This is a genomic window from Aquabacterium sp. CECT 9606, from assembly GCF_918741295.1.
Taxonomy (GTDB): Bacteria; Pseudomonadota; Gammaproteobacteria; order Burkholderiales; family Burkholderiaceae_C; genus Aquabacterium.
The window spans coordinates 1-55,874 of the sequence record NZ_CAKKNB010000004.1 but is presented as its reverse complement, the minus strand read 5'-3'; the positions used below and the strand labels follow the sequence as shown (position 1 = coordinate 55,874).

The 55,874-nt window shown below is 59.3% G+C and carries 59 protein-coding genes and 1 other RNA gene (1 of these 60 running past the window's edge); 43 read left to right on the top strand and 17 right to left on the bottom strand.

Annotated features, from left to right (window positions below):
• From waaC to LQ232_RS17480, 9 genes are all read left to right on the top strand, one after another.
• Positions 1 to 57, top strand: partial view of a lipopolysaccharide heptosyltransferase I gene (gene waaC / locus LQ232_RS17520; RefSeq protein WP_230181686.1) — the final stretch only. The gene continues 891 nt to the left of window position 1, outside the view; the window shows 57 of its 948 coding nt (coding positions 892-948); its start codon lies beyond the left edge, outside the window; its stop codon occupies positions 55 to 57.
• Positions 58 to 59: 2 nt separating this feature from the next.
• Positions 60 to 1,790, top strand: coding sequence for an ABC transporter ATP-binding protein (locus tag LQ232_RS17515; RefSeq protein ID WP_230181685.1), 1,731 nt, complete (start codon positions 60 to 62; stop codon positions 1,788 to 1,790).
• Positions 1,791 to 1,870: 80 nt separating this feature from the next.
• A complete protein-coding gene (pilB, locus tag LQ232_RS17510) occupies positions 1,871 to 3,604 on the top strand; it encodes a type IV-A pilus assembly ATPase PilB (RefSeq protein ID WP_230181684.1) in 1,734 nt (577 codons plus the stop codon).
• Positions 3,605 to 3,647: 43 nt separating this feature from the next.
• Complete coding sequence (locus LQ232_RS17505; RefSeq protein WP_230181683.1) at positions 3,648 to 4,868, top strand: type II secretion system F family protein; 1,221 nt, start codon at positions 3,648 to 3,650, stop codon at positions 4,866 to 4,868.
• A gap of 6 nt (positions 4,869 to 4,874) precedes the next feature.
• Positions 4,875 to 5,738: an A24 family peptidase gene (locus LQ232_RS17500; RefSeq protein ID WP_230181682.1), complete on the top strand. Its 864-nt coding sequence runs from the start codon at positions 4,875 to 4,877 to the stop codon at positions 5,736 to 5,738.
• On the top strand, positions 5,720 to 6,337 hold the full coding sequence (gene coaE / locus LQ232_RS17495; protein WP_230181681.1) for a dephospho-CoA kinase: 618 nt from the start codon (positions 5,720 to 5,722) through the stop codon (positions 6,335 to 6,337). Before LQ232_RS17500 ends, coaE begins: the two co-directional genes overlap by 19 nt.
• A 33-nt stretch (positions 6,338 to 6,370) precedes the next feature.
• A complete protein-coding gene (zapD, locus tag LQ232_RS17490; protein ID WP_230181680.1) occupies positions 6,371 to 7,129 on the top strand; it encodes a cell division protein ZapD in 759 nt (252 codons plus the stop codon).
• 10 nt (positions 7,130 to 7,139) lie between these two features.
• Positions 7,140 to 7,352 carry a DNA gyrase inhibitor YacG gene (locus LQ232_RS17485; RefSeq protein ID WP_230181679.1) on the top strand — a complete coding sequence of 71 codons (213 nt, stop codon included), beginning with the start codon at positions 7,140 to 7,142 and terminating at the stop codon, positions 7,350 to 7,352.
• A 92-nt stretch (positions 7,353 to 7,444) separates the two neighbouring features.
• Complete coding sequence (locus tag LQ232_RS17480) at positions 7,445 to 8,560, top strand: glycosyltransferase (protein WP_230181678.1); 1,116 nt, start codon at positions 7,445 to 7,447, stop codon at positions 8,558 to 8,560.
• A 9-nt stretch (positions 8,561 to 8,569) separates the two neighbouring features.
• Here the strand turns inward: LQ232_RS17480 and LQ232_RS17475 are convergent, their stop codons facing one another.
• The 13 genes from LQ232_RS17475 to LQ232_RS17415 are packed head-to-tail and all read right to left on the bottom strand — an operon-like array spanning position 8,570 to position 23,675.
• Positions 8,570 to 9,694, bottom strand: a complete 1,125-nt coding sequence (locus tag LQ232_RS17475; protein WP_230181677.1) for a glycosyltransferase family 4 protein — start codon at positions 9,692 to 9,694, stop codon at positions 8,570 to 8,572.
• Entirely contained in the window at positions 9,691 to 11,661 is a 1,971-nt protein-coding gene (gene asnB, locus LQ232_RS17470; protein WP_230181676.1) for an asparagine synthase (glutamine-hydrolyzing), read from the bottom strand. The genes LQ232_RS17475 and asnB overlap by 4 nt, the downstream gene beginning before the upstream one ends.
• Entirely contained in the window at positions 11,661 to 12,806 is a 1,146-nt protein-coding gene (locus LQ232_RS17465) for a glycosyltransferase (protein WP_230181675.1), read from the bottom strand. The genes asnB and LQ232_RS17465 overlap by 1 nt, the downstream gene beginning before the upstream one ends.
• Complete coding sequence (locus tag LQ232_RS17460) at positions 12,803 to 13,999, bottom strand: hypothetical protein (protein ID WP_230181674.1); 1,197 nt, start codon at positions 13,997 to 13,999, stop codon at positions 12,803 to 12,805. The genes LQ232_RS17465 and LQ232_RS17460 overlap by 4 nt, the downstream gene beginning before the upstream one ends.
• Entirely contained in the window at positions 13,996 to 14,817 is an 822-nt protein-coding gene (locus LQ232_RS17455; RefSeq protein WP_230181673.1) for a glycosyltransferase family 2 protein, read from the bottom strand. The genes LQ232_RS17460 and LQ232_RS17455 overlap by 4 nt, the downstream gene beginning before the upstream one ends.
• The gene (locus LQ232_RS17450; protein WP_230181672.1) at positions 14,817 to 15,809 is read right to left on the bottom strand and encodes a glycosyltransferase family 4 protein; all 993 of its coding nucleotides are present in this window, start codon (positions 15,807 to 15,809) and stop codon (positions 14,817 to 14,819) included. Before LQ232_RS17450 ends, LQ232_RS17455 begins: the two co-directional genes overlap by 1 nt.
• A gap of 1 nt (position 15,810) precedes the next feature.
• Entirely contained in the window at positions 15,811 to 16,611 is an 801-nt protein-coding gene (locus LQ232_RS17445) for a class I SAM-dependent methyltransferase (RefSeq protein ID WP_230181671.1), read from the bottom strand.
• Positions 16,612 to 16,649: 38 nt separating this feature from the next.
• The gene (locus LQ232_RS17440) at positions 16,650 to 17,522 is read right to left on the bottom strand and encodes a glycosyltransferase (protein ID WP_256450084.1); all 873 of its coding nucleotides are present in this window, start codon (positions 17,520 to 17,522) and stop codon (positions 16,650 to 16,652) included.
• Positions 17,523 to 17,525: 3 nt separating this feature from the next.
• The gene (locus LQ232_RS17435; protein ID WP_230181669.1) at positions 17,526 to 18,143 is read right to left on the bottom strand and encodes a hypothetical protein; all 618 of its coding nucleotides are present in this window, start codon (positions 18,141 to 18,143) and stop codon (positions 17,526 to 17,528) included.
• Between the two features lie 36 nt (positions 18,144 to 18,179).
• Positions 18,180 to 18,521 carry a hypothetical protein gene (locus LQ232_RS17430; protein WP_230181668.1) on the bottom strand — a complete coding sequence of 114 codons (342 nt, stop codon included), beginning with the start codon at positions 18,519 to 18,521 and terminating at the stop codon, positions 18,180 to 18,182.
• A gap of 5 nt (positions 18,522 to 18,526) precedes the next feature.
• Positions 18,527 to 19,930 (bottom strand): oligosaccharide flippase family protein, encoded by a 1,404-nt coding sequence (locus LQ232_RS17425; protein WP_230181667.1) that lies wholly within the window; start codon positions 19,928 to 19,930, stop codon positions 18,527 to 18,529.
• 19 nt (positions 19,931 to 19,949) lie between these two features.
• Positions 19,950 to 21,101 carry a GNVR domain-containing protein gene (locus tag LQ232_RS17420; RefSeq protein WP_230181666.1) on the bottom strand — a complete coding sequence of 384 codons (1,152 nt, stop codon included), beginning with the start codon at positions 21,099 to 21,101 and terminating at the stop codon, positions 19,950 to 19,952.
• A gap of 18 nt (positions 21,102 to 21,119) precedes the next feature.
• Positions 21,120 to 23,675 (bottom strand): SLBB domain-containing protein, encoded by a 2,556-nt coding sequence (locus tag LQ232_RS17415; protein ID WP_230181665.1) that lies wholly within the window; start codon positions 23,673 to 23,675, stop codon positions 21,120 to 21,122.
• A gap of 213 nt (positions 23,676 to 23,888) precedes the next feature.
• Between LQ232_RS17415 and LQ232_RS17410 the strand changes: the two genes are divergently transcribed.
• From LQ232_RS17410 to LQ232_RS17400, 3 genes are all read left to right on the top strand, one after another.
• Complete coding sequence (locus LQ232_RS17410; protein ID WP_230181664.1) at positions 23,889 to 24,374, top strand: rubrerythrin family protein; 486 nt, start codon at positions 23,889 to 23,891, stop codon at positions 24,372 to 24,374.
• A 105-nt stretch (positions 24,375 to 24,479) separates the two neighbouring features.
• The gene (locus LQ232_RS17405) at positions 24,480 to 24,644 is read left to right on the top strand and encodes a rubredoxin (protein ID WP_230181663.1); all 165 of its coding nucleotides are present in this window, start codon (positions 24,480 to 24,482) and stop codon (positions 24,642 to 24,644) included.
• A 15-nt stretch (positions 24,645 to 24,659) separates the two neighbouring features.
• A complete protein-coding gene (locus tag LQ232_RS17400) occupies positions 24,660 to 25,835 on the top strand; it encodes an NAD(P)/FAD-dependent oxidoreductase (RefSeq protein WP_230181662.1) in 1,176 nt (391 codons plus the stop codon).
• 3 nt (positions 25,836 to 25,838) lie between these two features.
• Here LQ232_RS17400 and LQ232_RS17395 read toward each other — a convergent pair whose 3' ends face one another.
• A complete protein-coding gene (locus LQ232_RS17395; protein ID WP_230181661.1) occupies positions 25,839 to 26,168 on the bottom strand; it encodes a DciA family protein in 330 nt (109 codons plus the stop codon).
• Between the two features lie 41 nt (positions 26,169 to 26,209).
• On the opposite strand from LQ232_RS17395, the gene LQ232_RS17390 reads away from it, so the two are divergent.
• Positions 26,210 to 27,181, top strand: coding sequence for a M23 family metallopeptidase (locus tag LQ232_RS17390; protein ID WP_230181660.1), 972 nt, complete (start codon positions 26,210 to 26,212; stop codon positions 27,179 to 27,181).
• On the opposite strand, the gene LQ232_RS17385 is transcribed toward LQ232_RS17390, so the two are convergent.
• The gene (locus tag LQ232_RS17385) at positions 27,153 to 29,117 is read right to left on the bottom strand and encodes a TonB-dependent receptor (protein ID WP_230181659.1); all 1,965 of its coding nucleotides are present in this window, start codon (positions 29,115 to 29,117) and stop codon (positions 27,153 to 27,155) included. The two genes, LQ232_RS17390 and LQ232_RS17385, sit on opposite strands and share 29 nt — an antisense overlap.
• A gap of 69 nt (positions 29,118 to 29,186) precedes the next feature.
• Positions 29,187 to 29,549 (bottom strand): hypothetical protein, encoded by a 363-nt coding sequence (locus LQ232_RS17380; protein WP_230181658.1) that lies wholly within the window; start codon positions 29,547 to 29,549, stop codon positions 29,187 to 29,189.
• Between the two features lie 93 nt (positions 29,550 to 29,642).
• Here LQ232_RS17380 and secA point away from each other — a divergent pair, with 93 nt between their 5' ends.
• The 23 genes from secA (at position 29,643) to LQ232_RS17265 (ending at position 50,968) form a co-directional block, all read left to right on the top strand.
• A complete protein-coding gene (gene secA, locus LQ232_RS17375; RefSeq protein ID WP_305878720.1) occupies positions 29,643 to 32,390 on the top strand; it encodes a preprotein translocase subunit SecA in 2,748 nt (915 codons plus the stop codon).
• 215 nt (positions 32,391 to 32,605) lie between these two features.
• Positions 32,606 to 34,768 carry a TRAP transporter large permease subunit gene (locus LQ232_RS17365; RefSeq protein WP_230181657.1) on the top strand — a complete coding sequence of 721 codons (2,163 nt, stop codon included), beginning with the start codon at positions 32,606 to 32,608 and terminating at the stop codon, positions 34,766 to 34,768.
• 10 nt (positions 34,769 to 34,778) lie between these two features.
• Positions 34,779 to 35,957, top strand: coding sequence for a sensor histidine kinase (locus LQ232_RS17360; protein WP_230181656.1), 1,179 nt, complete (start codon positions 34,779 to 34,781; stop codon positions 35,955 to 35,957).
• Entirely contained in the window at positions 35,954 to 36,769 is an 816-nt protein-coding gene (locus LQ232_RS17355) for a LytTR family DNA-binding domain-containing protein (protein ID WP_230181655.1), read from the top strand. The genes LQ232_RS17360 and LQ232_RS17355 overlap by 4 nt, the downstream gene beginning before the upstream one ends.
• 30 nt (positions 36,770 to 36,799) lie before the next feature.
• Positions 36,800 to 38,029, top strand: a complete 1,230-nt coding sequence (argJ, locus tag LQ232_RS17350; protein WP_230181654.1) for a bifunctional glutamate N-acetyltransferase/amino-acid acetyltransferase ArgJ — start codon at positions 36,800 to 36,802, stop codon at positions 38,027 to 38,029.
• 61 nt (positions 38,030 to 38,090) lie between these two features.
• Positions 38,091 to 38,462: a transfer-messenger RNA gene (gene ssrA, locus LQ232_RS17345) on the top strand.
• Between the two features lie 176 nt (positions 38,463 to 38,638).
• Positions 38,639 to 39,907, top strand: a complete 1,269-nt coding sequence (locus tag LQ232_RS17340) for an integrase arm-type DNA-binding domain-containing protein (protein WP_230181653.1) — start codon at positions 38,639 to 38,641, stop codon at positions 39,905 to 39,907.
• A gap of 55 nt (positions 39,908 to 39,962) precedes the next feature.
• On the top strand, positions 39,963 to 40,160 hold the full coding sequence (locus LQ232_RS17335) for a hypothetical protein (RefSeq protein WP_230181652.1): 198 nt from the start codon (positions 39,963 to 39,965) through the stop codon (positions 40,158 to 40,160).
• Positions 40,161 to 40,254: 94 nt separating this feature from the next.
• A complete protein-coding gene (locus LQ232_RS17330; protein WP_230181651.1) occupies positions 40,255 to 40,620 on the top strand; it encodes a hypothetical protein in 366 nt (121 codons plus the stop codon).
• A gap of 104 nt (positions 40,621 to 40,724) precedes the next feature.
• The gene (locus LQ232_RS17325; RefSeq protein WP_230181650.1) at positions 40,725 to 41,033 is read left to right on the top strand and encodes a hypothetical protein; all 309 of its coding nucleotides are present in this window, start codon (positions 40,725 to 40,727) and stop codon (positions 41,031 to 41,033) included.
• The gene (locus LQ232_RS17320; RefSeq protein ID WP_230181649.1) at positions 41,030 to 41,416 is read left to right on the top strand and encodes a hypothetical protein; all 387 of its coding nucleotides are present in this window, start codon (positions 41,030 to 41,032) and stop codon (positions 41,414 to 41,416) included. Before LQ232_RS17325 ends, LQ232_RS17320 begins: the two co-directional genes overlap by 4 nt.
• Positions 41,413 to 41,970: an HNH endonuclease gene (locus LQ232_RS17315; RefSeq protein WP_230181648.1), complete on the top strand. Its 558-nt coding sequence runs from the start codon at positions 41,413 to 41,415 to the stop codon at positions 41,968 to 41,970. Before LQ232_RS17320 ends, LQ232_RS17315 begins: the two co-directional genes overlap by 4 nt.
• Positions 41,967 to 42,275, top strand: a complete 309-nt coding sequence (locus tag LQ232_RS17310) for a hypothetical protein (RefSeq protein WP_230181647.1) — start codon at positions 41,967 to 41,969, stop codon at positions 42,273 to 42,275. The genes LQ232_RS17315 and LQ232_RS17310 overlap by 4 nt, the downstream gene beginning before the upstream one ends.
• 126 nt (positions 42,276 to 42,401) lie before the next feature.
• Positions 42,402 to 43,262: a hypothetical protein gene (locus LQ232_RS17305; RefSeq protein ID WP_230181646.1), complete on the top strand. Its 861-nt coding sequence runs from the start codon at positions 42,402 to 42,404 to the stop codon at positions 43,260 to 43,262.
• A 174-nt stretch (positions 43,263 to 43,436) separates the two neighbouring features.
• Positions 43,437 to 43,655, top strand: a complete 219-nt coding sequence (locus LQ232_RS17300; RefSeq protein ID WP_230181645.1) for an AlpA family transcriptional regulator — start codon at positions 43,437 to 43,439, stop codon at positions 43,653 to 43,655.
• A 12-nt stretch (positions 43,656 to 43,667) separates the two neighbouring features.
• A complete protein-coding gene (locus tag LQ232_RS17295; RefSeq protein WP_230181644.1) occupies positions 43,668 to 44,177 on the top strand; it encodes a helix-turn-helix domain-containing protein in 510 nt (169 codons plus the stop codon).
• Between the two features lie 137 nt (positions 44,178 to 44,314).
• Positions 44,315 to 44,440: a hypothetical protein gene (locus LQ232_RS23545; RefSeq protein ID WP_256450079.1), complete on the top strand. Its 126-nt coding sequence runs from the start codon at positions 44,315 to 44,317 to the stop codon at positions 44,438 to 44,440.
• Entirely contained in the window at positions 44,440 to 45,075 is a 636-nt protein-coding gene (locus LQ232_RS17290) for a hypothetical protein (protein WP_230181643.1), read from the top strand. Before LQ232_RS23545 ends, LQ232_RS17290 begins: the two co-directional genes overlap by 1 nt.
• Positions 45,076 to 45,099: 24 nt before the next feature.
• Entirely contained in the window at positions 45,100 to 45,513 is a 414-nt protein-coding gene (locus LQ232_RS17285) for a hypothetical protein (RefSeq protein ID WP_230181642.1), read from the top strand.
• 9 nt (positions 45,514 to 45,522) lie between these two features.
• Positions 45,523 to 46,254, top strand: a complete 732-nt coding sequence (locus tag LQ232_RS17280; RefSeq protein WP_230181641.1) for a hypothetical protein — start codon at positions 45,523 to 45,525, stop codon at positions 46,252 to 46,254.
• Between the two features lie 92 nt (positions 46,255 to 46,346).
• Entirely contained in the window at positions 46,347 to 47,069 is a 723-nt protein-coding gene (locus LQ232_RS17275) for a hypothetical protein (protein ID WP_230181640.1), read from the top strand.
• A 12-nt stretch (positions 47,070 to 47,081) separates the two neighbouring features.
• A complete protein-coding gene (locus LQ232_RS17270) occupies positions 47,082 to 48,983 on the top strand; it encodes a hypothetical protein (protein WP_230181639.1) in 1,902 nt (633 codons plus the stop codon).
• Between the two features lie 2 nt (positions 48,984 to 48,985).
• Positions 48,986 to 50,968: a hypothetical protein gene (locus LQ232_RS17265; RefSeq protein WP_230181638.1), complete on the top strand. Its 1,983-nt coding sequence runs from the start codon at positions 48,986 to 48,988 to the stop codon at positions 50,966 to 50,968.
• 16 nt (positions 50,969 to 50,984) lie between these two features.
• Here the strand turns inward: LQ232_RS17265 and LQ232_RS17260 are convergent, their stop codons facing one another.
• Positions 50,985 to 51,191 carry a hypothetical protein gene (locus LQ232_RS17260; RefSeq protein ID WP_230181637.1) on the bottom strand — a complete coding sequence of 69 codons (207 nt, stop codon included), beginning with the start codon at positions 51,189 to 51,191 and terminating at the stop codon, positions 50,985 to 50,987.
• A 256-nt stretch (positions 51,192 to 51,447) separates the two neighbouring features.
• Here LQ232_RS17260 and LQ232_RS17255 point away from each other — a divergent pair, with 256 nt between their 5' ends.
• The 7 genes from LQ232_RS17255 (at position 51,448) to LQ232_RS17225 (ending at position 55,750) form a co-directional block, all read left to right on the top strand.
• Positions 51,448 to 52,527 (top strand): hypothetical protein, encoded by a 1,080-nt coding sequence (locus LQ232_RS17255; protein ID WP_230181636.1) that lies wholly within the window; start codon positions 51,448 to 51,450, stop codon positions 52,525 to 52,527.
• A 371-nt stretch (positions 52,528 to 52,898) separates the two neighbouring features.
• Entirely contained in the window at positions 52,899 to 53,027 is a 129-nt protein-coding gene (locus LQ232_RS17250; protein ID WP_230181635.1) for a YHYH domain-containing protein, read from the top strand.
• 30 nt (positions 53,028 to 53,057) lie between these two features.
• Complete coding sequence (locus LQ232_RS17245; protein ID WP_230181634.1) at positions 53,058 to 53,456, top strand: hypothetical protein; 399 nt, start codon at positions 53,058 to 53,060, stop codon at positions 53,454 to 53,456.
• Positions 53,457 to 53,511: 55 nt separating this feature from the next.
• Positions 53,512 to 53,958 (top strand): hypothetical protein, encoded by a 447-nt coding sequence (locus LQ232_RS17240; RefSeq protein WP_230181633.1) that lies wholly within the window; start codon positions 53,512 to 53,514, stop codon positions 53,956 to 53,958.
• Between the two features lie 33 nt (positions 53,959 to 53,991).
• Entirely contained in the window at positions 53,992 to 54,627 is a 636-nt protein-coding gene (locus LQ232_RS17235) for a hypothetical protein (protein WP_230181632.1), read from the top strand.
• Positions 54,628 to 54,632: 5 nt separating this feature from the next.
• A complete protein-coding gene (locus LQ232_RS17230; protein ID WP_230181631.1) occupies positions 54,633 to 55,031 on the top strand; it encodes a hypothetical protein in 399 nt (132 codons plus the stop codon).
• A gap of 5 nt (positions 55,032 to 55,036) precedes the next feature.
• Positions 55,037 to 55,750: a hypothetical protein gene (locus LQ232_RS17225; protein WP_230181630.1), complete on the top strand. Its 714-nt coding sequence runs from the start codon at positions 55,037 to 55,039 to the stop codon at positions 55,748 to 55,750.
• The last annotated feature ends 124 nt before the right edge of the window (positions 55,751 to 55,874 follow it).

The window sequence follows — 55,874 nt, the reverse complement described above, 5'->3', positions numbered from 1 at the left end:
AAAGGCCAGGTACCGTCCATCCAAGCCGTGCTCAACGCAATGGCTGTCGCCCCCTGATCATGGATTACAAAGACGCCTCCCAAAGACTGCTCAGTTACGCACGCCCCCAGTGGCGCATGCTGTCCACCGCCCTGCTGTTTTTCATCCTGGGCTCAGCGGTCGAACCCATCCTGCCCGCGATGTTCAAGAAGCTCATCGACTCAGGCTTCAAGGAAGGCATGGACTACCCGCTTTGGGCCGTGCCCGTCGTGGTGATTGGCCTGTTCATCATCCGCGGCGTCTTCAATTTCGGCGGGGCCTACGTGATGAACTCCGCCACGTCGACCATGGTGCTGAACCTGCGGCGCGACTTGATGCGCGCCCTGCTCAAGGCCGATGCGCACCTGTTCACCACGATCAGCCCAGGCCTGGCGGTCAGCAAGATCATCAACGATCCGCAGCATGCGTCCACCGCCATGGGGGGCGCCATCGTGTCCATCGTCCGGGATGCCTCGACGCTGCTCTTCCTGGTCGCCTACCTGATCTACCTCAATCCCGAACTAACGCTGATCTCATTCATCTCCATGCCCTTGCTGGGCATCAGCGTCAAGCTGGTGCGCAAGCGCCTGGCCAAGGTGGGCGAAGCCGCTTACCTGGCGCAGCAAAGCCTGGTGGGCACGGTGGACGACAACGCCCGAGCCTGGCGCGTAGTGCGCACCTTCGACGCCACCGAGTTCGAGTTGCGCCGCTTCGAGCAGCAAGCCATCCACCACCGCCGCATGACCATGAAGCAGGTGGCGGCCAGTTCAATGGTCACGCCGATCACGCAGATCGTCGCGGCCATCGGTGTGTCCATCATCCTGACACTGGCGCTGTACCAAGCCCAGAACGGTGCCTCCACCGTCGGCGAGTTCGTTTCCTTCATCACCGCGCTGTTGATGACCATGTCCCCCATGCGTCACCTGACCGATGTGTTCCAGCCCATCACGGGTGCCTTGATCACAGCCCGTGGCGCGTTCGAGCTGATCAATGCGCCACCAGAGCCTGACCTGGGGACCGCCGAGATGCCGGTCTGCCACGGCAAGATCGATTTCAACAACGTTTACCTTCACTATGAAGGCGCTTCCAACCCCGCCCTGGCCGGGCTGAACTTGAGCATGAAAGCCGGGCAAACCATTGCCCTGGTCGGCTCATCGGGCGCCGGCAAATCCACGGTCGTCAACACCTTGCTGCGTTTTGCCTACCCGACCAGCGGCCAGATCCTGCTGGACGACACGCCCATCGACACCCTCAAGCTGGCCAGCCTGCGACGCCATTTCGCCGTGGTCTCGCAAGACATCGTCCTCTTCGAAGGCTCCATCGCCCAGAACGTGGCGTACGCCAGCCCCCATGGCCTGGACCGCGCCAAAGTCGAAAACTGCCTGAAAGCCGCCAACCTCTGGAACCACGTCCTGACCTTGCCAGAAGGCATGGACGCCGCCGTCGGCACCAATGGCAGCCGCCTCTCCGGTGGCCAGCGCCAGCGCCTGGCCATCGCCCGGGCCCTGTACCGCGACGCCGCCGTCTGGATTTTCGACGAAGCCACGTCTGCCCTGGATTCCGAATCCGAGGCCGTCGTCCAGCGTTCCATCGAAGACTTGCGCGGTAGCAAAACGCTGATCCTGATCGCCCACCGCCTCAGCACCATCCGCAACGCCGACTGCATCTATGTCATGTCCGAAGGCAAAGTGGTCGAGCAAGGCACCCACACCGAACTCATCGCCCGGCAAGGTCTTTACGCCGGCATGGTGAAAATCCAGACAGCCGATTGAACCTGGAACCGCGATAATCCAAGGGGATTAGCGGTCTTTTGTGGTTTACAGACGGTATTGAATCGGGGATGATTTATTAAATGGTCGATAACACCCTGGTAGAAGCTCCCGGATCCGGATCGTTGACTGGCGTGGCCCGTGTATTGGTCAACGCCGGCAAACTCGACGTCAAATCCGCCGGCGACCTCACCCGCTCGGCCAAAGACCAGAAGCGCAGTTTCATCAGTGCGCTGATGTCCAGCGGCGCCATCTCGGCCAGCGATCTGGCCCAAACCTTGTCCACCTCCCTGGCCGTGCCCGTGCTCGATTTGGCCGCGGTGGATTTGCAGCGCCTGCCCAAAGGCGTGATCGACAACAAGCTGTCGACCCAGTACCAGGTGGTCGTGCTGTCCAAGCGCGGCAACCGCCTGTTCGTGGCCGGCGCTGACCCGACTGACCAAGAGGCGATCGAACGCATCAAGTTCGCCACCCAGCTGACGCCAGAATGGGTCATCGTCGAGCACGACAAGCTGTCGCGCCTGCTGGAAGGCCAAACCGCCTCGGCCGAAGAGCAGCTCAACGCCCTGACCTCCGGTGATTTCGAATTCGACATCACCGATGACCTGAACAACCCGGCCCAGCCTGAAGCCGCGGACTTGTCCACCGAAGTCGAAGACGCCCCGGTCGTCAAGTTTCTGCAGAAAATGCTGGTCGACGCGATCAACGCCCGCGCCTCCGACTTGCACTTCGAGCCCTACGAGTTCAACTACCGCGTGCGTTTTCGGGTGGATGGCGAGTTGCGCGAAGTCACCCAGCCACCGATCGCCATCAAGGACAAGCTGGCCTCGCGCATCAAGGTCATCTCGCGGCTGGACATCGCTGAAAAACGCGTGCCGCAAGACGGCCGCATGAAGCTCAAGTTCGGCAACAAGTCGATCGACTTCCGGGTCAGCAGCCTGCCCACCCTGTTTGGCGAAAAGATCGTGATCCGGATCCTGGATTCGTCGTCCGCCAAGATGGGCATCGAGGCCCTGGGCTACGAGCCCATTGAAAAAGAGCGCCTGATGAACGCCATCAGCCGCCCATATGGCATGGTGCTGGTCACGGGGCCCACCGGCTCGGGCAAAACCGTGTCGCTGTACTCCTGCCTGAACATCCTGAACCAGCCGGGCGTCAACATCTGCACGGTCGAAGACCCTGCCGAAATCAATTTGCCGGGCATCAACCAGGTCAACGTGAACGACCGGGCGGGCCTGACCTTCTCTGCCTCGCTCAAGGCCTTCCTGCGGCAGGATCCCGACGTCATCATGGTGGGCGAAATCCGTGACCAGGAAACAGGCGACATCGCCATCAAAGCGGCCCAGACGGGCCACATGGTGATGTCCACCCTGCACACCAACGACGCCCCCACCACCCTGACGCGGCTGTTGAACATGGGCATCCCGCCGTTCAACATCGCCTCGGCCGTGATCTTAATCACGGCGCAACGCTTGGCGCGCAAACTTTGCGAGGTGTGCAAAGCACCAGCGGAGTATCCTAAAGAAGCACTGCTGCGGGCCGGCTTCAAAGAGGCCGATTTGGATGGCTCATGGCGCCCCTACAAAGCCGTGGGCTGCTCGAGTTGCAACAACGGTTACAAAGGACGGGTTGGCCTTTACCAAGTCATGCCCATCAGTGAAGAAATACAACGCATCATCCTCCGGCTGGGCACAGCCATGGATATTGCGGAGCAAGCCAAGCGCGAAGGCGTGCGAGACTTGCGCGAAGCCGGCTTGGTCAAGGTCAAAGCCGGCATGACTTCTTTGGAAGAGGTGATCTCGGTCACCAACGAATAGTCAACTAAATCAGATCTGCGCGACGCGCCTCGGAGTTCCCCACATGGCCACGGCAACCGCCTCTACTAAAGCACAAGAATTTGTCTTCGAATGGGAAGGCAAAGACCGCAACGGCAAGGTGGTGCGCGGCGAGATGCGTTCGGCCGGTGAGGCCGTGGTCAGCGCCACCTTGCGCCGCCAAGGCATCCTGGTGCAGAAGGTCAAGAAGCGCCGCACCAAGGGTGGTGGCTCGGTCAAGCCCAAGGACATCGCGATTTTCACGCGCCAGCTGGCCACCATGATGCGCGCGGGCGTGCCACTGCTGCAATCGTTCGACATCGTGGGCCGCGGCAGCACCAACCCCCGCGTCACCAAGTTGCTCAACGACATCCGCACCGATGTGGAAACCGGCACCAGCTTGTCCGCCTCGTTCCGCAAGCATCCTTTGTACTTTGATGCTTTGTACTGCAACCTGGTGGAAGCTGGCGAAGCCGCCGGTATCCTGGAAACGCTGCTGGAGCGCCTGGCCACCTACCAGGAAAAAACCATCGCGATCAAGCAAAAGATCAAATCAGCGCTGACCTACCCCATCGCTGTGCTGGTGGTGGCGTTCGTGGTGGTGGCCGTGATCATGATTTTCGTGATCCCGGCCTTCAAGGAAGTGTTCACCTCCTTCGGGGCCGAACTGCCCGCGCCCACCTTGTTCGTGATGGCCATGTCGGAGATCTTCGTCAAGTACTGGTGGGCCATTTTTGGCGCCATTGGTGGCAGCGTTTACTTCTTCCTGCAAACGTGGCGCCGCTCTGAAAAGATGCAGAAAACCATGGACCGCCTGCTGCTCAAGATGCCGGTGTTTGGCGACCTGATGTTCAAGTCTGCCGTGGCCCGCTGGACGCGCACCCTGTCCACCATGTTCGCGGCCGGTGTGCCGCTGGTTGAGGCGCTGGACTCCGTGGGCGGTGCCGCCGGCAATGCCGTGTTTGCCGAGGCCACCGAGCAAATCCAGCGCGATGTCTCCACGGGCACCAGCTTGACCACATCCATGCAGACGGCCAACCTGTTCCCAGTCATGGTGCTGCAAATGGCCTCGATCGGTGAAGAATCCGGCTCGCTGGACCACATGCTGGGCAAAGCCGCCGACTTCTACGAAGAAGAGGTTGACGAAGCCGTCAAAGCCCTGTCCAGCCTGATGGAGCCTTTCATCATCGTGATCCTGGGCGGCATCATTGGCGGCATCGTGGTCTCCATGTACCTGCCCATCTTCAAACTCGGCCAGGTGGTCTAAAGGCCCATGCAGTTTCATGAACTGTTGGCTATCTTCACCACGCCGTGGGGATTGGCCTTGCTGGGCCTGTGCGTTGGCAGCTTCCTGAACGTCGTCATCCACCGCATGCCACTGATGCTGGAGCGCCAGTGGCGCGCCGACAGCGCGGCCATGCTGGAATTGCCCGTCAAGGAAGATGACACCGCCAAACCGCTGACGCTGTCCAAGCCTGCATCGCGCTGCCCCTCTTGTGGCCACGCCATCCGCTGGTACGAGAACATCCCCTTGGTCAGTTGGCTGGTTTTGCGTGGCAAGTGCTCGGCCTGCAGCGCCCGCATCTCCGTGCGCTACCCCTTGATCGAACTGCTCACAGCCCTGCTGTTCGCGGCTTGCGGCTGGCGTTTTGGCGCCCAGCCCACCACCTTGCTGTGGTGCGGTTTTGTCGCGGTGCTGGTGGCCGCATCGGCCATTGACTGGGACACCACCTTGCTGCCCGACGACCTGACCCTGCCCTTGCTGTGGGCCGGCCTGATCGCTGCCGCCATGGGCTGGACCTTGCCGCTGACCGAAGCGGTGTGGGGCGCCGTGGCGGGTTACCTCTCGCTTTGGTCGGTGTACTGGCTGTTCAAACTCACCACCGGCAAAGAAGGCATGGGCTTTGGCGACTTCAAGCTGCTGGCGGCCCTGGGCGCCTGGCTGGGATGGCAAATGGTGCTGCCCGTGGTGCTGGCCTCATCGGTCATTGGCGCGATCGTGGGCATTGGCATGAAGCTGTCCAGCCGCTTGCGCGAAGGGCATTACGTGCCTTACGGCCCATTCCTGGGTGGGGCGGGCCTGGTGGTCATGCTGGCAGGGCCGCAACGGGTGCTGGGATGGCTGGGCTGGGCTTGAGAAAAATCGGGCTGACCGGCGGCATAGGCAGCGGCAAATCCACCGTCGCGCAAATGCTGGTGGACCTGGGCGCCCACCTGGTTGACCTGGACGCCATTTCACGCACACTCACCGCGCCAGGTGGCGCAGCCATCGCCCACATCCAGCAGCAATTTGGCGCAGACTTCATTGACGCCCACGGCGCCATGAACCGCGCGCGCATGCGTGAACTGGCGTTCACGGATCCCGGCGCCTTGATCCAGCTGGAAGGCATCCTGCACCCCTTGATTGGCCAACATGCCGACCAGCACGCCGACCAAGCCCAACCCGACCAGATCGTCGTCTACGACGTGCCTTTGCTGGCCGAATCGGGCACCCGCTGGAAACAAAAGGTCGACAGCGTGCTGGTGGTCGACTGCCCGGTCGAGACGCAAATTGCCCGGGTGATGGCCCGTTCGGGCTGGACGCGCGAGGCGGTTGAAAAAGTCATCGCCCAACAGGCCACGCGCGACCAACGCCTGGCCGTGGCCGATCAGGTGATCTTCAATGAAGGATTGAGCCTGGATGAATTAAGGCAAGAAGTCCAGAAGGTCTGGCGCCTGTGGAACAATCACGCTTGACTGCTGGTGTCCCAACTTAGCTTAGGTGGCGCGTTGATTCTGTACGAATATCCCTTCAACGAAAGCATCCGCACCATGTTGCGGCTTGAACATCTGTTCAACCGCCTGATTTTGCTGATGTGGCGCGAGCACCCGACCGACCACCACTACGCCCTGGCCACCATCTTCGAGATCATGGACGTGGCCTCGCGGGCCGACCTCAAGGCCGACCTGCTCAAGGAGCTGGACCGCTTCAAATCCCAGTTCATGGGCTGGCGCGGCAACCCCGCCATTCAGGAGGCCGTGTTGGATCAGGTGCTTGGGCGCATTGAGCAAACCCACCACACCTTGCAGCAAGTGCCTGGCAAAGCTGGCCAAACCCTGGCCAGCAACGATTGGTTGATGAGCATCCGCAGCCGCATCAGCATCCCGGGCGGCACTTGTGAATTTGACTTGCCGTCTTACTACGCTTGGCAACAAGAACCTGCCCAGCGTCGTCAAGCAGATTTGCACCAGTGGGCCGCCACGCTCACGCCACTGGCCGAGGCGCTCAAACTGATGCTCAGCCTGTTGCGCGACACCGGCCACCCGCACATGGTGGCCGCGCCCGCGGGCTCCTATCAGCAAAGCTTGAAAGAGAACAAGCCGTTTTTGCTGTTGCGCTTGCGCATTGACCCCAGCCTGGGTTTGGTGCCCGAGATCAGTGGCAACAGGCTCATGGTGGCCATTCGCTTGATGCGGCAGGACATCGAGGGTAAGCTGAAACTCGCCTCTGACATTGACGCGGCTTTTGAATTGACCCTTTGCGCTTGAGTTTTGAGACATGAGTGAAACCCAGCCCGGTGTGGCCAAGAAACAGGTGATGGTGCGATGCCCGTCGTGCGGTGAGACGGTGCCGTACCGGACCGACAATCCGTATCGGCCGTTTTGCAGCAAGGGGTGCAAGGCGATTGATCTGGGGGCTTGGGCGAGTGAGCAGTTTCGGGTTGAGGTGAAGCCCACCACGGAAGACCTGTTGGATAACGACGGCCTGTAAATTAAGTTGTTAAGTTGTAGGCCTGTCATTTACCCTTACTAGAATTCCCCTACTCTTGCAGTCCAGAGAGCGCTCAGAACAGGACATAAAAAATGTGGCATCCGGGGGTATTGGTACTGTTAGCGGTTTTTGCCACAGCCTTATTGGTGTGTTTGGGCCTAATTGCCACCCAGCGTTGGCACGGCAAGTTGACGCTCGACCATGACTTGGAAGGCATCCAGAAAATCCATCGTCGCCCGGTGCCTCGCATTGGTGGCGTGGCGCTGTTCATCGCGTTGCTACTCGGGGGGGGGGCCTGCTGGCTGACCGACAACCCAAGAACAAATCAGATTTTGACCGTGCTAGCATGCGGCATTCCGGCCTTCCTGGCCGGATTAATCGAAGACCTCACCAAGAAAGTCGGCGTGCGGACGCGGCTGTATGCGTCTTTTGCCTCGGCAGCATTGGCTATCTGGCTGCTGAACGCCAGCCTTACCCATCTGGACACGCCAGGCTTGAACAGCCTTGTCGCCCTGGCGCCTTTGTCCGTGCTGTTCACCTGCTTCGCCGTCGGCGGCCTGACCAATGCGATCAACATCATCGATGGCATCAATGGTCTGGCGGCGGGGAGCGTGGTGCTGATACTCGCCGGACTGGGTGCCATGGCCTGGATGCATCAGGACCTATTGGTCCTTGATTTGTGCCTGCTAGGCATGGCCGCGTTGTCGGGCTTCATGCTGCTCAACTTCCCATCGGGCAGGATTTTTCTGGGAGATGGCGGCGCCTACCTATCGGGATTCTGGCTTGCCGAATGCGCCGTATTGCTGTTGGCCAGGAATCCAGCGGTGTCAACTTGGGCCGTGCTGCTTGCATGCGTGTACCCTGTCTGGGAGACGGTATTCTCGATGTTTCGGCGTCAAGTGATCTCGCGCGCCAGCAGTGGCGAACCCGATCAGGTGCACCTGCACCATGTCCTGCTTACATGGCTGAGAACCCATCGGATACGTGGTGCAGACACGCGCCCCAGTTGGAAAAGCCATGGCTTGGTCAGCATGGCCATCTGGATCATGGTGGTGGCATGCCAAATCCCAGCTTTGGGTTTGGCCGACAACTCCGCCTTGCTGGCCTGTGGTGTCGCGGCTTTCGCGGGCATTTATTGTTGGATCTACCAATCTTTGAACTCAAACGCCGACCATGAGACTGAATCGATCAACATCGCCAAGATATGAGATGAGCGTTCAAACTTGCGATAACTCCCTGTAGACCGCGAATGTTTGAGTGAACACGATCTGTTCGTCAAACTTTTCAAGCACCTTCGCTCGACCGGCAACCCCCATGTTCAGGCGCTTGCCAGCATCTAGGAGTTCGGTCAGCGCCCGCACTAATGCGTTGACATCCTTGGGCGGCACCAGCAAGCCATTGACCCCATGTGCCACCACCTCAGTGCACCCAGGCGCATCCGTCGCGATGATGGGCACGCCACACGCTGCGGCCTCCAGCAGGATCCGAGGCACGCCCTCTCCATAGACTGTGGGCAAGACCACCACGTGCACCTGCTTAAGCAGCAACGCCATGTCGGCGACCTGACCCAGGACGCGCACTGCCCCTTCCCGACGCCATTGATCCAGTTGCGGCCGGGAGATCGACGCGGGGCTGCCTGCATCGACATCCCCCGCCAACAGAAATTCCAGCTCAGGCCAAGCGGACGCCATGCGGCGAGCCGCTTCGACGTATTCGCCAATCCCCTTGTCCCACAACAACCTTGAAGCAAGTAGTACCTTGATCCGAGAAAAATCGCGCCTGAGAGGTGGACGAAACCGCTCCGTATCCACCCCCGAGCCCACAATCAATCGGGTGCGATCCTTGTCCACCAGATGTCCTGAACACAGTAGATGGCGGTCGGCCTCATTCTGGAAAATGACACGGGTTTGTCGCCCACCCAATGCCTTTTTGATCGAAAAGGCCACCGAGGGTCGGATGATGCGAGCAAAAAGCGTATTGGAAGAAAACACATAGCCCAACCCCGCGATCGCGTTCACGACCGAATCAATCCCGGCCAACCTTGCCGCGATGGACCCATGAACGACTGATTTGATCGTGAAGTGATGCAGCAGATCGGGTTGCTCGCGCTTGTAGATCCGCGCCAAACGCAGGATCACTGCCACTTCTCGCAGAGGGTTCAGACTGCGCCTGTCCATGGTTAATGGAACATGCCTGAAACCCGCTGCAATGATTTTCTCCACATGGGGTCCTGGCGGAGAAACCATCACCACGTCGATGCCCTGCTCGCGCAGGTAAGAAGCTAATCCCAGCCTGAAATTGAAGAGATACCAATCCGTATTGGCGAAAAACAAAACCTTCATCGCCGGGTCCGCTCCAACCAAGCCTGGAACATTAAGACGTCCCATAGGTGCTCCGCCCAATTGCGCGCGCCGGAAAGATGCTGAGTCCATTTTTCCCGGATGGGTGCGGGATGGAAATACCCTTCATTTTTCAAGCGAACCGGGTCCAGCAAGGACTCAGCCCATTCCCGCAACGGCCCCCTCAACCATGAATCAATCGGAACGCTGAACCCCATCTTGGGACGCACGATCAAGTCCTTGGGTATGTATTGCTCAAGCAACTTACGCAGAATCAATTTGGTTTGGCCGTGTCCCAGCTTCATTTCCATCGGAAAACACCATGCAAACTCCAAGACACGGTGGTCCAGGAAAGGAATCCGGGTTTCCAGAGAAACGCTCATCGCGGCTCTGTCCACCTTGAATAGAACGTCGTCCGGCAAATAGGTCAACGCATCCAAGGCCATCATGCGGGAGACACCATTGACACCATGCAATGCCGCCAATCCATCGGTCAGCAGCGTGGCAGGTTCGCGACCGCCGATGACCACCGAAGCAGGGTCTTTCCAATGGGATACCAGGCCCCGATATAATTCGTCCACCGAAGAACTGCTCAGCACAGCAGCACCTTTGTGGAGCTTATCGCCCAAATTAGCCACGCCTGCCAACCCGCCCCGGGCAAGCCCGAGGTTTGAGAAAAAGCTGTTCCAGCCACCTGGCGAAATGGTGGTCAGGCATTTGGCAAGCACCTGCCTCAATGGTCGGGGAACACGCTCCAAATCACGCCATAACTGGGATGTGATCTGGTACCGGTTATAACCAGCAAACACTTCATCGCCACCGTCTCCCGACAAGGCCACCGTGACATGCTGGCGCGCCAGTCTTGACACAAGGAAGGTAGGAATCTGGGAGGCATCCGAAAACGGCTCATCGTAAATATCCGGCATCAGCGGAATGACGGACAATGCCTCTTTCGCGGAAATATAAAGCTCGGTGTGGTCCGTACCTAGATGATTGGCGACCTCCTTGGCCGCAATGGCTTCGTTGTAGGATTGCTCGTGAAAACCGATCGTAAATGTCTTGACCCGTGTGGCAGATTGCGCCTGCATGAGCGCTACGATGGAAGAAGAATCGACGCCCCCCGACAGGAATGCGCCCAAGGGCACATCGGCCACCATCTGCTGGGAGATCGCGTGTCTAAGCAAGACATCCAATTCATGCATGCCCTCATGTAAGCCGCCTTGAAAAGGGCGCTGTGCTGCTTTGAAGGCGGCGTGGGCGGCCGACCAGTAAGCCTCGATGCGCACCTGCCGGTCATTCAGCGATACCGTCAGTATGCTGCCGGGCTCCAGCTTGAACAGCCCTTCATAAATGGAATAAGGCGCCGGAATGCAACTGTGCCTCAATTGAAGGCAAAGAGCATTGCGATCGATGGTTCCCTGAAAATTAGGGTGCGCACGCAGGGCCTTGAGCTCTGAAGCGAATAAAAAGGACCGCTGGTCTCCCTGACCTTGCCAGCCATAGTACAAAGGCTTCTCACCGAGGCGGTCTCTGGCCAGCATTAACTGTTGATCAAGTTGATCCCACATGGCAATGGCAAACATGCCCACAGCACGCACCAAGGTATTCTTAAAACCCCAAGCCTCGAAACAAGCCAATAGGGTTTCCGTATCAGAATGTCCTTTGAAGGAGATGGTATTTCCAGTGGCGAGGAGTTCCTGTCGAAGCTCCAAATGGTTATAAATTTCACCATTGAACACCAGAACGAATCGCCCACTAGTGGATATCATGGGTTGATGCCCTTCTGGGGAACGATCCAGAATGGACAGCCGCCGGTGCGCCAAACCGATTTGGTGTTCGATGCGGTACCAATATCCCCCACTGTCGGGACCCCGATGGAAAAGCGTTGCACCCATTTTTTGAAGCACGGCTTCGGACGCGACCGAATCACCGGCTACCAACCCCCCCATGAAGCCGGAAAGCCCACACATTATCTTTTGCCCTTTATTGATACTTTGATTTTTGTATCACAGGCATCGCTGCCAACCCCAGTCATGGCATAAATTTTGAGCCAATGCTGCACGATAATGGAAAGGGAGAAATTTTCCCGGACCCGTTCTTTCGCGGATTCTCCCTGCCGAGCCAGACACTGGGCATCCGTGTTGGCTGCGTCCATCATCGCGTCACCCAATGCAGTCACGTTCCCTGGCTGGACCAACCAGCCTTCATTTCCCAGCACCTCCGTGACACCGTAGGCAGCCGTGGCAACCACGGGTCGCTTGCAAGCCATTGCTTCCGCAATCACCAGGCCGAACCCTTCCCAGCGAGATGACAACACGAAAACATCGGCGGCGCTAAGCAGTTGTGGAACGTCCGACCGTGTGCCTAAGAAAACGACTTTGTGCGACACGGCCAAGTCAAGCGCCATCCGCCTGAGCATCGCCTCCAACGGCCCACTGCCAACGATCCACAAAACCGCCTCGCGGGTAGCCTGCACCCGCGCAAAAGCACTCAGGAGCGTGGGATAGTCTTTCGCTTCAGTCAGGCGTCCGATCGCCAGAAATACAGTGGTCGAAGGCGCTTGCAACAGGTCGCTTCTGAGGGCCTCGCGCGCTTGAAGATTAAATTGAAAATGTTCGGTGTCGATCCCGTTGTAGACCACGGCCAGCTTGTCCGGGGGTGCCGCTCGACGGCTTCTAAAGGCCTCGGCAGCGGCTTCGCTCACATTGGTGGTCAAGTCTGAGAACCGATCGGTCCAGCGGTAGGCCCACATCCACAGCCGGCCACCATCGTTCGAAGTATGCGATGTCGAGATCAAACGTGACATCGGGGTGACCAACCGCAAAAGGCGTGCAAAGAGGTTCGCATGCCTCATGTGGCTGTGGACGACGTCTGGTTTGAACGCCTGCAACAAGGCCCGCGCTCTGGCGATGCTTTTCACTACATCGACGGGCGATTTCCGCATGCCCAAAAGGTGGAGGCCAACCTGCGGTCGGCTGGGCTGAATCACGGACTGCCCAGTCAGGACCAAGATGAGAACTTCATGACCCTCATCTACAAAACGATCCGCCAGATCAACCACCTGTCGCTCCGCCCCCCCCATGCCCAGTCCTGTGATCACGAGGAGGATCTTCATGACCCAAGCCCCCCCGCATCCAAGGATCTGGATCGGAATATAGCTGGGCCGGCCGACAAGATGCCAAACAAGAACCACAGCCAGGGATACCAATAGTTGGAGATGCCTCCATAGACCAAAATGGCAAAAAGAAGGGAGAAAATGAGAAAAGGTTTATGCTCATGATCAAAGACCGCTATCCGCCAGAAACCCGACAGACACATCACCGTATAACACAGCAATCCAAAAAGGCCATTTTGAAAAAGCGCCAGGGCTGCCAGTGAAATCACCGACGGCAATCCCCGATATGTGAAATACCCCGGTCCCAGGCCAAATACGATTTGAGGCAAATCGGATTGCTTGAAGTATGCAAGCGAAGCTTCGAACTGAGGCAATCTTCCATTGAAATCCTCGGTCTTGTTCGTCACCAGCGTCGTCAGATCTATGTCGAATACCAGTAGAAACAGCGCATACACCAGCACGCATAACATGACAATCCAAAAGAGCCTGACCAGTGCCTTGTCGAACTGCCCTTTCATGAAAAAAGAAGCTGTGAGCGCGGACACAATCGAAAATATGATGCCGCTGGTGCTGAAGGTGAACAACATAGCTAAGCAAGCCATCCCGACAAGAATCTTGGGATAAAGATTCGACCATTTTCCGTGCATGAATGCTAGCGCAAGGGGCGTCATGGTGCCAAGGTAAAGCGCGTAGTGCCCGGACTCTTCCGCCAGCGACCGAGCTCGCAACACTATACCGCCATAGGTGGCGTCGTAATCTGCCGTGGAAAATCTGGGGATAAAAGACAAGGGCTCGTACCCATAAACCATGCCTATTGAAAACTCGACATAGGTGAATAGCATGGAAAACACAAGGCCCGCCACCAAGCCCTTGAACACAGGCCGGGCATCATTAAGCAGCAACTCTTTGGGAATCAGATAAAAAACGAAGAAAACAAAGAAATAAGTGATCGAATGCGTGATGAACTTTTCTTCCAGCAGGAAATGAGCATTCACCACCGCGGACAACAGGGCTGGAACAACAAAAGTCAAAAATACGGTAAGGTCGAATATGCTGAACCGATGCATGCCCTTGAAAAGCAACACCAAAAAGACCAACATGCCGATCATGGAGGGCAGATTCAACCAACCGGACACCGCCAACACGCTGGTGAAAGGCAGGGCGAAACCATATGCATAGGCTAGCAGATTCACTCGCCCATTCCTTTTGGACCAGACGGCTCGTAACTGGAGCCCAACTTCGACCTGATGGCATCGGACACGCTCCGAGGAAGCAGGGACACCACCCCCATCTTGGTCAGCGATTCACAAAATCGAAGCCAAGAGGTGATCCGCCCCATGCCGTGCCTGCGAGCGATGCGGCGGGTTTCAAGGAAGGTTTTGACGCCGCCGCTGGCGCCGCCCAGCCTGAAATTTGAAAAGGGCTCAACCACTTTCACGCCTTTGAATCCACGTTCAACCACGCGGCAGATGTACTCCAGATCGGCCGACAGGCGGTAGGAGACGTCATACCCACCAATGACCTGAATGACTCGCCGCCTTGCATAAAAGGTTTGATGAGCAAATGGCATGCGGTAGGGAAGCGCCTTTTCCACAGACTCTTCGGCCCGTTTCTTTCCAATAACCGATCCAGAAGCGTCCGCGACGAAAGCGTCCGCATAGGAAAAATCACCGCCGTTTTGCAGGGACTGGACGACAGCCTCAATAGCATGGCTTTCAAGCCAATCGTCCGCATTTAAGATGCCGATGAATTCGCCCGTCGCCCGGTTCATGCCCTTGTTCATCGCCTCATAAATACCGCCGTCGTTTTCGCTCACCCAAAAAGCAATGCTGTCACTGAACTTCTTGATCAAGTCCACCGTGCCATCCAAGGAACCGCCATCAATGACGATGTGCTCGATATTTGCATAGGTCTGGGCGCGCACACTGCAAATGCATTGTTCTAAAGTGGCCACCCCGTTATGAACGACAGTGACGATACTGACTTTGGGCAGTTCTTGGGTATTCGCCATCACAAGCACATCGCATCTTGGTAGGTGTGTGCGTACGCCCGCCCCACCGCATCTTTCTGGCAAGAATTTACGACGTCATCCGGGGGCAAATACATGGAGGGTGTTTGTGTGACGGCATTCAAACCCTCGATGATGGCGGAAATGGACCGTTCGTTCACGAGTTTCGCGTTTTGGTAAAACTCCTGCCGTGCATATCGCTGATCGGCGATCAGCAAGCCTGATCTTGAAGCGGCTGCCTCCAGCAGGCTGATTGGCTGCGTTTCATGGTGACTTATCAAAGCAAAACAACGTGCATCGGCATATAGATCGGCCAACGCCTTCGAGGCCGCAGGCAAGCCTTTGATCCATCGTACATGGTGGGTGCGGTCGATCACCGTCTGGAGGTCTGCGGCATACGCTTCTTCTCCAGGCAGAACATTCCCCACAAGCACCAAATCCAGCCCTGCGCCCGCACAGGCCTTGGCCAGCATCAATTGATTTTTCCTTGCGCAAACATTTCCGACCGAAAGCACATACCCCATCCCTTTATGTTCCCCGCGCTTGTCGAGTCGAAAAAAAATCGGCGCGATGATGTTGGGTATCACTTTGACTCGTTCCAGGTCAAAACCATACAGCCAATGCGCAGATTGCCGCTGAGCGGCATTCACCACAACCAGTATGTCGATCTGGCTGAGCAACTCCCGCTGCATGAGGGCTCGGCCATTAAACAAGGCCTTGACCCTTCCCGCCAGAGCCCGTGGACCGACATAAGGCAGCAGTGCGGTCATAACGATTTTCTTGCCGGATTTTCTGGCCCAATGAACCGCGCTCAGGTGATCCGGCTCCATACCCCACACATGCAAGATGTCGAAATCTGAATCAAGGCTCCACGGATTTAGTTTTTCCGCACGCACCCCCACCGCCTGAACGGCATCCAAGGCATCCAGCATCTGGACTTCAAATCCACCAAATGCAAAACAATGGGGTTGCAGGGGCACAATTCTGACTCGCATGTCAGGTTTTCATGAAAACATTGTTGTGCCCCACTGCGCCAATGAATAGAAGCTCCTTCATTGCGAACTCCTGAACCACGCGGGAAGGTCCGGGGTGGCCCGCAAAGGAGAACATCGGCGCCTTATAGTCCGAGTAGAGGCTTGAATCATCCATGACCAGCAATCCTCCTTGAGCTAGCTGCTCTTTGCAAATCTGGTAATCGGCCAACGCCACCTCGTAATCATGGCTCCCATCAATGTAGATTAAATCCCAACGATTGGATTTTATGTGATTAATGGCAATATCGTCCGTTGAAAATGCCTTGAGGAGAAAAGGCACTTTCAATCCAAAATGACGATGGTGACTCAACACATCGGCATGATAATCAATGTTACGCAAATAAACACTGACTTGGTCTCCGCTCGGAGTGAATGGCGCCACCCCATGGATGTCGGATTCAACACCCAACCTCTTGTTTATCAAAGACCACAAAGATATCACCTGCCCTCGGTAAACACCAATTTCCAGGCACTTCGTGGGCCGAAATTCATTCAGCAAGGTGAACCACATGGCATGAAATGCATCCTCACCGAAACCCCGTTGATCCTGCTTATAGTAAATCCTATGGGATTTTATTTCATCATCCAAAGAATGGAAAAAATAGTGATGCATGTACAGATGCATCTCATTCCTTGTTTTATATTCATCCCAGGCTTCGGTAAAGGAACAGGCTTTCATGTATTCAGCCTGGGACCGGGCATACCAAAACGCCTGGGCCGCAGACAAATGCTGAAAAAACTCCTTCTTGAGTGCCTTTAACATTATCAATGAGCCTTGAGTAGAAGAAGGTCAAACTGCCATCATGGCAACTGGCAATTCGGGATGGCCGCCAAGCTGTTCACTGAATTATTCTCTTGCATGACACGGCCCGTTTTCCACAGCCATTGGATGTAGTCGGCATGCTTACCCCAAATATATTTTCTGTTCCTGGCGTGGATACGACGGACCTCGCGCATGAATTTCTTGCTTCGGCGGGTCCCACCCCACGCCAGATCCGATTGAAACTTCAAAGGAAACATGCCATTGATGAAACCCGCTTTCATTGCCCTCAGACCATAGTCTGCATCGTCGTATCCATAAGGTGCCAAGGCTTCATCCAAAATACCAACCTTTTCGAGCACGCGCCATGGAATGATATTGGGGCCATTAATGGCACCCATTCTGGGGTAAAACTTCTCGTATTGTCCTGTGCTGTATGACTGGTTGTCATCCTCACTCATGATGTACCCGGTTTCCCGGATCATCGGATGAAGACTGCGCATGGACAGTCGTTTCAAGACCGGCGTCAATTCAATATTCGCGGCAAGTCTCAGGGAGATCACGCCCAGGCGATCACCCATGTTGCTATATAAATCAAGAATTTTTTGCTCGAAATCCCGATCTTTCAAGATGATGTCATCTTGCATGACGACGGAAAAACCATCCTTGATCATTTTCAATGCTGAATTGACGGACCGCAGCATGTGCACATCCGGCATATGGATCTTGATGACATGGCGACCAGTTCGATTCATGAATTCATCTACCACTCGCTCGGAGCCATCCGTGCAGCCATCAATCACTGTGTAGATTCTTGCCTCCCTTGAAGCACAGACATCGATGCCATTCAAGGTCATGGGCAAAACATCTTCCTTGTTGAAGATAGGAACAATGTAATTAAAAACGTTACTCATAACTCAACCGACATTTAAATGATTGGAAAACAGACCGTAAGCGACCCGGTTTACTTCTGGCAGCACTCCGGCGTCAATCATCAGATTCAAGGCAGAAGAGAAAGCTTCTTCTGGAGACCCAAGATCAATGGATAGCAATTCCCGGCTCCATTGGTCGCTGAATTTGTACAAATCAATTTCTTGCACAAAATCACGGTGCAGATTGTGAACGTTTCTTTTCTGGAAAACCACCGGACTGGCATATGCCAGCGTATGCCCTGATTTCCAAAGCGACGCCAAACTCATGTAACCACGCAAAATATCGGTCACCCGGTCCGTCTTCCCGATGGGCAGGAACATCAATGGGAATGTCTGGGGTGTCCAAAGCGTGGCTTGTGAATTAAATGGGCAATATGCATTCTCATCCAGGCGAAAAATCTGTTCGCGCGCGAAAAAAACTGGATCATGGTGCGTCATTCTGTATATGGCATCGACATCGGGATCTTCATCCGCCAAGAACTGTACAACCCCCCAAGGTAGGCCCGCCACGGCCTTGCGCTCTGAATGGTTATTTTTGATGTGTTCGAGCGGGAAGCCACGAGGCCAGCAGTCGGATGCGCCGAATTGGGCATAGACATTCACCCAACCATGGGCCGACGCCAAGACGGCCCCGGTTTTCTAATCCCACTTCAAAGCGGCATCAACGCTGCTCAAAGCATCAGCATAAGGAATATTATCATCATCGCTTTCGAAAATGGCTTCTGCGCCATGTTTGAATGCATACAAATACCCAATCATTTTACGCAGATAGGTGTTCTCCGGCAAAAAATTCGAAAACTCCGGAAACTGCTGCTTTTGATCATCCAGCGATAAATAAACCACTCCATCGCATGCCCAGTTTTCAGGAGACTTTCTATCACCCACGACCACGGTGGTCCAGCCCTCCCACTTCGAAAAATGCCGAACCGCCTCAGTAGGTTCATTGATGGAAGTGATGACAATGAATTTTTTATTGGACATGATATTTAAATTGATTTGGGCAGAAATCTATCAGAATAAGCAATGAATAGCGCAGGCACCACAAATATCAATGAGTAACCGATGACGGTTCCCCATATCGCTCCCGAAGCGTCCTGCCAGTGCGTGATCAAAATCACCTTCAAAACCATGGACACCAAGGACGCCGCGACATAGATGCCGGCTTGGCTGCGCAAATAGGTTGCATTATTCAGAAACACCGACAGCACGCCGCCAACACCTAGCAACATCGAAAACACAGCAAATCCGGCTATCAGCCTTTTGCTAGGCGCGAATTCAGCTCCCGCCCACCAGACGATGACTTGTTCACCCTGCATGAGCAGGAAGCAGGCAGCCATGAGGCCAAGCCCCACGGAAAGCAGCAAGGCCTTCGTCAATATCCCCCTGGCCCACGCATATTCTCTTCTGGACAAGGCCTCGCCAAAAATGGGCCAAAGCGGTGAGATGAACAATTGGGCGATGCCTAGAGTCATTGCCAGCCGCTGGGTTACCGAGAACGAGGACACATGGTCCGCTCCTAATATATGAGCAATGATGATGTTATCGGAGGCGTTGCCGATCACCGCCATGAATTGAAGCGTCAAAAAGAGGAGGCCAACCGCCCCCAATTGCCTTGCCCGGGCAAGATCCACCAAATGCCAACCGGGCTTGATCGCCTTTTTCTTCAGGAAAAAGTAAATGAGGAAATTGAGGGTCATGGCGATCATCGGGATCCCGGCCACCGCGATCACCAGAGACGGAACGCCCCCATCTGACTTCAGCACGAGCAGGAATCCCGAGATGGCTCCGATTTGCCCAACGAATTGCCAAATATTTGCAACCCAGCCATCTTGAAGCGCCACTTGGACTTTCTGCACCACAGACAAGGGCATCGACATCAGGAAGATTGACACGTAGATGGCAACGGAAGGCCCCGCCTCGGTCACGGAACGGGCTTCAACGACATTGATCAGCCGCCCCCAGTCGATGAAGGGGTAGGCACAGAAAAAGACCCCGAGGATGACCAGGGATATGGCCGTCATCATGGCTAATCCACTGGACACGAATTGCCGGATCCTGGGCCAGTCGTCGTGGCCTGACGCTTCGCTCACGGCGCTGATCAAACCATTGCTCACGCCAAGATCTGCAAAGCTGAGGAGCGTGATGATGGACATGATGGTCATCCACAAGCCGAATCGCTCCGCGCCCAACTGCTCCGTGCCAGAACTGACGGTCAGGAACACCAGCAGCAACGACGCACCCTTGGACAGCCCGGAAGTAATGGTCGCCCAAGCCAGCTTCCGGTACCGCTCGCTCACACGTCCGGCGGGCGTCGAGACGTCGTAAGGCGTCAGACGCACATGACGAACCAGCTGAAACAATCTTGAAAAGATTGATGGATGGATGTTCATCCAACCCGCTCCAAGTTTTTCAAGCCGCTCTTGATTTTTTTTCCGCCTGCGCTCGCCGCAGAGCACGCCGGACCAAGATCGCAGTCATGGCAAGCAACAGGCTGGCGAAAGCGGCGATCACCGCAGCAAACGCACGTTGCGGCTTGGACTTGTATTCGGGCACCAGCGCGACATCCACCACCTGGATCAGTGCGCCTTGTCGCGCCTCATCCGCTCGGGCCATTTCATATTGGCTGGCCATGAGTTCAAACAGCTTTTCGTAGTACTTGAAATCGCGGTACAGGCTGATGTAGCTGTTGCCCTCTACCCCATTGCCAAGGGGCGTACTTTTTCCCGCGTCGGTCAATTGGCGACGAAGGGCCGCCAGTTCTGCATACGCATGGATCATGTCAGGCGATTTATCCGTCGCGTAGGTCTTGAGGCTGGCGATGCGTATTTCCAAGGCGGATATCTGGGCACGCGTCTGGGCCATCAAGCCCGCCACCGCCTCGGGCTTGGTTTTAAGCAAGCTCTCTCCAACCCCTACGCCCCGCAAGGCGATTTCCGCCTTGGTAAGATTGCCGCTGGACTCCTTCATTAACTTCTCAAAATAGATCCGGCGCTGCGCGGCCTCGGTGAAGGCTAAATTCTTGGTCAAAGATTGCAATTGGGCCACATAGGCATTGGCGATGTCCGCGGCCCTTTCGGGGACATGGTCCTCCACCTCCACCCTGATGAAACCATCTTTGCCTGCGACGACCTTGGTGTTCCTTGCCAGCTGCTCTCGGGCTTCGAACTGATATTGGGTTTTGTAGATATCCCGCAAATGAAACTGCTGGATCAGCGCGTCCGCCACCGTCTGGCTGCGTAAAAGCCCCACCCACTGATCGGCAGGGTTCTTCAAGGCGGCCGCGAGTCCCCCGCCGCCAGCAACCGCGGCCAGCCCCCCGACAGAGGAAGACAAGAGGGCTGCGGCGCTATTTTGACCTTGCTGTGGTACCAGCAACTGGGTGGCCGCCGTGAAGCTGGGACGCACGAAGAACGTTGTGAAAACCAGGGTGATCGTCGCGGCACAGACGGGTACCAGCAACAGCCAGGTTCTATAGCCGCCGAGGATGTCAAGAATGTCCAGAATATTGATGTCACCGGACGATGAATCGGCAAGAAACTCCTTGCTAGACGGGCTTACCAAATTTGCTCTCCAGTGAAATTATTCGCGCAAAGTCTTTATGGCGGCGGCGCCGAGGCTGAACTGATAGATGATCTGCGTGATGTCCTTGGCATTGCGTGTGAAGGTACTCCAGCCACTTTCATGATCTGTCTTCTCAGGCAACACGATCAGGTCCCCCGCTAGCACCTTCGTGCTCGTGATCCGATTGAACCAATGATCAGCATCAGACAACACGCTGCCATCGGCCCGGATGATGAACAACTCATCCTTGTCGGCCCCACTGGTCAGCCCCGCCAAATCCAGATAGTTCTGAACCGTCCGCCCCGGCTGCCAGATCAACGACGACTCCGTGTTCACCGACCCCAGCACATGAACAAAGTCAGGCCGGGCAGGAACCACCAGTCGATCCTGGTTCTCCAACTTCAACGTGGGCAAAGCATCAACGCTGGATTGATCGTCGGCCAAACCCAGCATGATCCGCCCAGTTGGCTTCAAGTTGCGCAAACGATCCAAAGCCTGCTTTTGTGCCTGCGCCTCGGCTTCAACTCGTAACCGCGCCACGGCATCTCCGCTCACATTCGACAAGCTGGCGGCCGACGAACTGAGCTTGGTCTGGCTTTGCGCCTCCAACCGTCGCACCAGCCGCTCCAGGTTCTCCGCCTGCGTCCGGCGCACTTCTTCGCGATAGAAGCTCGATCCGAACAGGTAGGCATCTGGCGTCAAGCCACCCGCCATCGCCACCAGTTGAGGCAGGCTGTCACCCGGCTTCATCTGATAGATGCCAGGCCGCTGCACTTCGCCCTCAACCCTAACAAACACCTGCCGCTTGGCCTGGGGTACCCGCACATCGTTGACGGAAAACACCGTCACGACGTCGCCAGGTTGCAGGGCCAAATTCTCTGGGCTCGACGCGTCTTCCAACACTTTGCCAAGGTTGAAAGGCACCAGCTTGACGGACACATCGTTGCTGTCCACCCGTTCGATCACGGCGTAGTCCAGGTTCACCTCATCCACGAGGTTGCCAATGCGTTGGGCCAGCGTGTCAGCGGTATCACGCACCTCACGTTGGCCTGTGCTGTCAGAAGCAGCCTCTCGCCCTTCCCGAGCGAAAGAATTGTTGCTGTCCGACGACTCCTGTTGATCGCTGTTGTCCATGCGGCTGCGGCGCAGGGCAGTGCGGTCGATCCGTTTCTTCTCATCCTCGGTCAGCAGCACCTCGTTTTGCCGTTTCACAGACGCACGCGACATCAAAAATGCCTTGTTGGGGATCAGATCCCGAATCTTCATGCCCTGGTGCCAAGGCACACGCACGGGCTGGTCCACATTGCCGCGCAAGGTGATGGCATTGCCAAATTCGGCCGTGAGCGATTGGACGGTCAGCAAGTCGCCGCTCTTAAGATTTCGTTTCAGGCCCTCACCATCCAGCGCGAAGCTTTCAACGCTGCGCGATGGTTTGCGCGACGGATCAACGCGCTCCAGGTAGGCCCGCTTGGGGTCGGCCACCACGGGCAAGCCACCGGCCAAGGCCAGCACGCTGTCAATGCTGTCGTTCTTGCCAGCCAGTTCATACACACCGGGTGTGTTGACCTTGCCCGTCAGGGCCACGTAGCCGCGCGCGGCGGGGATCACGATCGTGTCGCCATCCTGCAGCTTGATGTCCGCGCTTTTGTCGCCTTTGGACAAGAAGGCGTAAAGGTCCAGCTCGGCCACCACGCGGTCAGCACGCTTGACCTGCACGTGGCGCAAGCTGCCATTGGCGCCGGGGCCGCCGCTGGCGAACAGGGCTGAGACCAAGGTGGAGGTGCTGGCCAGCGTGTAAGCGCCAGGCTTGCGGGCTTGCCCGACCACATACACGGTCACGCCGCGCAGTTGGCCCAGGGTCACGCTGAGCTGAAAATCGCGGTAGTAGCGGCCCACGGCGGCATGGATCACGCCTTCGGCCTGCGACGATTTCACGCCGCCCAGCGAGACTGCACCCACACGCGGAATGTGAATGAGGCCATTGCGGTCAACCACCGCCTTGACGTCGACATCGACCGCGCCCCAGCCTCTGATCAGGACTTCGTCGCCAGGGCCTAATGTGTAGTCGGGCGAAACGGGGGTGTTGGCCAGGGGCTGATAACTGCTGCCAGCTTGCGAGAAAAAGGTGGCCCCGTACAAGGGCAAGGACTGGCCGGTGCTTTCCAGCACGAACTTTTGGAAATCGTTGGGCGGCAGTGGGCGCAGGTTCTGATCGCCGTTGAATATCTGGGTGTTGGCGCCATAGCGCCCTTGGCCCCCAGGCGCCTGCATACCCTGGCCCGGGTAGCCATTCAGGTTGTCAGAAGGCACTTGCCGGATCTGGGGGCTGCCCGCGGTGCTGTCCATCCGGCCCACGCCACCACTGCCCTGTCGGCCCGCACCGCCCATGGACGAGCCGAAACCGGCCTGGTTTGATGGGGCGCTGTAAGGATCGTCATTCCCTTGGTTTGAAGTTACCCCGCTGGTACCAAAACCACCCAGCCCCTGCCCGTGCGCCAAAGGCGCCAACAGCACCGAAAACGAAGTCAATAAAGCAATGATCTGGCGGAACGGATGCGACCTGCGTTGAGTCATGAGCCCACTTCTTCCATGTGAAATCGTCAAAGGATTGTAGGGGGGCTTTCTCCCTCACTCGGGGGGTCGCTTTGCCAAGTCATGGTCATCAAACAACCATAGTTAAAAACGATTAATTTTATTTAATCGATTGTCTTTCAATATTCAACGCGAACACCTACAGTCACTTCATCGGCTCCAGAAAGCCCCATCCGCACAAGAAAGGACCACCCCATGGCCAGCCCCTTCCACGATCCCAACTCGGTCACCATCCACAACCTGGAGGCCGCTTTTGCCGGCGAATCGATGGCGCACATCAAATACCGCTACTTCGCCAAGCTGTGCCGCGAGATGGGCGATGAGGAAACCGCCAAGCATTTCGAAGAAACCGCCAACCAGGAGGTGATGCACGCCTTCGGCCACCTGGATTTGCTGTTCCCCAAGGCCAACATGAGCCCAGCCAAGGCCTTGCAGTTCGCCATCGAGGGCGAGACCTACGAGTACACCACCATGTACCCCGGCTTCCGCAACGCCGCGGTGGCCGAAGGGCACGATGCGGCTGTGAAAGAGATCGACGAGCAGATCGCCGAGTCGAAGGAGCACGCAGCGCAGTTCAAGGCCGTGCTGGAGAAAGCCGCCAAGCGTTTCGCCGCCCTCACCAAGGTGGAAGAACGCCACGCCAACGCCTACCAAGCTGTGCTGGACAGGATTTCGGCCTGAAAATCCTGCCTTTTGGCACCCAGACCGCCTTTTTGACGTTCGCCCGCCCCGGCTGGGCGTGCGCCATGCCCCAGAATCCATCCCCTGTTTTTGAAAGTTTGAGAAATGAAGACCTTCCAATGCGTCGTTTGCGGTTTTGTGTATGACGAAGCCGCTGGTATCCCCAGCGAAGGCATCGCCGCCGGCACCCTGTGGGCCGACGTGCCTGACACCTGGACCTGCCCCGATTGCGGCGTCGGCAAGTCCGACTTCGAGATGATCGAGATCTGAAAGAGAAATCACCCCATGTCGTCTGATTCGGTCGTCATCATTGGTTCTGGCCTGGCGGGCTACAACGTGGCCCGCGAGTTGCGCAAGCTGGACGCGCAAGTGCCCATCGTGGTGGTCAGCCGCGACCACGCGGGCTTTTATTCCAAGCCCATGCTGTCCAACGCGCTGGCCGGCAAGAAGACCGCCGCCACGCTGGTGATGAAGGCCGCTGACAAGATTGGCGCCGAGATCAACGCGCGTGTGGTGCCGCACAGCACGGTGGAGCGGCTGGACACCCAGGCCCGCACCATCCTGCTGGGCAACGGTGAAGTGCTGCCCTACCGCGACCTGGTCCTGGCCATGGGCGCTGATCCCATCCGCTTGCCGCTGAAAGGCAATGCCGCCGACAGCGTGTTGTCGGTGAACGACCTGGACGATTTCGCCAAGTTCGCCGAAGCGCTGGACCACCCCGATGGCGTCAAGCACGTGACCATCCTGGGCGCCGGCCTGATCGGTTGCGAGTTCGCCAACGACCTTCTGCACCGGGGCATCGAGCCCACGGTGCTGGATTTGGCCGACCGCGCCTTGGGCCGCTTGCTGCCCGAAGCCGCGAGCCTGAATTTGCAAACCAAGCTGCAGGCTGCGGGCGCGCGCTTCCGTTTTGGCGTGGCCGTGCAGTCGGTCGACCTGGCCAGCGATGGCCCGGGCCTGCAAGTCACCTTGACCGATGGCTCGACCTTCAAGACCGACCTGGTGCTGTCGGCCATTGGCCTGAAGCCCCGCACGGCTTTGGCGGCCAGCGCTGGCCTGCAGATCAACCGCGGCATCGTGACAGACCGCCACCTGGCCACCAGCGCCGAGCACGTCTACGCCGTGGGCGATTGCGCAGAAGTGGACGGCCACACCCTGCCTTATGTGCTGCCGCTGATGCAGCAGGCCCGCGCCTTGGCGGCAGGCCTGGCAGGGCAGAAAACGCCTGTGGCCTACCCCGCCATGCCAGTGATCGTGAAAACACCGGCGTGCCCCACCGTGGTGTGCCCGCCCCCGCTGGACGCGGCCGGCGAATGGACCGTGACGACCACGGACGATGCTTTGGACGCCCGCTTCACGGCGCCAGGTCAGCCGGACCAACTGCTGGGTTTCGCCCTGCAAGGCAAGGCCGTGAGCCAGCGCCAGGCTTTGGCCGCCTTGATCCCGCCTTTGTGGATCTGAAATTCACTGGGTTTGTACGCGAACCCGGATTGCGTTAACCTTGAGCCCCTTTTGACGCAGCGCCTCCATGAGATGCGGCTGCAACTGCCGCAACTTGGCCGAAACAGCCGAGTTGGCGGCCAGCAAAGTCCAGCCCTCATCGTCCAGGGGCCCTGGGCGCACATGGGCAGCCAGCCCGGCTGGCAGGACCGCACGCACAGCTTCCAGGCATTGCTTGGAGGCCTCCAGCCGCTGCAACAAGCCCACCAACGGTGTGGCACGCGACAAGGCCGCCGTCAGCCCGGGCACATCGGGCACGCTGGGCTTGAAGTTGAAGGTGGTCTTGCGGCTCATGGGCGGCTCATGAAAATCAGGTCGGCGAAAGGTTCGTTTGCATGCAAATTCTGATCACCACCAGTCCCCTGGCTCGCACCCGGGTTTTGCAGTTCACCCCGTGGTCACTGGGTTTGGCCGTGCTGGCCTTGCTGGTGCCGCTGATGCTGGCGTCTTTGGGCTTTTACCACGCCATTGTGCTCAAAGCGGCGCACGAGCATTGGCCCATCATCTCTGAAGCGGTGCGTTACGTGGAGCGCAAGGAGCTGGCCCAGCGCGACCGCTTCATGCGCGAGAACCTGGACGCGATGGCCGAGCGCGTGGGCGAAATGCAGGCGCGCCTGTTGCGCCTGGAAGCCGTCAATGAGCGCGTGGCCGGCCTGGCGGGCATCAAACCCGAAGAGCTGAAACACATTGAAGGGCTGCCCTCTGGTGCCAGTGGTGGTCCGCTGGTGCCCTTGCGCCAGCCGCCCACGCCATCCAGCACAACACTGGAAACGCTGAACAGCCAGATGGCGCAGATGGGCACCTTGAGCGACCGCAATGCCGACGTCCTCACCTTGATCGAATCGCGCCTCTTTGAAAAGCGGCTGGAGGCCTTGATGGTGCCCAGCAGCGCACCGATCGACGGCCCGGTGGGCTCGGGCTTTGGTTTCCGCCGCGACCCCTTCACGCGCGCGCCCGCCCTGCACACGGGTCTGGATTTCCCGGCCGACGTGGGCACGGTGATCAACGCGGCCGCCGGTGGCGTGGTGTTGTCGGCCGGCCCGCATCCCCAATATGGCTTGCTGGTGGAGCTGGACCATGGCAATGGCTTGGTAACGCGATACGCGCACACCTCCAAGATGCTGGTGCACCAGGGCGACCTGGTCAAACGCGGCCAGCCCATCGCCGAAGTGGGCACGACGGGCCGGTCAACGGGTCCCCACCTGCATTTCGAGGTGTTGGTGGAGGGCGTGCAGCAAAACCCGGCCAAGTTCCTGGCCGGGCAAGGCAAGGCACCAGTCAAAACTGCGTCCGCACTCCCACGATGAAGTTGCGGCCCGGCAAAGGGGCCACGTCCTTGAGCACCGAGGTCGACAGCCGAATGTCTTCGTTCAGCAGGTTTTTGGCCAGCAGGAACCAGGTCACCTCGTTGTTGCCCACGCGTTGCACATAAGCCAGGTTGGCATCCAGCTGCGTGTAAGACGGCGTAGGTGTCTCAGACGCGGCCAGGCGGTCTTGCGACTGGGCGTGGATCACCGATGCACCCGTGCGCCATGGCCCTTGCCTGTAGCCGATGTCAGCCCCGAAACGGGTGGCCGGTTGCAAAGGCAAGCTGCCGCCATCCTTCAGCGAACCGCTTGAGGTGTCGGCAAAACCGCGCCAAGACAAGCCTGAGCCGCGCTGGTTGTAGCTCACCTCGGCCTCGGCACCGCGGATCACGGCGTCAGCCTGGCCGAACACGCGTTCTCGCAGGTTGCCACCGGGCAGGCCGTCTTCGTCCACCGTGTTGCCAGTGATCTGGCCGTAGATGAAATCCTTGACGTGGTTTTCAAAGAGATTGGCCTTCCAGCGGACCAGCCCATGCGTCTTTTGCAGTGACAGCTCGAAGTTGTGCGAGGTCTCTTTTTTGAACGAGGCGTTGCCGATGTCAAAGGTGCCGGTGGCATCGTGCGGGCCATTCGAGTAAAGCTCTTCGGTCGCAGGGGCTCGCTCGGCCACCGAGGCGGTGAGGCCCAGGCCGTAGCCCGGCGTGAAGGGCCACAAGCCGCCCACCGAATACGAGGTGAGGCCGAACGAACGATCTTCGCCCGTCACGGGCCGACGCTTGACGTTTTCGTACCGCAAGCCGGCATTCATGCGCACCGGGCCCAGGTCGCGCTCTTCCACCAGGAAGCCCGCGGCCGAGGTGGACTTGGTGACGGGCACGGTATCGGGGGCGCCGCCATCAGCACTGAGGGCCGAGAACTGGTTCTCTTCGGTTTGCACACCAAAGGTGCCATGCCATCCGGCCACGGGCGCATGGGTCAGCTCCCAGCGGGACTCCAGCCCCCGGTTCGCAAAGTAGGTTTCGGGCACGCTCGCCAAGTCCAGCTCGGCATGCTTGTAATCTGTGTAGCCCAGCTTGAACTTGAAGGTCTCGAAAGACGCGAACGGGTTCTTGACCAGCGTGTCCAGGTCGTAGCGCGTTTGCTTTTGGTCGATCTGCGCACCTTCCTGCGTGGGGATGCCGTAGCGGCTCTCCACTTGCCCCACTGACGCACCCACGTGCCCCCAATCCTGGATGTAGGAGGCACCCACACCCAGGCTGTGCTGTCGCGCATAGGACCAAGGCAGGCGCTGGTCGTCAGGGATGTTGTAGTCGCTGGCGCCGCGCGCGCTGCCATCCACATGCAGGCCGATGGCGCCTGTGGAACCGGTGGCCGAGACCGAGGCCGTGCCGCTTTTGTCGACCGTGCCGTAACGCAATTCGGCTTCGCCGGTGGGCTCGGGTTCCAGCACCGTGGGGATGCGGTCGTTCACCACATTGACCAGGCCGCCGATGGCGCCCGAGCCGTACAGCAGCGCCGCCGGGCCGCGCAGGATCTCGATCTGGCGCGCGGTGGGGCCATCGATCGTTACGCCATGGTCATTGGACAAACCGGACACATCCGACACGTCCATGCCGTTTTGCAGGATCTTGACGCGAGAGCCCTCCAGGCCGCGGATGATGGGCCGCGAGGCGCCCGCGCCAAAAGCCGAGGCCGACACGCCCAACTCGTGAGAGAGCGTGTCGCCCAACGAGGCGCCCATCTTTCGGTTGAGTTCATCGCCAGACAAGACCTTGGCGGGCGCGAGGATCTGGGCGCCTTCGCTGGCGCCAAAAGGGGTGGCCGTGACCGTCACGGTGGGCAAGGCGGCTTGCTGGGGTTCGGCCGTTTGGGCAAAGGAGATCGAAGCCAGGGCGGACAAAACCGCGCTGGCCAACAAAGTGCGTTGGAGCTGCATGAAGAAATTCCTGAACAGACAAGTCATCGACCGAGGCGGGCACGGTCGGGCTGTGAGACGAGAGAGACTTCAGGCAGCCGGCGGGGCGCGCGGCTGGAAATGGCCAGAGAACAGGCCGTGCCATGACGCGAAATCAGTGGCGGATGGCCGTGCATGGCGCGTGGGGGCTGGCGTGAACCCCACCAGGGCGGTGGGCAGCAAATCGGCCAGGTAAGCGCCATCGAACACCACGCAAGAGTGCGACAGCGAAGATTGGTTGGCCGGAGAACCGTCAGATTGACCATGGGCTTGCAGATCGACTTGGCCACTGGCGTGGTCGATCCGGTGCAGCATCCCCACCCATTGCGCCAACAGCAGCGCTACCGCCAGCAGGAGCGCCTGGGCGGTGCTTCTGGACGAGGCGGCAAAGCCGTTGAAGCGGGGTGGATTCATCGCGGACCATTGTAGGGGTCAACCCTTGACAGAATCTTGACATGCCCCAGGTGCTACACTTTTTGGCTCTGGTTCTCTCTCATACACCGCTCCATGTTGCCCAAGCTTCTCACTTCGATTTTCGGTAGCCGCAATGAACGACTGCTCAAGCAGTACCGGCGCGTGGTCGAGAAAATCAACGCCCTGGAGCCCACGTTTGAGCCGCTGACTGATGAGCAGTTGCGGGCCAAGACGGAGGAGTTCAAACAGCGCGTGGCCAAGGGTGAGACGCTGGACGACCTGCTGCCCGAAGCCTTTGCCGTGGTCCGCGAAGGCTCCAAGCGCGTCTTCAAAATGCGCCACTTTGATGTGCAGATGCTGGGCGGCATGGCCTTGCACAACGGCAAGATCGCCGAAATGCGCACCGGTGAAGGCAAGACGCTGACCGCCACCCTGCCCGTCTACCTCAATGCGCTGACCGGCAAAGGCGTGCACTTGGTCACCGTCAACGACTACTTGGCACGCCGCGATGCCGAGTGGATGGGCAAGCTCTACAACTTCCTGGGGCTGAGCGTGGGCATCAACCTGCCCCAGATGAGCCGCGAAGAGAAGCAGGCCGCCTACGGTTCCGACATCACCTACGGCACCAACAACGAATACGGCTTCGACTACCTGCGCGACAACATGGTCTACGAGCTGGCCGACCGCGTGCAGCGTGGCCTGAACTACGCCATCGTGGACGAAGTCGATTCCATCCTGATCGACGAGGCCCGCACACCACTGATCATCAGCGGCCAGGCCGAAGACCACACCGCGATGTACATCAGCATCAACGCGGTGGTGCCCCATCTGAAGCGCCAGATCGGTGAAGCCGACCCGCGCACCGGCGAAGGCGTGATCGAAGCCGGTGACTTCACCGCCGACGAAAAATCGCGCCAGGTGTACCTGACCGAAGAAGGCCACGAGAACGCCGAGCGCCTGCTGGGCGAAGCCGGCCTGCTGGCCGAAGGTGCCAGCCTGTACGACGCCGCCAACATCACCCTGATGCACCACCTGTACGCCGCCCTGCGTGCGCACCACCTGTTCCACAAGGACCAGCATTACGTGGTGCAGCAAGGTGAGGTCGTGATCGTGGACGAGTTCACCGGGCGCCTGATGTCGGGCCGTCGCTGGTCGGATGGTCTGCACCAGGCGGTTGAAGCCAAGGAAGGCGTGGACATCCAGGCCGAGAACCAGACCCTGGCCTCGATCACCTTCCAGAACTACTTCCGCATGTACGGCAAGCTGTCGGGCATGACCGGCACGGCCGACACCGAAGCCTACGAATTCCAGGAAATCTACGGCCTGGAAACCATCGTGATCCCGCCCAACCGGGTCATGCTGCGCAAGGACCAGCTGGACCTGGTCTACAAGACCTCGGCGGAAAAGTACAAGGCCATCGCCGACGACATCAAAGAATGTTACGAGCGTGGGCAGCCCACCTTGGTCGGCACCACCAGCATCGAGAACTCCGAGCTGCTGGCCGACATGCTGAACAAGATGAAGCTGCCGCACCAGGTGCTCAACGCCAAGCAGCATGCGCGTGAGGCCGAGATCGTGGCCCAGGCAGGCCGCCCCGGCATGATCACCATCGCCACCAACATGGCGGGCCGCGGCACCGACATCGTGCTGGGCGGCAACGTTGAAAAGCTGGTGCAGAACATCGAGCAGGACGAGTCCCTCGACGAGGCCACCAAGCAGCAACGCATCGCGGCCTTGAAGGCCGAACAGATCGAGCTGAACCAGAAGGTCAAGGACCTGGGCGGCTTGCGCATCATCGCCACCGAGCGCCACGAATCACGCCGCATCGACAATCAGTTGCGTGGCCGTGCCGGCCGCCAGGGCGACCCGGGCTCCACCCGCTTCTACCTGTCGCTGGACGACCAGTTGATGCGCATCTTCGCGGGCGACCGCGTGCGCGCCATCATGGACCGCCTGAAGATGCCCGAGGGCGAGGCGATCGAAGCCGGCATCGTGAGCCGCAGCATTGAAAGCGCGCAGCGCAAGGTTGAAGGCCACAACTTCGACATGCGCAAACAACTGCTGGAATACGACGACGTGTCGAATGACCAGCGCAAGGTGATCTACCAGCAGCGCAACGAGATTCTCGAATCCACTGAAGTGGCCGAGTCGATCAGCAGCCTGCGCAAGGGCGCCCTGACCGATGTGGTGCGCACCTTCGTGCCGGCTGAAAGCCTGGAAGAGCAATGGGATCTGACGGGCCTGGAAAAAGTCTTGAAAGACGAATGGCAGATCGAGATTGAACTGAAGAAGTGGGTTGAAGCCGCCAGCGCCGCCGATGACGACGATGTGCTGCAGCAAGTGCTCAAGGCGGGTGACGAGGCCTACACCACCAAGGTCGCCCAGGTCGGCAAGGAGCAGTTTGGTACGTTCGAGCGCATGGTGCTGCTGCAGGCCATCGACAGCCACTGGCGTGAACACCTGTCGGCGCTGGACTACCTGCGCCAAGGCATCCACCTGCGTGGCTACGCCCAGAAAAACCCCAAGCAAGAGTACAAACGCGAAGCTTTCGAGCTGTTCGGCCAGTTGCTGGACGTGATCAAGATGAACGTGACGCGCCAGTTGATGACCGTGCGCATCCAGAGCCAGGAAGAAGCAGCCTTGGCGGCGCAAGCCATCGAGAGCCGTGGCGAGTCCATCTCTAACGTCACCTACACCCATCCCAACGAGGACGGCAGCGTGGCCACCGAAACCGAAGAGGGCCGCAACCTGGCCGACGCCGTGCCACGCGTGGGCCGCAACGACCCCTGCCCTTGCGGCAGCGGCCTGAAGTACAAGGCCTGCCACGGCAAGCTCGCGTAAACCCGCACACCTGAGCACTCGGCGCTTGCCGAACCCAAGGGCCCTTCGGGGCCCTTTTTCATGGCCGCTTGCTCCGTTCGCGCCGCGCCACTGCCGTTCGCGCCACCGCGGTGGTGGTTCATCACAAGGCGCTGGAACAAGCGCTGGCCCGTCCCTATATTGCCCTGGCAAAAGCACACCACAAACGGCGCCTCGATGCGCCGCCAGGAGACAAGATGACGACGACAACCACTGGCTCGATGGCCATGCCACGGCGGCTGCTCGGCCGGACCGCCCCTGAATGGCTGTTCAGCCTGCCCACCATCACACTCTTGCTGCTGATCCTGCTCATCGGCACCGGCGAGATGATCCATGGCCAGTTGCTGAAATTTGGCGAGGTCTTCTTCCACGATGAGCGGGGCCACGTTCAGTACTTCATGATGCGGGCCGACCCGGTTCGTCCCACCTGCAATCCGCAGCCAAACGTCGATGCCGAGGTCGCGCGCCTGCAGACTGAACGATCGCGCAAAAGCACGGCCGACGACGACATCGATGGCCTCTTCACCGAGCAGTTGATGGACCCAACCTTGCTGCGCCAGTCGGTCGAGTCCACGGTGGCGCAGTGCCAGGCCCGGCACGCGCTGTACGAGCAAGTGGTCAAGCACATCACGCCCGCCGTGGTGGCCTACCGCACGGTGGAAACCAGCTTCTTTGGCCTCTTCCACTTTGGCAGCGAGAACCGCCCGCTGCTCCTGCTGTTGCTGCTCACGGTCACGTCCATCGCGACCACGCTGGGCTTTCACCACATCTGTTTGCGCCCACCCAAGTTCGAGCGCGATTTCCGCATGCAGGCCATCACGATGACGATGGCGTCGGCCCTGCTTTTCGTGTCGGCCATCCGCTACCACCAGGTCTCGGTTGACGCGGGCGTGCCGCTGGAAGCGCCCGTCCTGTATTACCTGTGGATGCTGCTGTTCGGCGTGCTGCTGGTGATCAGCGCCTACCGCGTTGTCAGGCCCGTCACCGAAGGCACCAAAGGCTTGGGCACCTGGGGTGAATCCTTGCAGTCCATTCCCTTGTTCGCCAGCATGGGGCTCATCGCTGGCGTTTACTTCTTGCTGCACGACCACCCCTCAGGCCTGGCCATCTACGTCAGCAAGTTGATGGACATCCCCAACCTGCCCTTGCAGCTGGCGCTGTACATCTGGGCCGGCATGCTGCTAAAGCAAAGCCGTCTGGTCGATCTGTTCATGAACATCCTGCGGCCCTGGAAGTTCTCGCCAGAGCTGCTGACCTACCTGATCCTGCTGGCGGCCGCACTGCCCACCGCCTACTCCGGCGCCTCGGGCGTGTTCGTGATCGCGGCGGGCGCCATCATTTACCACGAGGTGCGCGCCGTGGGCGGCAGCAGCCAGTACGCGCTGGCGGCCACGGCCATGTCGGGCTCGCTGGGCGTGGTGCTGCGGCCCAGCCTGCTGGTGGTGGGCATCACCATGCTCAACAAGGAGGTGACGTCGGACCAGCTCTTCCACTGGGGCGGCTACGTGTTCGTGTTGACCTCGACGATGTTCTTCATCGCCTCGCAGATGCGGCGCACGCAGCGCGTGAACATCACCCCCGCCCGCATTGCCGTGCCCGAAATGTTGCGCCAGATGGTGCCCTTGCTGCCGCACGTGGCCGCGATGGTTGCCGTGATTGGCTTCTACAGCCTCGCGCTGGAGACGCCCCTGAATGAAATCTCGGCCCCCACCATCATCCCTGTGATGATGATTGTGGTGCTGACCCTGGACAAGATCCTGGCCTCGCGAAGCCAGAGCAAGCCCACGTCCGATCAACCCAGCTACGCGGCGCATCGTCAGGCAGGGGTCGAATCCTCCATCCGCGTGGCCACCACCGAGACCGTCTCGCACATCGGCGCGTACATCGGCCTGATGATGCTGTCGCAGACCGTGGGCGGCGTGGTGGAACGGTCCGAGATCATCGACCTGGCGCCGCATCACTTCGCCAACGTCTGGGCCGCCATGGCCTTCCTGATGATCGCCAAGGTCGTGCTGGGCATGTTCATGGAACCCATTGGTGCCATCTTCCTGGTGTCGGGCACGCTGGCCCCCATCGCTTACCGCAATGGCATTGATCCGGTGCACTTCTGGATGATGGTGCTGGTGGCCTTCGAGCTGGGCTACCTGCTGCCGCCCGTGGCGCTCAACCAGTTGCTGACACGGCAGGTCGTGGGCGAAGACCAGATCGACGCGTCAGACCACGAGGTCGAGAACGCCGGCTTCCTGCAACGCTACGAGCGCTGGCTGCTGCCCATCGCGGTCATGTCCGTCAGCCTGGCGATCGTGGGCTTCGGACCGCTGATCGTGCAGCAGGTGGAGTGGCTGCGGTTTTTGAGGTAGAACGCACTCCATGTCCGACAGCGAATACCCCAGCGATCTGATCGTCCACGGCTCCATCCCTCGGACCGGGCGCTTCAACCTGCTGTGGAGCGTGTCCATCGCGCTGGTGATGTGGGCCATGGAATGGGCGCTGGGCCGCGACTCGCCCCACCGCTACGGCTTCTTCATCAACATGACCTACGCCTTGTGCCTGGGCTATTGGTGCTGGACCTTGCTGGGCATCGTGTGGCTGAGCGAGGCCCGCCGCCGCTGGAAGCAACTGCCTGACGCCCGCCAGCGCTTTGACCGCAGCGGCGTGTATGGCCTGGTGGGTTGGCCCGCGATCGTGCTGTGCGTTCTCTTTGGCATCCCGGTGGCCTGCGTGATGGGCGTGGCCATGGCCCAGGCCGCGCTGCACCTGCCGTGGCCATGGTCGGTGCCCGATCGGCGCCCACCCATCGGCGTGTCGATGGTGCTGTGCTACAGCTCAGCTTTGGTCACCTTCACGGTGGACTACCTGCGCGTGCGCCTGGCCGCCAGCGAGGTGCGCGCCGCGGCCGCCCAACGCCAGACCGTCGAGGCTCAGCTGCAATTGCTGCAAGCCCAGCTCGAGCCGCACATGTTATTCAACACCCTGGCCAACCTGCACGCACTCATCGCCAGCGACCCCTCGCGTGCACAAGACATGCTGGCCCACCTGATCGCCTTTTTGCGCTCCACCCTGAGCGCCACCCGCATCGCGGCCCACCCGTTGTCGGAGGAATTCAGGCGCGTGGCCGACTACCTGGCCCTGATGCAGATCCGCATGGGGCCCTGGCTGCAGATCGCGCTGGATTTGCCCGATGACCTGGCCAGCCTGCCCGTGCCCCCCATGCTGCTGCAGCCCCTGGTGGAAAACGCCATCCAGCATGGCCTGGAACCCAGCCGACAAGGTGGGCAGCTGACCGTGCGCGCACAGCACGACGGCGAGCACCTGATCCTCAGCGTGGATGACACCGGCCGGGGCCTGCAAGCCGCCCAACTCGTGCGGCGCAGCACCGACGGCTTCGGCCTGAGTTGCGTGCGTGACCGCCTGCAATCGCTCTACGGTGGCACCGCCAGCCTCAGCCTCACCGCCAAGCCCGCTGGCGCCGGCACGCACGTGTCACTGCGCCTGCCCGTGTCCTTGCCCAAGCCTGAGCTCATCGAAGAAACCCCCGCCCTGCCATGAACGCCACCGCCCTGATCGCCGAAGACGAACCCGTGCTGGCCCAGGCCCTGGCCAGCATGCTGACCCGCTTGTGGCCCGAGCTGACCCTGCTGCCCCCCGCGCAAGACGGTGGTGAAGCCCTGCAGCGCGCCGTGGCCGAACAGCCCGACATTCTCTTTCTGGACATCCACATGCCCGACCGCGACGGCCTGGATGCCGCCGAAGCCATCGTCGAGGCCTGGCCGGCGGAGCAGCCCCTGCCGCTGATCGTGTTCGTCACCGCCTATGACCAGTACGCGCTGGCGGCCTTCGAACGCGCGGCGGTCGACTACGTGCTCAAACCCGTGCAGACCACCCGCATGGCCGCCACGTGCCAGCGCCTGAAAGACCAGCTCAAGCTGCGCGCCCATGCCACGGACGACGGCGCCCTGGCCGGCACCCTGGAAGCCTTGCGCAGCGCCAGCCTGGAACGCCAGGCCGACGCCGCCCCAACCACGCCCCTGACCGTGATCCAGGCGGCCATGGGCTCGGGCTTGCTCATGATTCCGATCGAAGACGTGCAATATTTCGAAGCCGCCGACAAATATGTGCGCGTGATCACCTCAAGCACCAGCCCGGCCGGCGCTGAAGTGCTGATCCGCACGCCCCTGCGCGAACTGGTTCCCCGCCTGAACCCGCTGCATTTCTGGCAAGTGCACCGCAGCGCCGTCGTCAACCTCAAGGCCATCGAGCGCGTCAGCCGCACCAACGGCCGCATGCGCGTGCACCTGCGCGGCCGGGCCGAAACTCTGGAAGTCAGCCGGATGTACGCCTACCAGTTCAAGGCCATGTGAAAATCACAGCCTTCGCTGGAGCCCACTCACATGCCCGTCAACCTGTCCGCCCCCAATCACCAAGACCTGCACCCCGTTCCCGGCGTCAAGCTGGGCATCACCATGGCGGGCGTCCGCAAGGCCAACCGGCGTGATCTGACGGTCATCACCCTGGAGCCGGGCAGTGCCGTGGCTGGCGTGTTCACCAAAAACCGCTTCTGCGCCGCCCCCGTGCAGCTGTGCCAGAAGCACCTGGCCGCCAACAGCGACATCCGTGCCCTGTTGATCAACACCGGCAACGCCAACGCCGGCACCGGCGAAGACGGCCTGGTGCGCGCCCACGCCACCTGCGTGGCCCTGGCCCGCCACCTGAACATCGCCCCGGAACAGGTCTTGCCGTTTTCCACCGGCGTGATCATGGAAACCTTGCCCACCGACCGCATCCAGGCCGGCCTGCCCGCCGCATTGGCAGATTTGAAGGCCGACCAATGGGGCGTCGCCGCCGAAGGCATCATGACCACCGACACCCTGCCCAAGGCCGCCTCGCGCCAGATCAGCATTGGTGGCGCCACGGTCAGCATCACCGGCATCAGCAAGGGCGCCGGCATGATCCGCCCCAACATGGCGACGATGCTGGGCTTTCTGGCCACCGACGCCAAGATCGCCCCCGGCCTGCTGCAAGCCCTGGTGACCGAAGCGGCCGACGCGTCCTTCAACCGCATCACCATCGATGGCGACACCTCGACCAACGACTCTTTCGTGCTGATGGCCACCAACCAGGCTGCGCACCCCGAGATCACCAGCCTGGACAGCCCCGAGGGCCTGGCCTTGCGCGCCGCCGTGATCGCCGTGTCGCAGCAGCTGGCCCAGGCCATCGTGCGCGACGGCGAAGGCGCCACCAAGTTCATCACCATCACGGTGGAAGGCGGCCGCACGGAAGACGAATGCAAGCTGGCCGCCTACGCCATTGCCCACTCACCCTTGGTCAAAACCGCCTTCTTTGCCAGCGACCCCAACCTGGGCCGCATCCTGGCCGCCGTGGGCTACGCCGGCATTGGCGATCTGGACCAGACCCTGATCGAGCTGCACCTGGATGACGTGCACGTGGTGACCAAAGGCGGACGCCACCCCGCCTACCGCGAAGAAGACGGCCAGCGCGTGATGAAGCAAAGCGAGATCACCGTGCGCGTGGGCCTGGCCCGAGGTGCGGCGCAAGCCACCGTGTGGACCTGCGATCTGTCACACGACTACGTGACGATCAACGCCGATTACCGCAGCTGAGCCATAGTCCCAAGACCCAAGCGGGTTTTGGGGATTGAGCCTACAATGGGAAACCTTTCAAGGGGCCGACCAGGTTTCGACGTGGATGCGGATCCGAAGTAGGGCATGTCGAGCTCCAGTTTGCTCGTAAATCTGGCTGGAAACAAAGTAACTGCAAACGATCAAACGTTCGCACTCGCCGCTTAACACCGGTGAGCCTCACAACAGTTGGCCGATGGGCTGGGTCTGAGTCGTAAGACAAGGACTGTGAGGTCATACACATTGGCTGGTTCTCTGCCGGGTCACTCGGTAGAGAACGAGATTAAGTGACTGGCGGATTCTGTAGCGTGCCGCTGCGCGACAGAGTCCGTGAGATCCAAATCAGACGGCTACACATGTAGAACTGCTCGGTGATGGTTTGCGGACGGGGGTTCAATTCCCCCCGGCTCCACCAATAAAGCGTCCGGCAACGTCCGGAAGCATCCAGAAAGCCCTAAGAAATCAAACACTTAGGGCTTTTTTTCGTCCGTAGCAATCCGGACATGTCCGGCTGAATCCGGGCTTTCTTGTGGGTAAGGTTCGTGGGTAACGGGGCACTGTGCCAACCTGTTACCCGCACTACACTTACCCATGCCTGCGAAGAACGTCCTCAACAAGCTGAACGACATCGCCATCAAGAAGGCGGCGCCTCAAGACAAGCCCTACAACCTGTCGGACGGCGGCGGGCTCGGGTTGGAGGTGCAGCCCAGCGGGTCGAAGTGGTGGCGGCTGCGCTACCGTTTCGACGGCAAGGAGAAGATGCTGTCCCTGGGCGTGTACCCGGACATTGGCCTCAAAGACGCCCGGGAGCGCCGCGACAAGGCCCGCCAGGACATTGCCAAGGGCATCGACCCCAGCAGCAAGCGCAAGGCTGAAAAGAGCACCAAGGCGGAACTGGCCACCAACTCTTTCGAAGCCGTGGCCCGTGAATGGCACATCACCATCCACATCCCCAAAGTGACCGAGGCCCATGCCGCTCGCACCCTGGTTCGGCTGGAGCATGACGTTTTCCCCTGGCTGGGCGCCCTCCCCGTCGCCACCATCACCCCGCCCAAGCTGCTGGAGGCCATGCGGCGCATCGAGGCCCGTGGCGCCATCGAGACCGCACACCGCGCCCTCCAAGCCTGCGGCCAAGTATTCCGCTACGCCATTGCCACTGGCCGGGCCGAGCGCAACCCAGCAGCCGACATCCAGGGCGCCCTGCAGCCGGTCATCGTCAAGCACATGCCGGCCATCACCGACCCCAAGCGGGTGGGCGAGCTGCTGCGCTCCATCGAGGCCTATGAAGGGATGCCGGTGACACGGGCCGCCCTCCAGCTGGCGCCGCTGGTATTCGTGCGCCCTGGCGAGCTGCGCAAAGCCGAATGGGCGGAGTTCGACCTGGACGGCGCTGTGTGGCGCATCCCAAGCGACCGGATGAAGCGCAGCAAGGCGCAAAAGGCCATGGGCACGCCCCACCTGGTGCCCCTGTCCCGCCAGGCGGTTGAGATCCTGCGCGAGCTGCAGCCCCTCACCGGCCATGGTCGCTACGTGTTCCCCAGCCTGCGAACCGGTGAGCGCCCCATGAGCGACAACGCCGTGCTGTCCGCCCTGCGCCGCATGGGCTACCCCAAAGAGGAAATGACCGGCCACGGCTTTCGGGCCATGGCGCGCACCATGCTGGCCGAGCGCCTGGGCATTGATGAGGCCGTGATCGAGGCCCAGCTTGCCCACAGCGTGAAGGACAGCCTAGGCCGCGCCTACAACCGTACCGAGTTCGTGGAGCAGCGCCGAAGCATGTTGCAGACCTGGGCGGACCACTTGGATGGGCTGCGCAAGGGTGCCGACGTGGTGCCGATCAAGGCGGGCATGAAGAATTGAAATGGTAATACTTAATTCGCTTGCGTTCGTTTTAATTCAGTAATACATTAACATCATGGAAAACAAGCCTACGGGGCGTGGTGGACCTGGTCGAGGCCAGGGCCGCAAGCCCTTGAAGGAAGGCCAGGAAAGCGTGATCGTGCCCCTTCGCATGACGGCCGATCAAAAGGAAAAGCTTGCCCGGTTGGGCGGGGCTCAGTGGGTGCGTGATCGCATCGACAAGGCTAAGGAGCCGGAGCCCGAGGAAGAGTAGTACCGCCGCCTGACGGTGTCAGGCAATAGTGGGCCTGCAAGGTGGTGGAACACCAAGCAGGCCCTGACCAACCCGAGCTACGAAGGAGCTTGAAATGGCTGACGCAAATACTAATGGCAATGAAGAAGGTCCCGACGTTCTTGAGCTCTATGAGCAAGTGATGAAATGCAATGCACTTATCAAAGAGGATGAGGTCGATCAAATCGCCGACTTGGTGCTTTCCAAGGAGCTCGTTATCCGGGCTTGGAGGATGGCCGCTTGGCTGGCCGCCAAAGATGGCATCTTCTATCAAGAGCTATCGACCGATGCATCGAAGGCTAGCGCTCTAGTTCCAGCCATTGGTGCAATGCAGGAAACTGCAGAGCGCCTGCGGGGAATGGCGGAAATCATGGAGAGCGTCTCAGCCCGCGTGGCCGTTGCCGGCTGCAACCACGAGCAATTTAGAGAATGGTCTCACTGACATAAAGCCCGGCGCCTCAGCGGCACTGAGGCAATAGCGACCCAAGGCGAAAGGTAGTAGCTTTGCCCCGGGTCTGACCATCACTTGATCCATAGGAGATCGAAATGACAGCTACCGTAGATGTTAGCGGCTCTGCCGCGCCTACTCGACCAGACCTTGATCAGGCACTACAAGAACGTTTGGAGCTGGCCTGTCGCGCTACGTACCAAATCGATTCGCTGATCTACATGCTCCGGAGAGAGATCTCACACGCTTGCCGTGGCCATGCAATTGAAGAAGTTGGCACCAGTGCCCTGATTCGCCTCAAGGATCTCAACAACGTTGTGCTGTCTCTTGTGGGTGTTGAGCACCCCGTCGAGATGCTTGAGCTTGAAGAAATTGTGACCGGTCGTTGGCCAGGAGAAGACGCATGAGCACCGCCGAAACCTTTGGTCAGCCCGTGGAACACGTGGGCGCCGATCACTCTTTGCGTGCCGGTGCCGATGCTCTGAAAGAAACGCTCCAAGCCATCACGGAACTGTCCAACGACACGTGCTGCCAACTTGGCGAAGACGTTGACAGCCGCGACTATGCCGCCATGGCTGATGTCATTGTAACCAGCATCCAGGCCAACTTGATCAATGGTCAGGCAAGCCATCGAGAGGGGTACTTACGCGCACTGACTGATTTTCTAAGCGTCACATGCGATGGCTGCTCAATCCCAATGCATAACGAGTGGGACCCGATTGCCACCACTGAGTTGGCGTTCACTCGGCATCGACTGAAGACGGGTGCTCAAGGGCGGCCAACATCATGAGCGCATCCAAGGGGGGAAGCGCTCCAGCAATTCGCTACCGGCCAATCTATGGCGGCATCTTCGGCAAGTCCGGCGAGTACATCATGAGCACAATGGCTTGCGTGGAGCGCGGCCTTCATTCCATTCGCTACATGGTGCTGCACCCGAAGTCTGGCGGCGTTCTGTCCGTGGCCAACGATAAGTCAGAAGCGCTGGCCCAGGCTCGCCGCGTCCTCAAGGCTGCGGCCCAACTCACGAGCGCCAATGACGACGTTTTCGCCCAAGGCGCGCTGTGGGCAGAGCATGAACTGCCAGAGCCTGTGCCAGGAGCCACCGCGAGGCCCAAGGCTGTGCCACGCAGACGGCGGGAAGTCTTCGACAAGTCTGAAGGCAAATGCTTCTATTGCGGCAAGGTGCTGAGCCTGGATGGCAAATGGCACATCGAACACCAAATGCCACGGGCATTGATGGGGCCTGATGAGCTCATCAACCTTGTGGCTGCCTGCGTGCCTTGCAACCTCGCCAAAGGCGACAGCACCGCCCTCGAATTCCTTGCCATTGGGAGATCGGCATGAGCAAAAACATGATTCCATTCGGCGTGAATAAACACACCGACAAATCGACACGCCGCACTGGTGATCCAGCCAATTTAGTGCCCCTGCGCGAGGTTATGTCTTCTATCGACATTGACACCATTGAATGTCTTGAGCGCCTGCTGAAAGAGGCCAAGGAAGGCAAGATCATTGGCCTTGCCTTTGCCGCCCTGATGAAACAGCAGCGCTATGTCTCCCACACTTGCGGCGAGGTCAATCGGCAGCGGGTGCTGACCCGAGGAATCTTGCGAGAGCTTGATGACAAGCTCGCCCGGCCGCTCCCCTAGGGCAATGCGGCACAGGGTCTGCATAATGTTTACGCCCCAGCTAGGCAAGGCCGCAAACCTTGCTGAATGACACGGCCCCCGACGTGTACTGCTGGGGCTCCTTATCCGGGGTGCGCACGGGGGTGCATGTTGGCCAAAAGACCGAATTTTAATGAGCTGTTCCAGCTAAGAGGCTATCTTGAAAGCTGCCAATCAGCAGCAACCCCGCCACCGATTCTTGAGATTTCCAAGGCTGATATGGGCAGCAATCTAGGCCTCCTCGGTCTATTCACGCCACCTAAGCCAAAGTCGCCGGGGCCGACAGCCATGACATTGCTAGGCGCGCCGCTCTATCCAGAGAAGTTAGCAGACATGCTGACTTCAATAGGGCCAGAGATCCCAGATGATGGGAAGCGCCTTGGGGAACGGCGGGAAGACCGCGTGGCGCAATTGGAAGCGTGGTTGCAGAATTTTGTTGCTTTCTCCTGGCTACAAATGCAACCTGCCATTCAAAGTGCTTTGAAATCCTTTGACGCGATAAGAAAACGAAGAAAAACCGAGAAAGCCTTTGCCGATGACATAGCCATTTTTCGTTTTTGGCAATTGGCGGCCTGTGCTGCCACCTTCATGGATTCGGATTTTCGTAGCCCACCCAATGCTGATGAAAGGGCCCAAGCTATAGCAGCGGCGAAGCGACTCAGGAACATAGCTTCGACAACCACGTTGCTGAATGAGGCTGGAATCAACTACCCCGAATCAACAAAGTTCCTGCAAGGACTTGCAGCCCTAGAAGCCATCACCAGCATTGAGCGGCGCGAACGCGTGGACTCATACACAAATGACCGCAAGTTCATCCGTCTGTTATCTGAAGAGGCCGCTCGTCTATTTGGAGATATTCCGCCAGCCCTGATCTATCAGCTCTCAGCGCTAAAGGTAAAGAATCCAGATAAGACAGCCGTCACAAAACAGATCAGCGAGTACAAAAAGGAAAAGGCCGCCACAGTGTGAGAACCGGCCCGGATTGCGGCCTCTTTGAACATGCTCATAGCGAGGCCAATTTAGGGCCAGTTCTGGCACCCAAGAAATGGGGCGGCCCAATCATATTTGCGCATCCGTTCGATGAATCTCAATCGTGCGGGTGCGGCCTAGAACGGATTCATGTCGCACTCGCAGGAGAGCTACATGTCTTTCGCAAGTATTCCTGCCGGTGCACGCTGCTTGGCCCCCGCCAAGGCCCGCGCCAAATTCGACAAAGGCAACACCTGGCTGTGGGACAAGGTCAAGAACGACCCTGAGTTTCCCAAGCCCGTTTACCTCGGCCCCAAATCGCCCGTCTTCATTGAACAGCAACTCGATGCATACATTGCAGCGAAAGCTAGTCAATCGATGGTCGCTGCTTGATTGGGGGTCAACATGCATACCCCAACAAATGCCGCCAAGGCAGGCGAAGCCATTGCCGAAAATAGCGAGACCCGAACCACCGCGCCAACGGTGTCGGGCCTCAATCAAAACAGCGAACACCTGAATCATACCGATCTAGCGCATAAACGCAAGACGGTGAAGGACTCCCGCACGGAGGTCATTGCGAAGTCCCGCAGTGCACGAATCGGCCTGAAGGTCTACGCGGCCTCGCCCGAAAAGATCGCGGCGCTGCACGCGATTCGCGACTCAATTCCGGGCACCGCAAGCGCATGTCAGCGAACTCGCTTGCTGACAGCAATCCAAACGCTTGGCAGCGTTACCGTGTTCGAGGCGCAGCGCTGCCTGGACATCGCCGACCCGCGCCCCCGAAAGCTTGAGTTAGTCCGTGAAGGCCATCCCATTCAACTGGCATGGGCTCGAACGGAAACAGAGGCTGGCGTGCTTCACCGTGTTGGCAGCTATTTCCTGGCCCGCGATGCCGCCGAGGAGGTGACGGCATGAGCTGCGCCCAAGTTTTGTCAGGCCCAAAAGCAATTGCGCTGGATACCACGCCAACGGCCCAGGGCAACCCGATCAAATGCACAGAGCCAAATGATCAACTTCAGGCCTTCGACCGGCTAAGGGATGGATTCGGCCGATTGGGGTGGCACTTGTATGCCCTGGGTGACGGCTCGGCGGTGGCCTCCTGCGCTGCTCGTGGCCTGCTCTCGCCCTGCCCCGACAACCGCGCCGCCGCGTCACTGCTGCGGATGCTGGGGGGCTGATGAGCAAACCAAAGCAGCGCAAGGACTCGGGCCGTGACGCTGGTGGCTTCATTGCGCTGCCTTGGTCTGTCATGGACTGCCAGGCCTACCAAAGCCTGTCCATGCACGCTCGCGCGCTTTTGCTTGAGGTCGCGCGGCAGTACGTCCGGGACAACAACGGGCGGTTGCTGCTGTCGCGCGCCTTCATGGCTGATCGTGGCTGGAAGTCGGCAGACATGCTGACCAAGGCCAAGCGCGAATTGCTGGACGGCGGATTCATCTTCGAAACCGTCAAAGGCCATCGGCCCCATAAGGCGTCTTGGTACGCGATCACATGGCAACTCCTCGACCGCCATCCCGGATTCGATCCTGGAGCGTTTGAGGCCTTCCGCAAGGGGGCCTATCAGCCGAGCCTGACCGTGCCATCTAAACCCAAGCCGACGCGGGACCAGCTTTATCGCAAATGGGACCAGCCCAAAAACGCAGTCCTTATCCCGCCCCACGGTACAGGAGGGCCGCAAATAGGTCCGCCCCACGGTACAGGGCCATCGCCCACTGTACCGCCCCACGGTCCTATTGCTCACCTTTTCACCCCCTCCTCTGTACCGCCACACGGACACCATCTAGAGATGCCATCTAAGGCGCTTGCAGCGTGAGCACGCAAGCAAAGGAACACAAACATGCACACCACACAAACATTCCCCTCTCTGTCCATCGAAGCCCTACCTAGCGGCCTATTCCGTCTTGAAGATGAATCCAGCATCGACGGCAGCATGGTGGTGGACCTGCACCCGGTTCAGGTTCAGACCCTAGCTGCAATGGTGGGCTTCACCATGCCGAACAAAACCACCAAGCTGTTGAACCGCCTGGCCGACCGGCTCAAGACAGTAGCCAAGCAGGCGCGCGATCTTGAAAAGATGCTGGGTGGGGCCATCGATGCAGGCGAAGGCGTCGGGCTTGAATTGACGGCAACAGAGTTCATTGCCCAGTCACTGGCCGACCTGGTGAGCGACATGGACTTGATCCAGTCCCCAGACATCGAGGTTGCACCCGGCGCCGAGAACGCTGGCGGCCAGATCTGCATCCCCATGTGAGGTGGCCTCATGACCAAGAAATCAAGCACCCTGGCGGCTGCCACCAAGAACGACCTCCCGGAGGTCATCCCTCCTGGCATGAGGAAAGTGACGGTCGTCAATTTCAGCCCGCTCGCTAACGACAGCGACCAAGCAAACGCCGCTTTCTGGTTGGACCCAGCCACTGCTGCGGCCAGTGTCATCGCCCCGTTTTCCAAGCCAGCAATGCCGGACATCAATAGCGACGCGTTGGTAACCAAGCTGCACGAATCAATGAAGCCGGACGCCTACAAGGAGCAAAGCCTGGCCATGCTCTACGGCCAGGCCATGGCACTGCAGACCATCTTTGTGGAGTTGTCCCGACGAGGCATCAAGCAGGACGCGTTGCTGCAGTACGAAGCACACATGAAGCTGGCCATGAAGGCGCAGAACCAGTGCCGCATGACGCTGGAGAGCTTGGCAGCGGTTCAAAACCCGCCCGTGGTCTATGCCAAGCAAGCGAACTTTGCCAATGGGCACCAGCAAGTCGTGAACAACGGGGCTCCAGCGCAACCCACCACGCCCACGGCAAAACCAGAAACCACGCAAAACCAACTTTTGGAGGAATCACATGGCGAACGGCTGGACCTCGGAGCGAAAGCAAAGGCAGGCGGAGCTGATCCGCTCATGGCGGCCATGGGAGAAGTCCACCGGCCCCAAGACGCCCCAAGGCAAGGCAAGCGCCTCTCAAAACGCGTTCAAGGGCAATCAGCGCCAGCTTGAACGGGAACTGCTCAAAGAACTGCGGACATCCCTTCGCAAGCAACGTCACTTCATCAACGATTTCAGTCAAGACCATGAGTAGGCATCAACACATGTCAAAGGCCATCCGCCCACCAATCGACTATGGCCACGCGGCGCGCGCCATCCTTGCCGAAACAAGGCCACTTGAAGCCGGTGATCCCATTGAAGCCGTGATGCACGCTTGCGGCTTCCCAATTGGGTTGCCGCCAACTGTGCGGCTGCACCCTCGCCTTCCTTTCACTCTTGGCACAAATGAGGTGTTGGGCCATCACCCAGCCGTGGTGTTCCCGCTGAGCAGGGGCGACGGCGAGATAGCAGCTATCGAGATCCTGTATCTGGGAGCCACCGGGCTCGCACCAGTGCTGGAGCCTTGGCAAACACACTGGTTCAGTGAGTCGATCAGTGAAGGCACGTTCTTTCAACTGAGCGACGAGACCCCAGGCGTCGTGGGCGTCACGGTGGGCATCACCGATGCAGTCGCGGTGTTGCGCATCAATGAATGTCTGACGGTGTGCGCCGTACAAGGCTGTGAGGGGCTGGAGGCGTTCGACTGGCCCGGCGACACCCTGCATATCGACGTGTATGCGACAGACCAAACCGAAGCGGCAGGCCACGCCCTAGCTGCTCGCGCGATCCATGCGGGACTGACTGCGGCGGTGCTGATGCCAGCCACGCCAGGCGCCTCATGGTTCCAAGAACTTGCGTTTGCCGGTGCCATTCCGTGCGACGACCAGAGCCAGGCAAAGGCGGATGCCGCCCGCCTGGATGACAACCACGACGACGAACGTCAATGAAAGGTGAATCAAATGGCGATCTACGATGACATTTACAACCAACCGCAGCCTGCCCCCCAAGGCGGACTTCTTTCATCTGTTCAGGGCCTGTTGTCCACTGCCGGCAAGTTCTTCGGCTCGCCAGTTGGGCAGGGCCTGCTGAGTACTGGCCTGTCTTATGCGGCCAATGCTGGCCGCAAGGGAATGGGCAAGTGGAACACCCTGGGTGCAGCCGGTTTGTCCGGACTGAATGGGTACACCGGCGCAGTGAACCAGGAGAGCGAGGACGCGCAAAGCAAGTTGCGGCAGAAACTCGGTGACGCGCAGGTTCAAAACCTGACCACCCACAACCAGTCAGCGGCGCTTGACCTGTTTCGCAAGCAGCAGCAGGTTAACTTCTGGAACAACCAAGGAGGCCAGGCACCCAGCGTGCCCGCAACTCAGCCCGCCAGCGTGAACAACGGCGGAACTAGCGCAGAGGCATCCTTGCCCCAACTTCCGGCACCCATGACACAGCCCCCAGTGCCTCCTCAAGCTCAGCCGCAGCCAATGCCCAAGGAAGCGGCGCCGCAGCCCGAGCAAGGGCTATTTGCCACCATGGGTAAATTCATTGGCTCACCGGTCGGACAAGGCCTGCTCAGCAGCGGCCTAACCTACGCCGCCAACGCGGGACGCAAAGGCGTCGGCCCATGGAACAACGCGGGCGCAGCAGGCCTGGCAGGGCTCCAAGGCTATGAGGGCGCACAACAGGCGCAGCAACAAGAAGCACTGGACGGCCAACGCGTCAAGCTCTTGGGCGCGCAGCACCAAGGCATCCAAACCCAAAACGATGCCGACAGGCTCGAACTCGACCAGAAGCAGCGCAAGGTCAACTACCTGAGCGGCCTGCCCTCCACTCCAGGCGGCGAGAACGCTGGCCCCGCCCCAGCCACGGCGCCGCAAACTCAAGCGGCCAACGCTCCCCAAGCTGGCCAGCCCCGCATCAACCCTTTGGATGCCTTGCGCCACGGCTACAGCATCGAAGAGGCCCGCGCGCTCGCCGATATGAACACCTGGGGCGCCCCCAAGGTTTCCCGATATGTCGAAGCCCCCTCAGCAAGCGGCGGCATTGAAATGGTTGGGCTGGATGAATACGGCAAGCCCATCAACACAGGTGTGAAGCCTTGGAAGGAGCCCGTTTGGCGCGACACGGGCGGGCAAGAAATCGCACTGGACCCCGTGACACTGCGGGAGGTCAAAAGTCTGCCCAAGACGATGACGCCTGGCGAAGTCGCATCAGATCGGCGTGCCGGCCAGCGGATTGCGCTTGACCGCGATCAACCCCGTGGGGTCGTTGTGCAAACCGACCAAGGCCCGATGTTGGTTGATCCACGCTCGGGGGCTGGCTCGCCTATCACTGGGCCAGATGGAAACCCCGTGTCTCGCCCGCTTGCGGCAATCCCTGGCGCGGCAAACACGGCCATGCTTGCCAACTCCCAGAACCTGGCCAAGATTAATCAGGCCATTGAACTTCTGGACGGGAAAGATGTTGGCGCGCTTAAGGGCGACAAGAGCGCAACCGGCTGGAAAGGCTACTTGCCTCAATCGGTGCTCAATCGTGCCGACCCACAGGGCACCGACGCCAGAGCGATGATTTCCGACATTGGCTCCTTGGTGTTGCACGACCGCAGCGGCGCAGCCGTGACGGCTTCGGAAAGCCCGCGCCTGTTGCCATTCATCCCTTTGGCAACGGACGATGCGGCGACGGCCAAGAAGAAGCTCACGCGGTTCAAGCAACTGTACGAACAAGAGCAGCAAGCCATGCAGGACATGTACAGCCGGGACCAGGGCTACCGGTCCAACCCAGCGCCACAGAAAGCCAATCGCCCGCCATTGGAACAGTTCAATGGAACCAAGGGGCAGCGCCCGTCCCTGTCGAACTTTGAAAGGAAGTGATCATGGATTTTGATATTGAAGGCGCCAAACGCGCCGGTTATTCCGACCAGGAAATTGTCGAACACCTGTCCAAGCAATCCGGCTTTGACGTTGCCGGGGCTCGCAAGGCCGGGTACAACGACGCCGAGATTGTTGGGCACATGCAAGGCAATTCCAAGCAATCGCAGCCACAGGAGGAAGGCCGCAGCCTGGCGCGATCCGGCGCTGAAGGCCTGTGGCGCAGCGCGGCCGGCATTGGCGACACCTTGCTGTCTCCCGTCAAGGCAGGCGCCAAGCTTGTCGGCGCCGATGGCGTGGCTGAATACCTGGACCGTATCCCCGAGGCCATGAGATGGATGGATCAGGAGAACGCCAGCAATCCGATCTCTTATGGCGCCGGGCGCCTTGTGGGTGACATCGTCATGACCGCGCCCATTGGCGGCGTGGCCGGTGCTGGCCTCAAGGCAGTCGGCACGCGCGCTGGCCTGCCGATGCTGGAAAAGCTGGGCACCTCCGTTGCGACGGGTGGGCTTCGCACTGGAGCACCCGCCGCCACAACGCTGGCAGGCAAGGCGGGCAATATGGCAATCCGCGCGGGTGGTGGCGCTGTCAACGGCGGGCTGTCAGCTGGCGCCATCGACCCCGAATCGGCCGGGACTGGCGCAATGATCGGTGGCGCGCTCCCTCTCGCCGCTAAGGGCGTCAGCACGCTCGCCCGATCAACAGCCAGCGGTGTTCGGAAGGTCTCGGATGCCATTGCGCCACTGAACCCTAAGAACGACCAACGCATACTTGGCAAATTCATGAGCCAGCAAGTTGGCCCCGAGCTAGACGGCGCAGTAGATGCGCTGCGCAAGTACAAGCAGACCGGCCCAGCCGTTGCGGGCTATCAGCCGACCACGGCCGAGGTGGCCAGGGTGCCAAGCCTTGCAGCGATGCAGCGCACAGCTACAGCGGTCGATCCCCTTGCGATGAATGGCTACAGCAACACGGCCGCACGCAATCAGGACTTGCTGGTGAGCGAGTTGGAAGACTTGGCGGGCCGAGATGGTCAACGCATGTTCACCGAGGCGTCACGGGACACCACGGCCAACAAGCTCTATCAGCAGGCGTACAGCAACCCAATCGATCCGGCATTGATCACCAAGCCCGTGCAAAAGCAGATTGACAGCCTCGTGCAGAAGCCTGCCATGCAGGAGGCTATCAACCGGGCCAGAACGCTTGCAAAGAATGAAGGCCTTGACATCAGTGGGCAAGCTGGCTCGCTGCGCGGCTTGCACTACGCCAAGACAGAACTTGACGCAATGATTCGGGACGCTGCAACTCCGAACCAGAAGCGGATTCTTTCTGGCCTGCAAGGCGATCTTCTGAAGGTGCTGGACAAGCTGAGCCCCGACTACGCTGCAGCCAGGGCCGAGTACGCAGCCATGAGCAAGCCCGTCAATCAATTCGATGTGCTTGAGCAAGTCGCGCAAAAGGCGATCAGTCCAAAGCGCACCCTCACGCTGAACGCCTACAACCGCGCCAGCGGCGACAAGACGGCACAGGCGGCGATACGCAATCCCAAGGCGACCATGGCGGACGTGCTGGAGCCAGGGCAGTACCAACGGCTAGGGTCAGTGCGCAGCGCGCTAGAGGGGCTGGACTTCACCCAGAACGCTGGCCGTGGCGTTGGCTCCGATACTGTTCAGAAGTTGGCCACCGCCAACAGGATGCCAGGCGCCCCCGTGGGTGGATTGCTTGGCAAGATCCCCGGCACCACCATGATCGGGGGCTTGCTGAGCAAAGGTGCTGATGCCCTCTACAGCTCAGCCAACCAACGATTGCAAGAGCGCCTTACCCAAGGTCTGCTCGATCCGTCTGAGGGGCTGGCGCTGCTTGAGGCTGCCTACCCCCAACTGTCCAAGCCGGGCATGGCCGCTGAATTCCTGGCTCGGATTCAGCAGCAAGGCGAACGCGCTTTGCCTTTGGCCTTCAGAAGTGCACCGGGGGTACTTGCGCAGTAAAGCCATCGGCAAGGCATCACGCCTTGTCTGAGGGGATCTGCCTTTGAGGCGCCACCTCTTCGACGTAGCCCATTTCCTTGGCGGGCTTCTGTTGGGGGGTTGGCGCTTCTTCTCGCGGGAAGACGCTTTTCCCGGTCCAGCCTTCATAGGCGCCAACCACTGCGGCAATGACCACCACCACAAGCAGCTTGAACAGCAGGTAGTCTGTAAAGAGGTCTTCCACGGCCTACTCCTTGCGGAGATCAAAGACCTGATCTTACCCAGGCAGCAAGGGCCGAAAGTGGGTCAATTGAACTGCTACATCGACTGAGGTCAAGAAGCTGGAGGCCGAAGCGATCGCGAAGGCTGATCAGTCGATCAGTTCGTAGTATGTCTGCCTACAGCGCCCCCCGAGCAGGGGACTGGACGAGCGACTATCTAACTACGTGGCTGGGTATGATCTGCATTGATGCCGCTTACACACCAGGGAGAAGCCAAACATGCGTTTTCAGCGCGAATTCTTTGCCATCGCGTTCAGCCTGGCCCTTGCCAGCCCCGCTTGGTCCGACATCGGCTACACCGTGCAAATTGTCGGTGGCAGCGGGCTTGCAATCAATGCAGGGGGCTTGAATAACCTAGGTCAAGCCGTCGGCGAAGTGAGCCGCCAGAGCACGGGGGACTTCATCGCGGTGAAGTTTGGCCCATCGGGTCGCGATTACATCGGCCCGAACAACGACTGGATCAACAGCTTCGCCGGCGACATCAACGATCAGGGCGAGATCGTAGGCTCGCAAGGCGCCTATCTGTGGACCCAGCAGGCCTACGTGTGGCGCAACGGCCAGACGCAGGCATTGCCGGTCGTGATCTCTTCCAGCGAGCCTGTGCGCAACGTGCAGAGCGTCGCCAACGCCATCAACAATGCGGGTGATATCGCCGGCTGGTATTCCACTGATGGCGGCAAGACGAACAACGCGGTGGTCTGGCACCACGATGGCTCGTTTGCCGACATCTCAGCGCTGACCAATGGCGCCCACGGCACGGCCGCCTATGACATCAACGAACGCGGAGATGTCGTTGGTGACACAACGGTTGACCAGCAGAGCTTCGTGCTATCCGGCACCCAAGTGACGCTGCTGTCGGGCCGCGCAATGGCCTTGAACAACCTTGGCTCGGCCATCGGATATTCGCGAGTCGGCTGGGACGCTAGAGCCACCGTGTGGGACCAGCAGGGGCAGGCCACTTTGCTGGACCAGCGTGAAACCGGCAATAGCAGCATTGCCCTTGGGATCAACGACGCCGGCCTGGCTGTGGGCATTGCCGATGGCTACCAGCCAGAAACCGGCAGAGCCATGCTTTGGCGCGACGGCGAGGCGATTGACCTCAACAGCCTCATTGACCCAAGTCTGAGGCTGCAACTAGGTAGCGCAGTGGCGATCAATGAGCAGGGGCAGATCTTGGCGCAAACCAGGTATCGGCAGGTGGTGGTGCTGACGCCTGTGCCCGAGCTATCGTCGGTTTGGATGATGGGCATTGGTGGACTGGCGCTGGCAGGGTTGGCCTGGCGGCGCCGGCAGAGCTGATTTGCTCCAGGCTCAGGACGCTGCGCTCAAGGCCCTCCGCCAATGCCTTCAACACTGCGACCACCTAGGTTCAAATCCTGACCCCGCAAGCCATCCCAGAGACTTTTGATGCGCCTGCCCCTCTGGGGACCTGCTTCAGGCTGGCCTGCCATTGACGCGCCCAAACCCGCAAGCCACTTGGCAAAGGTACTCCCGCCCTGTGGAGAGCCGTCTCTGGTTTGCATATCCTGTACTCGCAACCAAAGTAGTTTTGCCAAGCGAATGATGCCCGGCATAAACACGGGGTTGACGTTTGGTAACAGATCCCCGAGGCTAGCGCCCTCGGCATCCGCTGCCGAAGCCTACGGTGGGAGCCGAGCGGGGAGAAGTACATGAAGAAGCTATTCGCGGCATTGACCGTGCTGTTTGCAGTTGGATCAGCAATGGCACATGGCGGTGGCCTGGACAAAGACGGCTGTCATCACAACCGCAAGACCGGCGACTACCACTGCCACCGCTGAACTCGGCGTAAACAATTTCAGGGATGAGACATGGAACCGGCTTCAATGATCCTTGCCTTCATGCTGCAAAACCCACAGGCAGCTGCAGCAGCAATTGACAGCTACAACGCACCAGGACATGTAGAGGCATCACAGCTCCAAGCAAGTCTTGCGGACTTTGCGATTGAGGCGCTGAACTGCTATCACCACACCGCTCGTTTCCGAGGTGTTCAAGTTCTTGGGGCCCCTTGGCGCGAGCAGGCCAAGTTCGGCGCCGAGGGCTCCGTGGTGCTGCGAATCGATCTCGCTGGGATGACTGGCACTAACTACCAAATGATCGTCGCCGCTATGGCGAAGGGCAGCAGCTATAGAACCTTCGTCCTGAATGAGAACACCATGGTTCCGTACAACAAGAAGTGTCCTCTTGAGCGGTGGACTGCAGCCCAGTAGCCGGCCAAAAGGCGAGTCCTCGAAGGAAGATCCTCCATCAGAATGGGACCGAGCAATGCCACGTGACAACTGTCTTTCATGTCACTTCCTAAGCAAAGAGTACCGTGGTCCAGGCGACCACCCAGTTTCATTTGTCTTGTCTGAATCGGATCGTCTAGCCATCAAAGATGAGCCCTCCCGATCGTTTGCTCACTACACGATTTGCTGCCATATGGGCGTCTGGGATGAAGCGGTATCTGGCGCCGCCATCGATAGGCAAAAGGTCATTCTTCAAACGGAGCGTCGGCGTCAATGTTTTCACTTCCCCAATCATTCGGGCATGTTGTACCAGGCAGCAAAAGAGCTTCAGAGGCGGCAATCTGAGAACGAGCAACTAAAGCGCTCGAATCTTTATACGCGGGTTGGCTTGTGGGTTGCCGCAGGTGCCTTGGTGCTCAACGTGGTTGTTGAGTTCTTGAAGTTGCCCATGCTGAGCAACGTGGTCAAGCGCATCATTCAATGATGGTGGGCCAGTTTGATATCTTCATTTAACACCATGGAACTCTTCGAAGCGCTTAAGTCCGGGCCTGCCCTCTACGTGACCATTGCGGGCGCTCTTGCCGCATTGTTCAAGACTATCAAAGGAATTTTTGAGTTCCACGATGGGCACTTGCAAAGACGTAGCCTCAAGAAGCTAGCCTTCCTTGCAGACGAAGCCAAAGGGAACGAGGCTCTGCAAGGCTTGATAGCTGGCGCACGCGAGGAAGAAGTCTTTCGAGCCATCATTGGTCGAACCGCTTCTCCTGAGTTCATTAAAGTCGTCAGTCAGCTTTGGAGCACAGATAAATTCTCTCTGACTGAGCTGAGAGCCGCGCATATCTATTTGAAGGTCCAGGATGGTCGCATCTGGATTCACCTCGGCGTGGGGGCGGCTGTTGTGTTCTGGGGCAGTTTTTTCATCGTAGTGCTCATGGGGATATACGTTTCAACGGTGCTGGTTCCATTGCTCTATGTTCTTTCGCTTGCCACTTACGCATCAGCCCTATTGCTGTTCTGCGTCTACCTGTTCTTCGCCTGGTTTGTGGGCCGCGATGCCAGGGACGTGCTTGTTGCGCGACGCGTCAAAGCAAAGATTGAAGCACTGCCTGCACCGGCGCAAACGCCTAACGAAGACCCGGTCCCTGCGGCCTAGTTCCAATGCCAAAACTCATCCCCGCTACAGCCGGCCTAGCTTTACTACTGAGCCTCGCCGGCTTAGTTCATGCCGAAGAGAAGTCCGTCCCACTATCGGTTGCTCGCGCAGAGCTATTAGCAAAAGGATGGAAGCCAGTCGAGACATTCGGCGTTGACGCTGATGGTCGCCGCTGGAATCAGCAAGGCAATGCTGGCGAGATTTACCGCGCCGGCATCATTGAAGTTGAGGAATGTTCCGGCACTGGTCAGAACTTCTGCTCATTCAACTACGGCCGCAAGGGCAAGTGCCTGTTGCTGCAATCAAGGGGCGAGTTCAAAACTGGAGAGTACGAGCCACTGGTTTTCCGCCGATCAAGCACCTGCCCAACATCAGATTTAGACCAAGCCGCTCACCAGAAGTAGAAGATATGGGCGTTCAGCTTTCAGAAATTGAAGGACAACCTATAAGCACCCTTGTGGGCGCTTATATGGAGTGCAAGTCCTGCCGCATCATCGATCGGGACACCGACCGGATGACCCATGGGCACGTCTGCTCGACTTGCAAAGTTTCAGGAGATGGCTGCCGACTGTTCTATCCATGGAGCGTTACCACCTTGCTCGACATGATGCAGTCGTCATTTCACGCGGAGTTGCCTCCTAACAGTTGGCAAGATCACCAGCAGCGCGAAGTCTCGGTTGTTCTCTTCTTCTGCACTCTTCGCGAAGTCTTGCTCAACTATTTCATTGAGCGTGTTGCGCGTGCTCAACGGCATCCGGCTCCTGACATTGACCGGATGCTTAAGGACAACGCAACCTACATGCAACGGTTAACCAAGCTACTGCCGATGCTTACAGGGAAGAAGTGGGCAGAGATGTTGGCAGACGAATCTGCCGAGGCAAGCCTGGACTACTTGGCACTAGATCGACATGTCCACCTTGCGGCCAAACGCCGCAATGCGTTCATGCACGAAGGTTCTCAAGGCCTGATTGACCGACCGCTTGCTGAAGCCTGCATCAATCAGAGTCATGCGCTGATGGAACTCTATGCGGCCCTCCACAATAGACACGCGCATCCGCTCCTGTGGGCTCAAGACAAAACCCTAAGGCGAACCACGCTAGCAAAGGATCGACCGGTGGACTGAACCGCCCCGGGTTTTGTGGAGGCCGGTTGGTTTAAGTCAGGCAATGGTCTTGACCTGATTGGCGAGTTGCCGGTAGTAGTTTGCCTCAGCCTCGGCTGGTGGGATGTAGCCGATGGGCTCAAGC

What these genes read in the sequence shown, in the direction of transcription:
- LQ232_RS17255 (WP_230181636.1), top strand. Translation starts at nt 51,448, where the DNA reads ATGCGTTTTCAGCGCGAATTCTTTGCCATCGCGTTCAGCCTGGCCCTT.
- LQ232_RS17475 (WP_230181677.1), bottom strand. Translation starts at nt 9,694, where the DNA reads ATGAAGGTTTTGTTTTTCGCCAATACGGATTGGTATCTCTTCAATTTC.
- LQ232_RS17300 (WP_230181645.1), top strand. Translation starts at nt 43,437, where the DNA reads ATGTCTTTCGCAAGTATTCCTGCCGGTGCACGCTGCTTGGCCCCCGCC.
- LQ232_RS17440 (WP_256450084.1), bottom strand. Translation starts at nt 17,522, where the DNA reads ATGAGTAACGTTTTTAATTACATTGTTCCTATCTTCAACAAGGAAGAT.
- LQ232_RS17225 (WP_230181630.1), top strand. Translation starts at nt 55,037, where the DNA reads ATGGGCGTTCAGCTTTCAGAAATTGAAGGACAACCTATAAGCACCCTT.
- LQ232_RS17405 (WP_230181663.1), top strand. Translation starts at nt 24,480, where the DNA reads ATGAAGACCTTCCAATGCGTCGTTTGCGGTTTTGTGTATGACGAAGCC.
- LQ232_RS17315 (WP_230181648.1), top strand. Translation starts at nt 41,413, where the DNA reads ATGAGCGCATCCAAGGGGGGAAGCGCTCCAGCAATTCGCTACCGGCCA.
- LQ232_RS17355 (WP_230181655.1), top strand. Translation starts at nt 35,954, where the DNA reads ATGAACGCCACCGCCCTGATCGCCGAAGACGAACCCGTGCTGGCCCAG.
- LQ232_RS17280 (WP_230181641.1), top strand. Translation starts at nt 45,523, where the DNA reads ATGACCAAGAAATCAAGCACCCTGGCGGCTGCCACCAAGAACGACCTC.
- LQ232_RS17275 (WP_230181640.1), top strand. Translation starts at nt 46,347, where the DNA reads ATGTCAAAGGCCATCCGCCCACCAATCGACTATGGCCACGCGGCGCGC.
- LQ232_RS17320 (WP_230181649.1), top strand. Translation starts at nt 41,030, where the DNA reads ATGAGCACCGCCGAAACCTTTGGTCAGCCCGTGGAACACGTGGGCGCC.
- LQ232_RS17265 (WP_230181638.1), top strand. Translation starts at nt 48,986, where the DNA reads ATGGATTTTGATATTGAAGGCGCCAAACGCGCCGGTTATTCCGACCAG.
- LQ232_RS17240 (WP_230181633.1), top strand. Translation starts at nt 53,512, where the DNA reads ATGCCACGTGACAACTGTCTTTCATGTCACTTCCTAAGCAAAGAGTAC.
- LQ232_RS17235 (WP_230181632.1), top strand. Translation starts at nt 53,992, where the DNA reads ATGGAACTCTTCGAAGCGCTTAAGTCCGGGCCTGCCCTCTACGTGACC.
- LQ232_RS17445 (WP_230181671.1), bottom strand. Translation starts at nt 16,611, where the DNA reads ATGTTAAAGGCACTCAAGAAGGAGTTTTTTCAGCATTTGTCTGCGGCC.
- LQ232_RS17250 (WP_230181635.1), top strand. Translation starts at nt 52,899, where the DNA reads ATGAAGAAGCTATTCGCGGCATTGACCGTGCTGTTTGCAGTTGGATCA.
- coaE (WP_230181681.1), top strand. Translation starts at nt 5,720, where the DNA reads ATGGCTGGGCTGGGCTTGAGAAAAATCGGGCTGACCGGCGGCATAGGC.
- LQ232_RS17480 (WP_230181678.1), top strand. Translation starts at nt 7,445, where the DNA reads ATGTGGCATCCGGGGGTATTGGTACTGTTAGCGGTTTTTGCCACAGCC.
- LQ232_RS17415 (WP_230181665.1), bottom strand. Translation starts at nt 23,675, where the DNA reads ATGACTCAACGCAGGTCGCATCCGTTCCGCCAGATCATTGCTTTATTG.
- secA (WP_305878720.1), top strand. Translation starts at nt 29,643, where the DNA reads ATGTTGCCCAAGCTTCTCACTTCGATTTTCGGTAGCCGCAATGAACGA.
- LQ232_RS17360 (WP_230181656.1), top strand. Translation starts at nt 34,779, where the DNA reads ATGTCCGACAGCGAATACCCCAGCGATCTGATCGTCCACGGCTCCATC.
- LQ232_RS17330 (WP_230181651.1), top strand. Translation starts at nt 40,255, where the DNA reads ATGGCTGACGCAAATACTAATGGCAATGAAGAAGGTCCCGACGTTCTT.
- LQ232_RS17390 (WP_230181660.1), top strand. Translation starts at nt 26,210, where the DNA reads ATGCAAATTCTGATCACCACCAGTCCCCTGGCTCGCACCCGGGTTTTG.
- LQ232_RS17245 (WP_230181634.1), top strand. Translation starts at nt 53,058, where the DNA reads ATGGAACCGGCTTCAATGATCCTTGCCTTCATGCTGCAAAACCCACAG.
- LQ232_RS17285 (WP_230181642.1), top strand. Translation starts at nt 45,100, where the DNA reads ATGCACACCACACAAACATTCCCCTCTCTGTCCATCGAAGCCCTACCT.
- LQ232_RS17295 (WP_230181644.1), top strand. Translation starts at nt 43,668, where the DNA reads ATGCATACCCCAACAAATGCCGCCAAGGCAGGCGAAGCCATTGCCGAA.
- pilB (WP_230181684.1), top strand. Translation starts at nt 1,871, where the DNA reads ATGGTCGATAACACCCTGGTAGAAGCTCCCGGATCCGGATCGTTGACT.
- argJ (WP_230181654.1), top strand. Translation starts at nt 36,800, where the DNA reads ATGCCCGTCAACCTGTCCGCCCCCAATCACCAAGACCTGCACCCCGTT.
- LQ232_RS17430 (WP_230181668.1), bottom strand. Translation starts at nt 18,521, where the DNA reads ATGTCCAATAAAAAATTCATTGTCATCACTTCCATCAATGAACCTACT.
- LQ232_RS17385 (WP_230181659.1), bottom strand. Translation starts at nt 29,117, where the DNA reads ATGCAGCTCCAACGCACTTTGTTGGCCAGCGCGGTTTTGTCCGCCCTG.
- LQ232_RS17500 (WP_230181682.1), top strand. Translation starts at nt 4,875, where the DNA reads ATGCAGTTTCATGAACTGTTGGCTATCTTCACCACGCCGTGGGGATTG.
- LQ232_RS17410 (WP_230181664.1), top strand. Translation starts at nt 23,889, where the DNA reads ATGGCCAGCCCCTTCCACGATCCCAACTCGGTCACCATCCACAACCTG.
- LQ232_RS17425 (WP_230181667.1), bottom strand. Translation starts at nt 19,930, where the DNA reads ATGAACATCCATCCATCAATCTTTTCAAGATTGTTTCAGCTGGTTCGT.
- asnB (WP_230181676.1), bottom strand. Translation starts at nt 11,661, where the DNA reads ATGTGTGGGCTTTCCGGCTTCATGGGGGGGTTGGTAGCCGGTGATTCG.
- LQ232_RS17380 (WP_230181658.1), bottom strand. Translation starts at nt 29,549, where the DNA reads ATGAATCCACCCCGCTTCAACGGCTTTGCCGCCTCGTCCAGAAGCACC.
- LQ232_RS17515 (WP_230181685.1), top strand. Translation starts at nt 60, where the DNA reads ATGGATTACAAAGACGCCTCCCAAAGACTGCTCAGTTACGCACGCCCC.
- LQ232_RS17465 (WP_230181675.1), bottom strand. Translation starts at nt 12,806, where the DNA reads ATGAAGATCCTCCTCGTGATCACAGGACTGGGCATGGGGGGGGCGGAG.
- LQ232_RS17290 (WP_230181643.1), top strand. Translation starts at nt 44,440, where the DNA reads ATGAGCAAACCAAAGCAGCGCAAGGACTCGGGCCGTGACGCTGGTGGC.
- LQ232_RS17335 (WP_230181652.1), top strand. Translation starts at nt 39,963, where the DNA reads ATGGAAAACAAGCCTACGGGGCGTGGTGGACCTGGTCGAGGCCAGGGC.
- LQ232_RS17325 (WP_230181650.1), top strand. Translation starts at nt 40,725, where the DNA reads ATGACAGCTACCGTAGATGTTAGCGGCTCTGCCGCGCCTACTCGACCA.
- LQ232_RS17340 (WP_230181653.1), top strand. Translation starts at nt 38,639, where the DNA reads ATGCCTGCGAAGAACGTCCTCAACAAGCTGAACGACATCGCCATCAAG.
- LQ232_RS17485 (WP_230181679.1), top strand. Translation starts at nt 7,140, where the DNA reads ATGAGTGAAACCCAGCCCGGTGTGGCCAAGAAACAGGTGATGGTGCGA.
- LQ232_RS17310 (WP_230181647.1), top strand. Translation starts at nt 41,967, where the DNA reads ATGAGCAAAAACATGATTCCATTCGGCGTGAATAAACACACCGACAAA.
- LQ232_RS17395 (WP_230181661.1), bottom strand. Translation starts at nt 26,168, where the DNA reads ATGAGCCGCAAGACCACCTTCAACTTCAAGCCCAGCGTGCCCGATGTG.
- LQ232_RS17365 (WP_230181657.1), top strand. Translation starts at nt 32,606, where the DNA reads ATGACGACGACAACCACTGGCTCGATGGCCATGCCACGGCGGCTGCTC.
- LQ232_RS17270 (WP_230181639.1), top strand. Translation starts at nt 47,082, where the DNA reads ATGGCGATCTACGATGACATTTACAACCAACCGCAGCCTGCCCCCCAA.
- LQ232_RS17450 (WP_230181672.1), bottom strand. Translation starts at nt 15,809, where the DNA reads ATGCGAGTCAGAATTGTGCCCCTGCAACCCCATTGTTTTGCATTTGGT.
- LQ232_RS17505 (WP_230181683.1), top strand. Translation starts at nt 3,648, where the DNA reads ATGGCCACGGCAACCGCCTCTACTAAAGCACAAGAATTTGTCTTCGAA.
- LQ232_RS17305 (WP_230181646.1), top strand. Translation starts at nt 42,402, where the DNA reads ATGTTGGCCAAAAGACCGAATTTTAATGAGCTGTTCCAGCTAAGAGGC.
- LQ232_RS17455 (WP_230181673.1), bottom strand. Translation starts at nt 14,817, where the DNA reads ATGGCGAATACCCAAGAACTGCCCAAAGTCAGTATCGTCACTGTCGTT.
- LQ232_RS17400 (WP_230181662.1), top strand. Translation starts at nt 24,660, where the DNA reads ATGTCGTCTGATTCGGTCGTCATCATTGGTTCTGGCCTGGCGGGCTAC.
- LQ232_RS17230 (WP_230181631.1), top strand. Translation starts at nt 54,633, where the DNA reads ATGCCAAAACTCATCCCCGCTACAGCCGGCCTAGCTTTACTACTGAGC.